The organism is uncultured Capnocytophaga sp. (genome assembly GCF_937936315.1).
Taxonomy (GTDB): domain Bacteria; phylum Bacteroidota; class Bacteroidia; order Flavobacteriales; family Flavobacteriaceae; genus Capnocytophaga.
The window spans coordinates 1-57,671 of sequence record NZ_CALGWU010000039.1 but is presented as its reverse complement, the minus strand read 5'-3'; the positions used below and the strand labels follow the sequence as shown (position 1 = coordinate 57,671).

Annotated in this window: 50 protein-coding genes, 1 tRNA gene and 1 pseudogene (1 of these 52 running past the window's edge); 21 read left to right on the top strand and 31 right to left on the bottom strand. The window is 37.0% G+C overall.

Translation table 11 applies throughout. The features are described 5' to 3' along the window. The 7 genes and pseudogenes from Q0162_RS06600 to Q0162_RS06570 form a co-directional block, all read right to left on the bottom strand. A protein-coding gene (locus Q0162_RS06600; RefSeq protein ID WP_002680984.1) for a DUF4295 domain-containing protein crosses the window boundary here: on the bottom strand, nt 1-125 show its 5' portion. 28 nt of this gene lie to the left of the window's left edge; 125 of the gene's 153 nt are visible here — the first part of the coding sequence; its start codon is at nt 123-125; its stop codon lies off the left edge, out of view. Nucleotides 126-135: 10 nt separating this feature from the next. Then, nucleotides 136-318, bottom strand: coding sequence for a 50S ribosomal protein L33 (gene rpmG, locus Q0162_RS06595; protein WP_002672545.1), 183 nt, complete (start codon nt 316-318; stop codon nt 136-138). Between the two features lie 19 nt (nt 319-337). After that, complete coding sequence (rpmB, locus tag Q0162_RS06590; protein ID WP_002680811.1) at nt 338-574, bottom strand: 50S ribosomal protein L28; 237 nt, start codon at nt 572-574, stop codon at nt 338-340. 470 nt (nt 575-1,044) lie between these two features. Next, nucleotides 1,045-2,349, bottom strand: a pseudogene (locus Q0162_RS06585) (Fic family protein). 259 nt (nt 2,350-2,608) lie between these two features. Continuing rightward, a complete protein-coding gene (gene dnaK / locus Q0162_RS06580; RefSeq protein ID WP_297890581.1) occupies nt 2,609-4,540 on the bottom strand; it encodes a molecular chaperone DnaK in 1,932 nt (643 codons plus the stop codon). A gap of 196 nt (nt 4,541-4,736) precedes the next feature. Then, the gene (gene clpB / locus Q0162_RS06575) at nt 4,737-7,340 is read right to left on the bottom strand and encodes an ATP-dependent chaperone ClpB (protein ID WP_297890580.1); all 2,604 of its coding nucleotides are present in this window, start codon (nt 7,338-7,340) and stop codon (nt 4,737-4,739) included. 227 nt (nt 7,341-7,567) lie between these two features. After that, entirely contained in the window at nt 7,568-8,392 is an 825-nt protein-coding gene (locus tag Q0162_RS06570) for a hypothetical protein (RefSeq protein ID WP_297890579.1), read from the bottom strand. A 224-nt stretch (nt 8,393-8,616) separates the two neighbouring features. On the opposite strand from Q0162_RS06570, the gene Q0162_RS06565 reads away from it, so the two are divergent. Next, a complete protein-coding gene (locus Q0162_RS06565; RefSeq protein ID WP_297890578.1) occupies nt 8,617-8,817 on the top strand; it encodes a hypothetical protein in 201 nt (66 codons plus the stop codon). A 102-nt stretch (nt 8,818-8,919) separates the two neighbouring features. After that, complete coding sequence (locus Q0162_RS06560; protein ID WP_297890577.1) at nt 8,920-10,218, top strand: TolC family protein; 1,299 nt, start codon at nt 8,920-8,922, stop codon at nt 10,216-10,218. On the opposite strand, the gene Q0162_RS06555 is transcribed toward Q0162_RS06560, so the two are convergent. Continuing rightward, complete coding sequence (locus Q0162_RS06555; RefSeq protein WP_297890576.1) at nt 10,215-10,700, bottom strand: DUF2271 domain-containing protein; 486 nt, start codon at nt 10,698-10,700, stop codon at nt 10,215-10,217. The two genes, Q0162_RS06560 and Q0162_RS06555, sit on opposite strands and share 4 nt — an antisense overlap. Nucleotides 10,701-10,710: 10 nt before the next feature. Continuing rightward, a complete protein-coding gene (locus tag Q0162_RS06550) occupies nt 10,711-12,069 on the bottom strand; it encodes an ankyrin repeat domain-containing protein (protein ID WP_297890575.1) in 1,359 nt (452 codons plus the stop codon). Between the two features lie 221 nt (nt 12,070-12,290). Between Q0162_RS06550 and Q0162_RS06545 the strand changes: the two genes are divergently transcribed. After that, on the top strand, nt 12,291-13,004 hold the full coding sequence (locus tag Q0162_RS06545) for a PAS domain-containing protein (RefSeq protein WP_297890574.1): 714 nt from the start codon (nt 12,291-12,293) through the stop codon (nt 13,002-13,004). Nucleotides 13,005-13,083: 79 nt separating this feature from the next. Here the strand turns inward: Q0162_RS06545 and yajC are convergent, their stop codons facing one another. Further along, nucleotides 13,084-13,386, bottom strand: a complete 303-nt coding sequence (yajC, locus tag Q0162_RS06540) for a preprotein translocase subunit YajC (RefSeq protein ID WP_297890573.1) — start codon at nt 13,384-13,386, stop codon at nt 13,084-13,086. A gap of 37 nt (nt 13,387-13,423) precedes the next feature. Further along, nucleotides 13,424-14,365 (bottom strand): transcription antitermination factor NusB, encoded by a 942-nt coding sequence (nusB, locus tag Q0162_RS06535; protein WP_297890571.1) that lies wholly within the window; start codon nt 14,363-14,365, stop codon nt 13,424-13,426. A 201-nt stretch (nt 14,366-14,566) separates the two neighbouring features. Here nusB and Q0162_RS06530 point away from each other — a divergent pair, with 201 nt between their 5' ends. From Q0162_RS06530 to Q0162_RS06490, 9 genes are all read left to right on the top strand, one after another. Beyond that, on the top strand, nt 14,567-14,845 hold the full coding sequence (locus tag Q0162_RS06530; protein WP_297890569.1) for an HU family DNA-binding protein: 279 nt from the start codon (nt 14,567-14,569) through the stop codon (nt 14,843-14,845). Nucleotides 14,846-14,917: 72 nt separating this feature from the next. Next, nucleotides 14,918-15,709 carry a DUF1444 family protein gene (locus Q0162_RS06525; RefSeq protein ID WP_297890568.1) on the top strand — a complete coding sequence of 264 codons (792 nt, stop codon included), beginning with the start codon at nt 14,918-14,920 and terminating at the stop codon, nt 15,707-15,709. Between the two features lie 19 nt (nt 15,710-15,728). Then, the gene (locus Q0162_RS06520; RefSeq protein ID WP_297890567.1) at nt 15,729-16,418 is read left to right on the top strand and encodes an NAD-dependent deacylase; all 690 of its coding nucleotides are present in this window, start codon (nt 15,729-15,731) and stop codon (nt 16,416-16,418) included. Next, on the top strand, nt 16,415-16,654 hold the full coding sequence (locus Q0162_RS06515) for a hypothetical protein (protein ID WP_002680954.1): 240 nt from the start codon (nt 16,415-16,417) through the stop codon (nt 16,652-16,654). The genes Q0162_RS06520 and Q0162_RS06515 overlap by 4 nt, the downstream gene beginning before the upstream one ends. Next, nucleotides 16,644-17,468: an orotidine-5'-phosphate decarboxylase gene (pyrF, locus tag Q0162_RS06510; protein WP_297890566.1), complete on the top strand. Its 825-nt coding sequence runs from the start codon at nt 16,644-16,646 to the stop codon at nt 17,466-17,468. Before Q0162_RS06515 ends, pyrF begins: the two co-directional genes overlap by 11 nt. Before the next feature lie 92 nt (nt 17,469-17,560). Continuing rightward, on the top strand, nt 17,561-18,007 hold the full coding sequence (locus tag Q0162_RS06505; protein ID WP_297890565.1) for a GNAT family N-acetyltransferase: 447 nt from the start codon (nt 17,561-17,563) through the stop codon (nt 18,005-18,007). Nucleotides 18,008-18,061: 54 nt separating this feature from the next. Continuing rightward, on the top strand, nt 18,062-18,712 hold the full coding sequence (locus tag Q0162_RS06500; RefSeq protein ID WP_002680856.1) for an epoxyqueuosine reductase QueH: 651 nt from the start codon (nt 18,062-18,064) through the stop codon (nt 18,710-18,712). Between the two features lie 19 nt (nt 18,713-18,731). Then, complete coding sequence (gene truB / locus Q0162_RS06495) at nt 18,732-20,360, top strand: tRNA pseudouridine(55) synthase TruB (RefSeq protein WP_297890563.1); 1,629 nt, start codon at nt 18,732-18,734, stop codon at nt 20,358-20,360. A 6-nt stretch (nt 20,361-20,366) separates the two neighbouring features. Then, nucleotides 20,367-21,425, top strand: coding sequence for a glutaminyl-peptide cyclotransferase (locus tag Q0162_RS06490; RefSeq protein WP_297890561.1), 1,059 nt, complete (start codon nt 20,367-20,369; stop codon nt 21,423-21,425). On the opposite strand, the gene Q0162_RS06485 is transcribed toward Q0162_RS06490, so the two are convergent. Together Q0162_RS06485 and Q0162_RS06480 are read right to left on the bottom strand one after the other, a co-directional pair. Then, on the bottom strand, nt 21,422-24,973 hold the full coding sequence (locus Q0162_RS06485) for an AAA family ATPase (protein WP_297890559.1): 3,552 nt from the start codon (nt 24,971-24,973) through the stop codon (nt 21,422-21,424). The two genes, Q0162_RS06490 and Q0162_RS06485, sit on opposite strands and share 4 nt — an antisense overlap. 44 nt (nt 24,974-25,017) lie before the next feature. Beyond that, nucleotides 25,018-25,269 carry a type B 50S ribosomal protein L31 gene (locus Q0162_RS06480; RefSeq protein ID WP_002680810.1) on the bottom strand — a complete coding sequence of 84 codons (252 nt, stop codon included), beginning with the start codon at nt 25,267-25,269 and terminating at the stop codon, nt 25,018-25,020. 293 nt (nt 25,270-25,562) lie between these two features. Here Q0162_RS06480 and Q0162_RS06475 point away from each other — a divergent pair, with 293 nt between their 5' ends. From Q0162_RS06475 to Q0162_RS06460, 4 genes are all read left to right on the top strand, one after another. Continuing rightward, nucleotides 25,563-25,853: a DUF493 family protein gene (locus Q0162_RS06475; protein ID WP_002680853.1), complete on the top strand. Its 291-nt coding sequence runs from the start codon at nt 25,563-25,565 to the stop codon at nt 25,851-25,853. Next, on the top strand, nt 25,850-26,542 hold the full coding sequence (locus Q0162_RS06470) for a DUF4290 domain-containing protein (RefSeq protein ID WP_297890555.1): 693 nt from the start codon (nt 25,850-25,852) through the stop codon (nt 26,540-26,542). Before Q0162_RS06475 ends, Q0162_RS06470 begins: the two co-directional genes overlap by 4 nt. Continuing rightward, a complete protein-coding gene (gene murA / locus Q0162_RS06465) occupies nt 26,529-27,839 on the top strand; it encodes a UDP-N-acetylglucosamine 1-carboxyvinyltransferase (RefSeq protein WP_297890553.1) in 1,311 nt (436 codons plus the stop codon). The genes Q0162_RS06470 and murA overlap by 14 nt, the downstream gene beginning before the upstream one ends. An 86-nt stretch (nt 27,840-27,925) precedes the next feature. After that, the gene (locus Q0162_RS06460) at nt 27,926-29,098 is read left to right on the top strand and encodes a MalY/PatB family protein (protein ID WP_297890552.1); all 1,173 of its coding nucleotides are present in this window, start codon (nt 27,926-27,928) and stop codon (nt 29,096-29,098) included. Nucleotides 29,099-29,143: 45 nt separating this feature from the next. On the opposite strand, the gene Q0162_RS06455 is transcribed toward Q0162_RS06460, so the two are convergent. The 17 genes from Q0162_RS06455 to carB form a co-directional block, all read right to left on the bottom strand. After that, nucleotides 29,144-31,279 carry a TonB-dependent receptor gene (locus tag Q0162_RS06455; RefSeq protein ID WP_297890551.1) on the bottom strand — a complete coding sequence of 712 codons (2,136 nt, stop codon included), beginning with the start codon at nt 31,277-31,279 and terminating at the stop codon, nt 29,144-29,146. 68 nt (nt 31,280-31,347) lie between these two features. Beyond that, nucleotides 31,348-32,226 (bottom strand): DMT family transporter, encoded by an 879-nt coding sequence (locus tag Q0162_RS06450; RefSeq protein WP_297890549.1) that lies wholly within the window; start codon nt 32,224-32,226, stop codon nt 31,348-31,350. Nucleotides 32,227-32,234: 8 nt separating this feature from the next. Beyond that, complete coding sequence (locus Q0162_RS06445) at nt 32,235-32,600, bottom strand: diacylglycerol kinase family protein (RefSeq protein WP_297890547.1); 366 nt, start codon at nt 32,598-32,600, stop codon at nt 32,235-32,237. Between the two features lie 16 nt (nt 32,601-32,616). Then, nucleotides 32,617-33,315, bottom strand: a complete 699-nt coding sequence (locus tag Q0162_RS06440; protein WP_297890545.1) for a polyprenol monophosphomannose synthase — start codon at nt 33,313-33,315, stop codon at nt 32,617-32,619. Between the two features lie 121 nt (nt 33,316-33,436). Beyond that, on the bottom strand, nt 33,437-34,699 hold the full coding sequence (locus tag Q0162_RS06435) for an aminotransferase class I/II-fold pyridoxal phosphate-dependent enzyme (protein WP_203081954.1): 1,263 nt from the start codon (nt 34,697-34,699) through the stop codon (nt 33,437-33,439). A 42-nt stretch (nt 34,700-34,741) separates the two neighbouring features. Next, on the bottom strand, nt 34,742-35,746 hold the full coding sequence (locus tag Q0162_RS06430) for a PLP-dependent cysteine synthase family protein (RefSeq protein ID WP_095900880.1): 1,005 nt from the start codon (nt 35,744-35,746) through the stop codon (nt 34,742-34,744). A 65-nt stretch (nt 35,747-35,811) separates the two neighbouring features. Further along, nucleotides 35,812-36,177 (bottom strand): hypothetical protein, encoded by a 366-nt coding sequence (locus tag Q0162_RS06425; protein WP_009418728.1) that lies wholly within the window; start codon nt 36,175-36,177, stop codon nt 35,812-35,814. A gap of 2 nt (nt 36,178-36,179) precedes the next feature. Continuing rightward, a complete protein-coding gene (locus Q0162_RS06420; protein WP_297890540.1) occupies nt 36,180-37,049 on the bottom strand; it encodes a hypothetical protein in 870 nt (289 codons plus the stop codon). Between the two features lie 54 nt (nt 37,050-37,103). Next, nucleotides 37,104-37,973: a nucleoside phosphorylase gene (locus Q0162_RS06415; protein WP_297890538.1), complete on the bottom strand. Its 870-nt coding sequence runs from the start codon at nt 37,971-37,973 to the stop codon at nt 37,104-37,106. Between the two features lie 3 nt (nt 37,974-37,976). Next, nucleotides 37,977-40,427: an ATP-binding protein gene (locus Q0162_RS06410; RefSeq protein ID WP_297890536.1), complete on the bottom strand. Its 2,451-nt coding sequence runs from the start codon at nt 40,425-40,427 to the stop codon at nt 37,977-37,979. Nucleotides 40,428-40,585: 158 nt separating this feature from the next. Next, complete coding sequence (locus Q0162_RS06405; RefSeq protein ID WP_297890530.1) at nt 40,586-41,767, bottom strand: OmpA family protein; 1,182 nt, start codon at nt 41,765-41,767, stop codon at nt 40,586-40,588. 107 nt (nt 41,768-41,874) lie between these two features. Further along, the gene (raiA, locus tag Q0162_RS06400; RefSeq protein ID WP_002682031.1) at nt 41,875-42,165 is read right to left on the bottom strand and encodes a ribosome-associated translation inhibitor RaiA; all 291 of its coding nucleotides are present in this window, start codon (nt 42,163-42,165) and stop codon (nt 41,875-41,877) included. Nucleotides 42,166-42,194: 29 nt separating this feature from the next. Beyond that, the gene (locus tag Q0162_RS06395; protein ID WP_297890527.1) at nt 42,195-43,121 is read right to left on the bottom strand and encodes a tyrosine-type recombinase/integrase; all 927 of its coding nucleotides are present in this window, start codon (nt 43,119-43,121) and stop codon (nt 42,195-42,197) included. A 335-nt stretch (nt 43,122-43,456) separates the two neighbouring features. Further along, nucleotides 43,457-45,955 (bottom strand): tetratricopeptide repeat protein, encoded by a 2,499-nt coding sequence (locus Q0162_RS06390; RefSeq protein WP_297890525.1) that lies wholly within the window; start codon nt 45,953-45,955, stop codon nt 43,457-43,459. A gap of 70 nt (nt 45,956-46,025) precedes the next feature. Next, nucleotides 46,026-46,730, bottom strand: a complete 705-nt coding sequence (locus tag Q0162_RS06385; protein ID WP_297890523.1) for a slipin family protein — start codon at nt 46,728-46,730, stop codon at nt 46,026-46,028. Nucleotides 46,731-47,071: 341 nt separating this feature from the next. Further along, nucleotides 47,072-48,898, bottom strand: coding sequence for a DUF262 domain-containing protein (locus Q0162_RS06380; protein ID WP_198472410.1), 1,827 nt, complete (start codon nt 48,896-48,898; stop codon nt 47,072-47,074). Nucleotides 48,899-48,984: 86 nt separating this feature from the next. Then, complete coding sequence (carB, locus tag Q0162_RS06375) at nt 48,985-51,837, bottom strand: carbamoyl-phosphate synthase large subunit (RefSeq protein WP_297890520.1); 2,853 nt, start codon at nt 51,835-51,837, stop codon at nt 48,985-48,987. A 383-nt stretch (nt 51,838-52,220) separates the two neighbouring features. Between carB and Q0162_RS06370 the strand changes: the two genes are divergently transcribed. The 4 genes from Q0162_RS06370 to Q0162_RS06355 all read left to right on the top strand — a co-directional run bounded on the left by Q0162_RS06370 (nt 52,221) and on the right by Q0162_RS06355 (nt 56,883). Continuing rightward, entirely contained in the window at nt 52,221-53,258 is a 1,038-nt protein-coding gene (locus Q0162_RS06370) for a VWA domain-containing protein (protein ID WP_297890518.1), read from the top strand. A 92-nt stretch (nt 53,259-53,350) separates the two neighbouring features. Beyond that, on the top strand, nt 53,351-54,292 hold the full coding sequence (locus Q0162_RS06365; RefSeq protein ID WP_297890516.1) for a tetratricopeptide repeat protein: 942 nt from the start codon (nt 53,351-53,353) through the stop codon (nt 54,290-54,292). Between the two features lie 53 nt (nt 54,293-54,345). After that, nucleotides 54,346-56,112, top strand: a complete 1,767-nt coding sequence (locus Q0162_RS06360; protein WP_297890650.1) for a BatD family protein — start codon at nt 54,346-54,348, stop codon at nt 56,110-56,112. A 12-nt stretch (nt 56,113-56,124) separates the two neighbouring features. Then, complete coding sequence (locus Q0162_RS06355; protein WP_297890514.1) at nt 56,125-56,883, top strand: tetratricopeptide repeat protein; 759 nt, start codon at nt 56,125-56,127, stop codon at nt 56,881-56,883. Here Q0162_RS06355 and Q0162_RS06350 read toward each other — a convergent pair. After that, nucleotides 56,855-57,379: a shikimate kinase gene (locus tag Q0162_RS06350; protein ID WP_297890512.1), complete on the bottom strand. Its 525-nt coding sequence runs from the start codon at nt 57,377-57,379 to the stop codon at nt 56,855-56,857. The two genes, Q0162_RS06355 and Q0162_RS06350, sit on opposite strands and share 29 nt — an antisense overlap. A gap of 135 nt (nt 57,380-57,514) precedes the next feature. Here Q0162_RS06350 and Q0162_RS06345 point away from each other — a divergent pair. After that, a tRNA-Lys gene (locus tag Q0162_RS06345) sits at nt 57,515-57,587 on the top strand. Nucleotides 57,588-57,671 lie beyond the last annotated feature (84 nt).

Sequence of the window (57,671 nt, the reverse complement as noted above, 5' to 3'; positions counted from 1 at the left end):
AGTTCAGGAGCCATTACGCTTTCTACGAAAGTGTAAGCACCTGTTTTAGGTGATTTCACCATTTTGATAGCTTTAGTAAGCTTTTTAGATTTACCTTGTAGGGTTGCTACTGTTTTCTTTGCCATAACGTTTTAATTATTTAATTTCTTTATGAACAGTTACTTTTTTAAGGATAGGGTTGAACTTTTTAAGCTCTAATCTATCGGGAGTATTTTTTTTGTTTTTGGTAGTGATGTAACGTGAAGTTCCTGGAAGACCAGATTCTTTATGCTCAGTGCACTCCAAAATAACCTGAATTCTATTTCCTTTTTTAGCCATTTTAGTATTGTTTTAAAATTTAGTTAATATATCCGTTACGTTCTACTTCTTGTAGCACTGCATAGATACCTTTTTTATCGATAGTTTTAATTGCAGCTGCTGAAACCTTGAGGGTAATCCAACGATTCTCTTCAGGGATGAAGAAACGTTTTGTACGGAGGTTTACATTAAATTTACGTTTAGTTTTGTTCATTGCGTGCGACACGTTGTTGCCCACCAATGCTTTTTTGCCTGTTAAGTCACAAACTCTTGCCATTTTTTCTCTATTTATTAATGTGTTATTTATATTCAGGGCGCAAAGGTATAACTATTTTTTGAAATAGCAAAACTTTTTTAAATAAAAAGGAGATAGGAGTTAAGAGATAGAAGATAGTATTCTGTAAATTAAATAGTTATATAGAATAAAAATCTTTTATGTATTGCACGGTTTTAATTTAAATTACGCATTTGTATAAAAAGCCTTCATTCCCCCAAAGGGAAATGAACTTTTATAATGTAAAACAATTGAAAGTCGCCCACGAATCACACGAATTTGCACGAAAAGGAGGTTTTGTGAGGATGATTTATAAATATTTTTGGGCATATACGATACGACCCTACAAAGCACACTTCAAAAATAACTAATACTGAAAATCAATAATTTATATTTTTATGGTACAAATTTGATTACGATTTACTTACCTACTTGGTAGCACTTTCTTGGGTAGTTACTGCTTCTATCTAAGTTTATTGTTTATCTTTTAATTGTTTGCCCAAGATGGTTAGTCGGTATTTTTGTAGCTTACTACTAGGTCTCTCGGGAATAGTCATTTCTATAAATCCTTGTTCCAATGCAGGTTTTAAATATTTTAATCGAAAGTTTTCCCTATGAGAAAGTCCTAACATATCTTGTATTTCTTGTCTGTCCATCTCTTTGGATAGTATTTTAATCAATTCTTTGACTTGCGCGGTAACTTGCGCGGTAGCAGGAAATATCATTCGTAAAAAGTTCTCTGTAAACTTGAAACATTCTTTTCCATAGCTTCTTAGAATACGAGGGACACCAGAACCCAAATGTTCTACTAAATCCAAATCTCTAAATACACGCATCAACTCTTTATTGCGTGGTACTGAATAGCCTTCAAAAAACTCTTTCTCTGTCATGCCTTGTGGCAAACTACCAAATGAGGTAATCTCAATTCTATCATCAAAGAACTCAAATTTGGGAGGTACTTCGGAGGTATAATCGTTATGAACAATGGCATTAATTACAGCTTCACGTAAAGCAACAGGATTCCATAGTCTGGTTTCTTTTCGTTCTTTGGGTGTGATTTTTGCCAATGTCTTATTTTCGACTTCAATCTTATCCAATACCTGCTTGGTTGCTTTTATCAATGAACAATACCCATACTCGTTGTTTTCGATCAAGTCGACGCGATCCAAACCATCATATTTTGCAACTTTTACAGATATTCCATTAGTATCAGCTAATAAATATGCTACATAACTGTATTGTCCTTCTTCTGTAAGAAGTTCCAAATTGGATGCAAACTGCTGATTTAGCATCTTTCCTGAGCTTTCATAATATATTTTGAGTTGCTCAAAAGTAAGATTTTGGTTTGGAGACTTGATTTTACCAATTGAGTTACGAGTGCGTTTAGCAAACAGTGATTCTATCATTTTTATAGGCATTGGCTCGGCAGCCGTTCCAATACGAATAAATGTACCTTTTTCCGACATCCCAAGTTTCTTGATATAGTAAGGTTTTTCAGTACCACTTGCCAATGTGATTTTAATTACATTTTTTGAATCTATAGTTTCTGCTGATACATCAAACAACCCCATACAAGATGGCTTAATATTATTTTTTAGTCGGTCTTTGATTTTAAGCATATCTCCATCAATGTCTGAAACACCAACAGCCTTTCCTTACTTGTCAATTCCAATATAAATTATCCCTCCTTCTTGATAATTCAAAAAAGCGACTACTTCTTTTTCCAAATCATCTATAAGTTCTTGTTTGTATTCTATACGATTCGTTTCTGGATTCATATATGAAGTTATTTAAGTTTTTTCAATAAAGTAAAGGTTTCTAAAATTTAGTATTCTGTGTTTAGAAAAACATCAAAATTCAGGAACTTTGGGCAAAGATACAATAAATAATTAAACTTGTTGGTTGAATTATATAAATTGGTTAAAAAATAATATAGTGCCTCATCTAGTGATAAATGATAATTTTTGATTAATTAAAAAATAGAAAAGCCACTATAAACTAAGTGTTTATAGTGGCTTTTAATATTCAAATTAATTTTTATTTTACTTCTTCGAAGTCTACATCTTGGACATCGGGACCGTTATTGCCGCCTTGTTGTCCACCGAATGGATTTGCATCACCAAAAGGATTGGTTGCATTAGGATTTGGTCCTTGTGCTGCACCTCCTTGTTGTGCTTTGTAGATATCTTCAGAGGCTTGTTGCCAAGCAGTGTTGATTTTGCTGAGAGCTGCTTCTACTGCTGGAAGCTCTTTGCTTTCGAAAGCTGTTTTGAGTTCACCAAGTGCTGTTTCAATAGCTCCTCTCTTATCAGCTGGGATTTTGTCTCCAAACTCTTTCAATTGTTTTTCAGTTTGGAAAATCATTGCGTCAGCTTCGTTGAGTTTTTCAGCTTTTTCTTTTGCTTGTTTATCAGCTTCAGCATTGGCTTCAGCTTCACGTTTCATCTTTTCAATTTCTTCTTTAGAAAGACCTGAAGAGGCTTCTATACGGATATTGTGAGATTTACCTGTACCTTTATCGGTTGCTGATACGTTGATGATACCATTGGCATCAATATCAAAAGTTACCTCAATTTGTGGTACTCCACGTGGTGCAGGTGGAATATTATCTAAGTGGAAACGACCGATGGTATTATTATCGTGTGCCATTGGGCGTTCTCCTTGCAATACGTGAATTTCTACGCTTGGCTGATTGTCGGTAGCGGTGGAGAACACTTGTGATTTCTTGGTAGGAATAGTGGTGTTTGCGTCGATGAGTTTGGTCATCACACCACCCATAGTTTCGATACCTAAAGAAAGTGGGGTAACGTCCAAGAGCAATACATCTTTTACATCACCAGTGAGTACACCTCCTTGAATAGCAGCACCTACAGCTACTACTTCGTCTGGGTTTACACTCTTATTAGGTTTCTTACCAAAGAATTTTTCAACGGCTTCTTGTACAGCAGGAATACGAGTAGAACCACCTACTAAGATTACTTCGTTGATATCACTTACACTGAGACCAGCATTTTCTAACGCTTTTTTACAAGGCTCAATAGTACGTTTTACAAGGTCATCGATGAGTTGTTCGAATTTAGCACGAGAGAGTTTACGTACCAAATGTTTAGGTCCTGAGGCTGTAGCGGTGATATAAGGTAAGTTGATTTCAGTTTCAGTAGTTGATGAAAGTTCAATCTTAGCTTTTTCAGCAGCTTCTTTAAGACGTTGCAACGCCATAGGGTCTTTACGAAGGTCGATTTGTTCTTCTTTTTGAAACTCTTCAGCCAACCAATTGATGATTTTTTCATCAACATCATCACCTCCAAGGTGAGTATCACCATCAGTAGCTAATACTTCGAATACACCATCGCCGAGTTCCAAGATAGACACGTCGTGTGTACCACCACCAAAGTCGAATACAACAATTTTGTGATCGCTATGGTCTTTATCCAAACCGTAAGCCAAAGCAGCAGCTGTGGGCTCATTGATGATACGTTCTACTTTCAAACCTGCGATTTCACCAGCTTCTTTAGTAGCTTGACGTTGAGCATCGTTGAAGTAAGCTGGTACAGTGATTACTGCACTTGTTACTGGTTGTCCTAAGAAATCTTCGGCAGTTTTCTTCATTTTTTGAAGAATCATAGCTGAAATTTCTTGTGGTGTATATAAACGTCCATCTATATCCACACGAGGGGTATCGTTGTCGCCACGTACTACCTTATAAGGTACACGAGCGATTTCTTTTTCTAATTCTGAAAATTTGTTACCCATAAAACGTTTGATAGAATATATCGTGTTTTTAGGGTTGGTAACAGCTTGACGTTTAGCAGCGTCACCTACTTTTATTTCACCACCTTCGGTAAAAGCTACCACTGAAGGAGTTGTGCGTTTACCTTCGGCATTGGTAATTACCACTGGGTCATTACCTTCCATTACAGAAACACAAGAGTTTGTGGTTCCTAAGTCAATACCTATAATCTTACTCATATTAATTAATTATCGTTTTTTAAGTTCAACATTATTTTTTGTAAGCCTTACGCTTACGTAATCAGTAATAGTCAATGATTGTGCCAAAGGACTAAAAACTGACAAATTGTCAGAGTTAAAAGTTAGAGATAGGTTTTAGGAGTTAGCCATTGCTACTAATGACTGACAACTAACTCCTAAATTCCCTAATTCCTTGTTAATTATTCTCTGATTTTTGATTTCTAAATACCAATTGGTTATCAAAAGCATCTAATAAGATGACCGCATCACGTTGTACTGTACCACTCAATATTTCCTTGGAGAGTTTATTGAGCACTTCTTTTTGGATTGTACGTTTTACAGGACGTGCACCAAACTGAGGATCAAATCCTTTTTGTGCTAAGTAATCAATAGCCTCATCGGTAGCATCGAGCAAGATGCCTTCTTTAGCAACCATACGGAATAACGATTGCAATTGCAACTTCACAATGCTACGAATATTCTTAGCATTGAGTGGCGTAAACATTATGATATCGTCTATACGGTTTAAAAATTCCGGACGTACAGTTTCTTTGAGGAGCTGTAAGACTTCATCACGAGACTCATCGATAGCACGCTCGGTATCATTAGGATATTTTTCAAAAGTTTCCTGAATAATTTGGCTACCCATATTGGAGGTCATAATGATGATTGTATTCTTAAAGTCGGCAGTACGACCTTTATTGTCAGTAAGACGACCTTCATCGAGCACTTGCAACAAGATATTGAAAGTATCGGGGTGAGCTTTTTCAATTTCATCCAAAAGGATTACAGAATACGGACGGCGACGCACAGCTTCAGTAAGTTGACCACCTTCGTCATATCCTACATATCCTGGAGGCGCACCTACCAATCGGCTCACAGCGTGTTTCTCCTGGTATTCACTCATATCAATACGCGTCATTGCATTTTCATCATCGAATAGATACTCGGCTAAGGCTTTAGCAAGCTCGGTTTTACCTACCCCCGTAGTTCCTAAGAAAAGGAAAGAACCTATAGGGCGACGTGGGTCTTGCAAACCAGCACGACTACGACGTATGGCATCGGAAACAGCCTCAATAGCTTCTTCCTGACCTACTACACGGCGGTGCAATTCTTTTTCTAAGTTCAAGAGTTTTTCGCGCTCGCCTTGTAACATTTTAGCTACAGGTATCCCTGTCCATTTTGCTACAACTTCGGCAATATCCTCAGCTGTCACTTCTTCTTTTACAAGAGCATTTTCGTGAGATTTGCTATCTAAATTTTTTTGTAATTCCGCTAACTTATCTTCTGCTTCTTTGATTTTACCATAGCGCAATTCGGCTACTTTACCATAGTCGCCTTCGCGTTCGGCTCTATCGGCTTCCAAACGGTATTTCTCAATAGCTTCCTTAGTGGTTTGCACTTCATCAATTACGCTTTTTTCACTCTGCCATTTAGCATTCACTGCGTTGCGTTCTTCTTTAAGGTTTGCTAAATCTACATAAAGCATTTTTAGCTTTTCCTCGTCTTTTTCGCGTTTGATAGCTTCAATTTCTATTTCGAGTTGCATTATCTTACGATCAAGTACATCCAACTCTTCAGGTTTAGAATTGATTTCCATACGGAGTTTTGCAGCTGCCTCATCCATCAAGTCAATAGCTTTATCAGGCAAAAAACGATTGGTGATATAGCGTTCAGAAAGCTCTACTGCAGCGATAATCGCCTCATCTTTAATACGCACTTTATGGTGAGTTTCGTATTTTTCTTTGATACCACGAAGGATAGAAATCGCACTCTCAGTATCTGGTTCATCTACCATTACCTTTTGGAAACGACGTTCAAGAGCCTTATCTTTCTCAAAATATTTTTGGTACTCATCGAGGGTTGTCGCTCCAATAGCACGAAGTTCACCACGCGCTAAAGCAGGTTTTAGAATATTGGCAGCGTCCATCGCACCTTCTCCCCCACCCGCACCTACAAGGGTGTGGATTTCGTCTATAAATAGAATGATATTACCATCGGAAGAGGTCACCTCTTTCACTACCGATTTGAGTCGTTCTTCAAACTCACCTTTGTACTTCGCACCAGCGATAAGAGCTCCCATATCCAAAGAGTAAATCACCTTATCTTTTAAGTTTTCAGGTACGTCGCCTTTTACAATACGGTGTGCTAAGCCTTCAGCGATAGCAGTTTTACCTACCCCTGGTTCACCTACCAACATAGGGTTGTTTTTGGTACGACGAGAAAGGATTTGTAACACACGGCGTATTTCCTCATCACGACCAATCACAGGATCAAGTTTGCCACTATCGGCTAACTGATTGAGGTTTTTGGCGTATTTGTTGAGTGAATTATAAGTATCTTCGGCTGATGCTGAAGTTACACGTTCACCTTTACGCAATTCTTGAATAGCCTTCTCCAACTCTTTTTCACTCACGCCTTGGTTTTTGAGTGCTTGAGCTATTTTACTGTTTGATTTGAAGATAGCCAATATAAGGTGTTCCAAAGACACATATTCGTCATTCCATTTTTTTGCGATATTTACAGCCTCGTTGAGCATAGTGCTTGCATCACGTGAGATCCCCATATCACCACCGCTTACTTTTGCAAAACCTTGTAAGGCTGCATCCAACTGTTTATTTAGCTGCTCGCGGTTGATATTCAATTTTTTGAATAGGAAAGGCAATACGTTCTCATCTACTTGCTCAATAGCTTTGAAGAAGTGTTCGTTTTGCAATTCCTGATGCCCATATTGTTGGGCAATTTGTTGAGCGGTTTGTACCGCTTCTTGTGCTTTGATAGTAAAATTATTAAAGTTCATATATCTTTCAATTAACAATTTGGGTTAAACATTTTCAGCAAGAGAAAGACAAGAGTTATGCCAAATGAATTTAACTGACAAAATGACAGTCACAAAAGACTTTCTGTCGGGATAACTTCTTTACATTTTAAACAAAAATTAAATTAAACAACTTATTATCAGTATTTTCAAACTTATTTTAAAAACTGACAATATGTCAGTAATTTTAATTATAGAAAAGTATTACTTCAGTCTGCTATTGCTTTCCATCGTTGTATTACCCTTGTGTAGCAACCTATAAAGACCAAAGTTAAACAGAAGGATACACAAAAAATTTTGTTAGAAAACCCATCGTGTGACCTATCTAATAACATATTCTCCATAATACTATCAACTACATAGTACATTACCATAAACGAAAAAAGAAGCACTGTATTTACCACAATACCTATAAACTTTTTTGGTATGTGAATTTCTTTACTCACAGAAATATATACAAGTGCTGCATAAACCAATAAAAACAACAATTTATTACCTATAAAAGACAATATTATTGAAAGAACCCCTATAAAAACAATCGTGAAAAGCAGAATTTGCACATTGGTAATACGCACACAGTACACGAGTGTTGCTATAACAAAAGTAATAATCAAAAGGAAATTCAATAGGTATATCACATCAGAAGTATTGCTAAAAGGATACTTTCCTAAGCCTTTTACAATCGCATAGGACAGTACAAAGGACACTGAGGCAAAGACGATAAGAAAATAAAGTATCCATTGCAAAAAGAGTTTTTCTTCAGGGAAAGGATAGAAATGCTTGAAAGCGTTGTTTCTACCGAGATACAACAACCAAACTACCAACAACAATATAGAGATAACAAGATGCAACAACAATGAAATCCCTATAAAATCTGCCATTATAGCATTAAAAGCATAGTAATTGAAGTCTTCATTTTTTGCTGTCCAACCTAATAAGATAAAGAAGATATGTCCACAGCTCGCAAGAACTAACATTGGGAGCAAGCGAGTATTCCACACAAGAGGATAACGTTCTAAGAGATATTTGTTCATAGTTTATTTGTCAATTTGCTGATTTTATGCGACAAAGATATAAAATAATTTGTCAATCTAGAATTATTTTGTAGTTTTGTACTCACAACATCATTGCTATGAGTACCATATATAAACTATCTGTTGCTATTTTGCTATCTTTTAGCTTTTTACCTGCTTTTTCTTAAGAGGAAAGTATTCGTCACGACGATCTCATAGGCTCGTGGGCGATTGAATCTCAAAGCTTGGACAACTTAGAAATTACCCTCAATGATTGTGAAAAACAGAGTAGTTTTATCTTTACAAAAAATGAAGTCATTGAGAATTACTACAAAAAATATAATGGAAATTGTGTAATTCTTAATAGTAATAAAGATTTTTATACCGTAAGGCAATCATATTATTCGCAAAGAAGAAAGCAATCTAAACAATACTTTCTTAATTAAAGGTGAATTTCTCAATCTTTCGTTTATGGGAAAAGACAATGAAAATCAGGAACACATAGCTGTAATTGTATGTAAAAGGGCAAAACCTATCGAATATATTAAATGATGAAAAAAACACTCTTCTTACTTTGCTTGCTACCTTTTTCAGCAGTAGCTCAGAAACTTTGGACGCTCAACGATTGCATAGCGTATGCCAAAGAGCACAACCTTTCTATTAAACAATCGGAAATAGACTTGAAATCCACTGATATAGAAGTATGGCAAACAAAAGCTAACTTTTTGCCCTCTATCAACAGTGAAGCAGCTTATAATTGGAATACAGGAAAGAATATCAATCCTGTGAGCAATCAGTTTGAAAACACTACTTTTGAATCGGCTTCAGGAGGTATCAGTATGTCAATGCCTCTGTTCTCAGGCTTACAAAATTGGCGTAAATTACAACAAGCAAAATGTAAACAATTGGCAACTCAATACCAATTGGATATGAAGAAAGATGAGATTATCTTAATGATTATCAACGCTTACACTGAAGTATTGAGCAACAAAGAAAAAATTAAAATTCAAAAAGCACAATTAGAAATATCAAAAGAAAGCGTTGCACGTACGCGTGAACTCATCAATGCGGGGTCATTACCCAAAGGTGATATTTATGAAAGTGAAGCTCAACTATTTTCGCTTGAGCAGAAAATTATAGAAACAGAAAGCGCTCTTTTCATCGGAAAAATGGGATTAGCTCAACTGCTTTTACTGAAGAATTACAAAGATTTTGAGGTAGCTGATAACACATTTGAAGTTCCCGTAGCCGATATACTAAACAAAACTCCTGAAGAGATTTACCAAAGTGCTAAAGAGATAATGGGTGAAGTGAAATTAGCAACTGCCAATGTGAAATTAGCTGAAAGTAGTTTGCGCTTAAGCCAGTCTGCTTTTTGGCCTCGCCTTTCTGCGCAATGGGGTTATAGCTCGCGATGGAGTAAGAACCAAGTAATGGATTTCTGGAAACAGCTTGATACTAACAAAGGTATGTACGCTGGTTTATCGCTCAATATTCCTATTTTTAATCATTTTTCTGTACTTAGTAATGTTAAAACTCAAAAATTAGCCTTACAGAAAATGCAATTAGCAAAGGAACAAACTGAATTGAGTACTGAAAAAAATATCTATCAAGCCTACAACGATGCTGCTAATGCCAAAAAACTATACGAAGCAAGTGAAAAAACAGCTCAAGCTAAAGAACAATCTTTTAGTTATGCACAAGAACGACACAATGTAGGCTTAATGAATACTTTTGACTTCAATCAATCTAAATACGAATATGAAAATGCTCAAAATGATGTGATAAAAGCTAAATATCAGTACATTTTTAAACTAAAAGTACTCGAATATTACTTTAGTCACTAATTAGGCATCAGTCTAACGTAACGTATATAGCCTTTACCCTCAACTTTAGTGTTAAGGTTTTCTTTTTTGAGTTCTATTTCAGCGTCTTTAGCATAGTAATAGTCATCTTCTACTGCTGTTTCAAAGCGTATTTTATACCCTTTGTCAAACTTATTCTCATCAAGGGTGAGCACCTTTACAGCGCGTTCTCCCCCACTGATGGTCTCTCCTGTAATCCCATCAATTGTTTGGCGCTTGCCATAAAATTTCCACCATTCAGTAAGATCGTCATACCATTCGGGGTCGTCACCTAATACTTGCAATGTTTGCTCATATTTTCCTTGTGGATTGATGAGTGAAGCTACTATATAAGCCCCATCCCCTTTGTAGTTAGTAAGCTGGATAAGGCATTTATATTTCTTAACAGTAGCCTGCTGAGCAACAAATGAAACTGTAAGCAAGGCAACTACCACAGCTACAGTAAGTAAGAGTTTCTTTTTCATCTTCTTTCTTTTATTTTAAAAATTCTACATTCATTCCTTTTAAGGCTTCATTTTCTTGAGCCAATTCATAAACTGTTTCACCCAAATCAGTAGTGAGATTTTTATCAGCTCCTTTGCTGAGCAAGAAGTGTACCACATCTAAATTTTTAGCGGTCATCACAGCCATTTGTAGAGGGGTAAGACCATTGCTATTTTTTTGATTGATATTGATAGGATAGAGTGAAAGTTTTTCTAAAATTTTTATATCACCGCGTTTTACAGCGTAGTGATAAAGTGTATTTTCTTCCTTGTCTACTACTTGAACATCGGCATTTTTTAAGAGTAAAAAATCTATTACCTCAAGGGTATTGTTCTCTACTGCAAAGGTCAAAGCCGATAATCCTTGTTTATTTTGTGTGTTGATATCTTTGGTCTTAGCAAGTAACGCTGTTATTACAGATATGTTATTGCTAATTGCTGATTTCATCAATGGGTTATTTCCTTCTTTATCAAGCTGATTGGCATCATTTCCTTTTTCTAAGAAATAGTTAATCACTTTTTCATCTTTGTTCTTTTCAGCTAACACAAAAAGAGGAGAAAGTCCATCTTTATTCTTTTGATTAATTGAAAGCCCCAATTGTTCTAAATATTGAAAAGTGTCAAGTTTGTTATAATTTCTTTTAGCACCACGAGCGGCACCAAAAATAGCACTCTCACCTTTGTTATTGAGGTTTTTAACATTAATTTTCTTTTTCATCAGAGCCTCAATTATAGCGCGATTACCCATTGTTGCTGCATAGTAAATAGCGTTGTTACCTTTGTTATCGGTAGCAGTAAGTTTAAGTCCTTTTATTAGAAAATAATCAGCTTCTTTAAGGTCTTTGAGGTGAGGGAGTAACAGCAAAAAAGCATTTGCACCATCGGCATTAGTATCTTTTAAGTTAGCGCCGTGTTTCAGTAACAATTCATAAATTGCTTTATCACTTCTTCCCCCTACAGCGGCGAATAGCAAGGGGGTAAGTTGATGAGAATCAGCAATATTCACCTTAGCACCTTTCTTGAGAAGGTATTCCATCACGGGCACATTGTCCTGATAAGCAGCCCAAAAGAGGTAAGTGCGTTTGTCGTGAGTTAGTTTATCTACTCCGTTACCTTCTAAATCAATAAGGTAAGTAATAGTTTCATAGGGTGCTCCATTTAAGATCGCCAAAGTTGTTGCATCAAAAGCACGGCTATTGAAAGCGGTAGCACTATTACCCTGATTGATAGCCTGTTCTACTTGAGCCACTGAAGGTTTTTGTTTCCAATATTCATTAGTGTGGAAAACATTTTCTTGTGCGTGGATCTTCCCTATTAGAAGTATTGTAATAACAAATAAAAGTCTTTTCATAAAAGATGCTTATTTAGAATGATTCGGCGCAAAGATAGTAAATAATTGTGAACTACAAATAATCTACTCTAAAATTACTATAGAATCAAAAAATTATATCATTTGATTTTCAGATATTTAGAAAGAAACTGTTACATTCTACACAAAAAAGTTCAAAATGCTTTTGTTTTTATTGTAGTTTTTTCTTACTTTTGTGGCGTTGAATATAATCTATAGAAATTATGTCAGAAGAAATTACAAACAGACCTACTCCTATCAACAGAGAAGTTGTGTGGGACAAGACAAAGACTATTATCAGTACAACTGATAAGTATGGTACTATTACTGACGTAAACCAAACGTTCATAGATGTTTCTGGTTATTCAGCAGATGAATTGCTTGGAAAACCCCACAATATTATCCGCCACCCCGATATGCCAAAAATCATATTTAAGGTTACTTGGGATAATATTTTAGCAGGTAGAAACTTTCACGGCATCATCAAAAACTTAGCAAAATCTGGCGAATACTATTGGGTTATCACCGATTTTGAAGTAGGTGGGAATATTATGGGGGAAGTAGTAACCATCATGGCGCGGCGTCGTGCAGTGCCTCAGTATGTGATTACGGATCATATAGAACCTTTATACCAAACACTCCTTAAACTTGAAAAGATAGGAGGTATGGAGCTCAGTAACCGCTATTTCAAAGGATTCTTGGAAAAACAAGGCAAATCATATATTGAGTACATAATGGATATTTTAGATGAAAACCAACGCACAGCAGTAGCTAATCATCAAGATATCGTTTTTGAGCCTGTTTCTAATACTCACCACACTGAAGGTAATTTTGGCGATTATGAAATTTCCGACGAAATCTTCAGTGAAGAGCACCCTGAAGAAGAGAGTATGATGCAACGTAAGAGTTTCTTTGCGAGATTGTTTTCAACAAATTAACCCCCCTTCCTAAAAGGGCAAAAAAAAGAGTGTGTCTAACTTTTCATTAGACACACTCTTTTTTGTGATAGGATAAATGTTATGCTTCTTTTTTCTCTACTTCTTTCTTATCTTTTAGTTTAGCCGAAAGCTCCATAGAAATAGCCGAACGTTCAAATTTAATTTTACCTGCAAGAGTTTCAATCACACAAGTATCATCAGAAAGTTCTACAATACGACCATGCATACCACCTTTGGTAACAACTTTATCTCCTTTTTTCATTGATTGTATAAAGTTTTTTTCTTGTTTTTGTCGCTTCATCTGTGGACGAATCATTAGAAAATACATTACCACAAACATCATTGCGATAATCAAAAAATTACTGCTCATCAAATTTTGCATATATACTTAATTTTAGTTTTATTACTTATTTATTTGTTTACAAAAGTCCTCTTCCTACCTTTTTTATAAGTCCCTTTTCCTCCAATTCCTTATGTACTACATTTAGTACCCCATTGATAAATAAACTACTTTTTGTTGTTGAGTATTCTTTAGCAAGTTCTAAATACTCATTAATAGTTACTTTTATTGGAATACTTGAAAAATACATAAACTCACAAATCGCCATTTTCAAAAGAATAAGGTCTAATAATGCTACACGTTCTTTATCCCAATTGGTGAGTTTATTTTCTACAAAACTTCTGAGTTTATCATCATTGAGGACAGTTTTCTTCAACAAGTCTAACAAATACTCTTTTTCCTCATTATTGTTATAAAGTGATGGAATAAAATACTTTTCAGGAGGATTTGGTCGCAAATTTTTTAATTCTCTTACTATGAAAGTATTTACAATAGGAAAATCATCTAGCCAAGTAAGATTGTAATCCTCTATATACTCATACAAGCCTTCATCAGGAGCGATAATTTCTTCAAAAATTTCTATTAAGAATTTTTTATCTGCTTCAAAAGTTGCTTTCTGTTTACTATAGAGCTTATAAATATCGCTTTCTACTATGAGTTTATAGAGTGTCCTCACATATTCTTCTTGTATATTCCAAAGGTTGATATGAGCATCATCTATAGCTTTTTGTAGCATTTCGTTAGAGGCAATGAGTGAAAGCAACTCGTTGTCCTTCATCTTTTGGTGCAATAGTTTATCAGCAGAAGTTGCTAAGTATTTTTTCTGTGCTACTTCATATTGATTAACAGCCAAAGAGTGAAGCTCTGTAAAAAGTGCCATAAGTAGAAGGTAGAGATTTTCCATCTCATCTGCACTATTTTTCAAGAATTTTAATTCTTTGTCTAGATCCTGACTTTGGCTTTGCTGTATTGCATAGATTGATTGCATCACTTTAGCCCTAATATGTCGTCTTGTAAGCATAATTTATAAGAACCTTATTTACTTTATTTTTGAGGGTGCAAAAGTAGGAAAAAAGCTGTAAAGAGCAAAGAAAAAGGAGTAAAAAAGCACTTCAAATGTTAATTTTTTACTAAATTTACATTTTTCTTTGTTTTATATTTGCTATAAACAAATATATTACTACCTTTGTGCCAAGTTAACTGTATTATACAATTTTATAATATGAACAAAACAGAATTAATCGATGCAATTGCTGCAGAAGCTGGTTTAACAAAAGCTGATGCTAAAAAAGCAGTTGAGGCATTCTTTTCAAATGTTGAAAAGAGCCTTAAACAAGGTAAAAAGGTAGCTATCGTAGGCTTCGGATCTTGGTCAGTTGCCGAGAAAGAGGCTAGAGACGCAAGAAATCCTCGTACTGGTGCAGTAATCAAAGTACCTGCTAAGAAAGTAGTAAAATTCAAAGCTGGGACTGAACTTTCTGAATCAGTAAACAAAAAGTAATTGCACTAAAAGTCCTTTTCTTAATGAGAAAGGGACTTTTTTTATTTATTAGTTTCTAATCTGTTAATTATTATGACAAACCTAATGAACGAACAAGAGTTTACTCAGCTATATATCGATGCTTTGAGAGAGACTTTCCCCGATATTACTATAAATAGCACAGCGGCATTGGAGGTAAGCACAACAACCCCTAATGACCAGCGAGAAGTAAAACATTTTTTGGATAATTGTTTTAATGAATATTTAAGCAACCCAAATGATTTAAATGATATTTTAGACAAATATCTCGCTCCATTGATTAGAATATACAAGTCTGAGGAAGCAACCACAATCACTGATTGCATTTTTCCTACAATCAAAGATACAATCTATATAAAGAAATTGAAGAGTATAGTGCCAGATGCTGAAGAGTTACCAATGGTATATGAGAAGTATAACGATGAGCTGTATGTGTTTTACGGGGTAGATGATGGGGATAGTATAGGCTCTTTGTCTACTTCGGACTTTGAGGAGTTAGGAATGAGTATTGAAGCACTACGAGAGTTGGCTCTCAACAATTTAGCTAACACTTTAGAGATAGAAGCACAAGCTGATGAACATCTCATTTTTCTAACAGCAGATGGCAATTATGAAGCAAGCCTTATTCTTCTGACGGATATATGGACAAAAGAGAATTTTCCAGTAGAAGGAGAGATTGTAATAGGAGTTCCTGCACGCGATGTATTGGTAGTTTGTGGCAGTGAAGATGCAGAAGGTTTGACAAAACTAGAATCGGTTATCAGTGATATATATAGTGGAGGGGATCATATTATCAGCGATAAGAAATTCGTTTTTAGAAATGGGAAGTTTGAAGTATTTTCATAATTTATAACTAACATTACCAATGAAAAAGAAGAAAATAGTAGTCCTTACAGGGGCAGGTATCAGTGCTGAAAGCGGTGTAAAAACATTCCGTGATGCCGATGGTTTGTGGGAAGGGTACGACATAGAGCAAGTGGCAACCCCTTACGGATTTAACAAAGATCCTGAATTGGTATTAAACTTCTATAACGGCTTGCGCAAACAGCTAAAAGATGTGCAACCTAATCCTGCTCACCTATTGCTCGCCGAGCTTGAAAAAGACTATAATGTGGTAGTTATCACGCAAAATGTAGACGATTTGCACGAACGTGCAGGTAGCTCTAATATTATCCACCTGCACGGTGAACTCTTAAAAATGCGTGGCGTAGACGACCCTTATACTTTTTACGACTGTACTGAAGATATCAAAGTGGGTGACCTAAGCCCTAGTGGAGTGCAATTGCGCCCTCATATTGTATGGTTTGGTGAAGATGTCCCAATGATTGTAAAGGCTGCTGAAGAGGTTGAAACTGCCAACATAGTACTCATTATTGGCACTTCATTACAAGTGTATCCCGCTGCCGGATTAATGAACTATGCTGAAAAAGGCACTCCTATATATTATGTAGACCCGCGCCCAAGTATTAGCAGTAAAAATAATATTACTGTAATTAAAGATGTTGCCTCTACGGGGGTAGCTAAAGCTATTGAACTAATAAAAGATTTAAAATGAGTAACTTCCCAAAATTTATTTTAGGTGACAACACCGATATGCCTAACGCTATGTTCGTAGTGCATTTAGAGTATCCACGCTTCGTATTGAATTTAGATAACGACGAAGTTGAATGGCTTGAAGAGTTCGATGAAGAGGATACTAAAGAATTAGAAGCTGAAAGTGAGAACCTTATAGAAGAAGCTATCGCTTTCTACGAACGTGAAATTACCCGTATAGAAGAAAATGACTATTAAGCAACTCATCCAGCAAATTAAAGCTAAACAATCACTACTATGTGTGGGTTTAGATACTGATATGACTAAAATTCCTCCTCATTTGCTTGAGGAGGAAGATCCTATTTTTGCATTCAACAAGGCAATTATAGAAGCTACCCACCGCTTTACAGTAGCCTATAAACCTAATACAGCTTTCTATGAAGCACACGGTGAAATGGGGTGGTGCGCCTTAAAAAAAACAATTGACTATCTCAACCGCCACCACCCCGAGATATTTACCATTGCCGATGCTAAACGCGGAGATATAGGCAACACCTCAAGTATGTATGCCAAAGCTTTTTTTGAGGATATGCAATTTGATAGTGTGACTGTTGCCCCCTATATGGGTAGAGATTCTGTAGAACCTTTTTTAGCTTTTGAAAACAAACACACCATCCTCTTAGCACTGACATCTAATGAAGGGGCTTTTGATTTCCAAACACAGAAACTCAGTGATGAGGAATTGTACAAAAAGGTATTACGCACCTCACTCACTTGGCAAAACAGCCAAAACCTAATGTATGTAGTAGGTGCAACCAAAGCTGAATTTTTAAAAGAAATACGCCAAATTATTCCTGAACATTTTCTATTAGTGCCAGGAGTAGGAGCACAAGGAGGTAGCTTAGAAGAAGTTTGTCACTATGGACTTAATGAACATTACGGACTACTCATCAACTCATCCCGCGGAATTATCTATGCTTCTAAAGGTGAAGACTTTGCTAAAATAGCGGGAGAAAAAGCCGAGGAATTGCAAGGAGAAATGAGGTCTCTGGTTTTAGGGGTTAGGAGATAGAAAAGGAAGACAAAATTAGTAAAACGAGAATTTAAACTCAACTATGGTGGCGAACCTATTTTTTAGATAAATATAAAAAATAACTAAATTGTATGATCACATTTTTAAACAAAAGCAACATTACCCCAACCATAGAAGAAGATGCCGCCCGCTTGTTCTCACTATTGAGCAGGCGCTACCAGCAACCTTCATCTAACCTTTTTCAAGATGAAACCAAAATTCCTTATGTAGTGGGTTACATAGAAGATGGTCGCCTACATGGAATGGCTTCTATGGCTATCTATAGAGTGATTTCTGGCTACAAAGGTTGGATAGAAGATGTAGTGGTAGATGAATTTGCACGTGGCAAAAAAATAGGCACACAACTCATTCAGCAGCTGATAACTAAAGGAAAAGAATTGGACTTAGGCGAAATATTGCTCTTTACTTCACCTACCAATGAAGCTGCCATTAAACTTTATGAAAACGAGGGCTTTAAACGCAAAGGTGCAGAAGTATATGTGAATGCCCTCAAACAAATGTATCCCCCTGAATCTTGATATATTGTGATTTCTTTGTATTTTTGCGCCCTTTAAAAGAAAACTCAAAATACTATGGAATTAGTCCACAAGAATCTTGTACTGCCTAACAACGGAAAAAAACTATTATTGCACACTTGTTGTGCACCTTGCTCAGGTTCAATTATACTATCTATTCAGGCATCAGGGATAGACTTTACTATATTTTTTTATAACCCTAATATCCACCCTAAAAAAGAATACGAAATCCGTAAAGACGAAAATATTCGTTTTGCCGAAAAATATGGCGTACCTATTGTAGATGCTGAATACGACACCGATAACTGGTACGCTCGTGCCAAAGGTATGGAATTTGAACCCGAACGCGGTAGCCGTTGTGCTATGTGTTTTGATATGCGTATGGAACGCACCGCTTTGTATGCTCACGAAAATGGCTTTGATACCATTGCTACTTCTTTAGGTATCTCACGCTGGAAAGACCTCAACCAAGTGAATGAAGCAGGCAAAAACGCTGCTAACAAGTATGAAGGTCTTACTTATTGGGACTACAATTGGCGCAAAAACGGAGGCTCTGCCTGCAATATGGAAATCTGTAAAAGTGAAAAGTTCTACCAGCAAGAGTATTGTGGCTGTGCTTTCTCATTACGCGATGCCAACAAATGGCGCGTTGCCAATGGTAGAGAGAAAATACGCATAGGCGAGAAGTTCTATGGAACTGAAAAATGAATCGTGAAAAGTGAATAGTATGATAACTCCAGAAGAATTTTCAGAAGGTCGTATCTTGCTTATTGATAAACCCCTACAATGGTCGTCGTTTCAAGCGGTAAACAAAATCAAATGGGCAATTCTCAAGCATTACAAACTCAAGAAAATAAAAATAGGGCACGCGGGCACATTAGACCCGCTTGCCTCTGGTTTATTGGTGGTTTGTACCGGTAAATTTACCAAAAAAATCACTGAAATACAAGATGCTGTAAAAACTTACACGGGTACTATCACCTTGGGAGCTACTACTCCTTCCTACGATATGGAAACCGAAATAGATGCTCGCTACCCTACTGACCATATCACTCCTGAACTGATAGAACAAGTGCGAAAACAGTTTATGGGCGAGCTTGTGCAAACCCCACCTGTATTTTCGGCTATCAAAAAAGATGGCAAACGCCTCTACGAATTTGCTCGCGATGGCAAAGAAATAGAAGTACCTCAGCGCACTATTTACATTCACAATTTCACTATTGATGCAAGTCAGTTTCCTGAGTTGCACTTTGAGGTGGTATGCAGTAAGGGTACTTATATACGTTCTTTAGCAAACGATTTCGGTAAAGCCTTAGGCTCAGGAGGCTATCTATCTGCTTTGCGACGCACCAAAATAGGTGATTTTTCAGTAAGTAATGCCATAAGTCCTGAGGAGTTTGTAAGTACTCATATTCCTGACCTCAGGAAACACCCCCTTCCTCCTATTATCCTTACTACAGTAGTAGGTGAACCACAAGAAAAGAAAGTTCTCAACGATCGTTTTGCCGATCGCAATAAAACCATCAACAGTCAGTTTGAACGTGAAGAAACGCCTCCCTCCCACCCTACTGGCGAGTTGAATATGGAGGCTATATTTCCAAGACGAAAAGCTCAAAAAACTTCTGGTTTACAGTATGAATTACACGCTTTTATGCGAATGTTCACTAATACTGATAAGGCAATTACTATCACTTTGCTCATACTCTTCTGTACTGTACTTACTCTTATGGTAATACAATTGAACGACAAGAAGAAAGAGATAATGATAGAAATGGCACTTACCTCTGATGATTTACCTCAAGAGCCCCCACAACCTGAAGAAACCTCTCCTAATGCCGATATTCCTACTAACAATGCCAAACTCACTACTAATGCTTACAACCAAGCAGATGCTTCCTTACAACACACTGATGATTTCAAAACTTTAGACGAAATTATGGCTGAACGTGCTGCTCAGGAAATGGCAGCTGCCAAAGAAGAATTAGTAGCCAACCAAAAAATGGCAGGCGACCTCATTATCACCGATCACAGTTTGCAAAACACAACTAATACTCCTAAAATAAGTGACAAAGTAAATAAAAACACTTTAGTAAAATACGCCTTAGCTGGTAGAGTAGGAAATATCCCAAATCCTGTGTTTACTTGTGAACGTGATGGAAAAGTGGTGGTAAGTATCACTGTGGACGAAGCAGGACGTGTGACTAAAACAGCTATTGATAGAGCTAATTCCACAACTACCGATGATTGTCTATTAGAAAACTCATTACTCTACGCTCAAAAAGCTAAATTCAATGCGGTGAGTGGCAAAAAAGAACAAATAGGCACTATTACTTATATTTTTCAGAGCAAAAGATAACATTTTATGACTACATTTCCACGATTTTTATACCTCATCCTGCTTGCAATAGCAGTGGTAGCTTGCAAAAATACGCCTAATGACGGCAAGGATTTTAATATAGAAATCTTTCCTAAAAAGAAAGAATACCACTTAGGTGATACCCTTGTAGTGAAAATCACACACCCAAAATTCAGTGAGGCAATTACCAAAACTTCTTTTCAATTTCATCAACAGCATTTAGAAGCTCAAGGCGATACTATCGTACTGCACGCTCTTTTGCCGTTAGGCAAACAGCAACTAAAAGTTACTGCTCATACTACTAACGGACAGCAGTACACCGTACAAAAACAACTATTACTATTAGCCAAAGATGCTCCTAAAATCTATACATACAAAATCATCAATGAGTATGCACACGACAAGAAGGCTTATACACAAGGATTAGAATTCATAGGTGATACGCTTGTAGAAAGTACAGGGCAATACAGCGAATCATCTATACGCAAATGGAATCCATTTACAGGGGAAGTCTATAAAAATGTACCTTTACAACCTTCATACTTTGGCGAAGGCGCTACTGTTTTTAAAGGTAAAATACTGCAACTCACTTGGAGAGAACAAATAGGAATGGTATATGACAAGGATTTAAACTTTCAGAAGACTTTCACTTATGGCAAAAGTAAAGAAGGTTGGGGTCTCTGCCATAATGGAGAAGACAAACTCTACAAAAGTGATGGTAGTGAAAAAATTTGGTTACTCCATCCCGAAACTTATGCCGAGATTGATAGTTTACAACTCTGCACTAATAAATCGCTCTACACTTATGCTAATGAATTAGAATTTGCTAACGGAAAGATTTATGCCAATACTTTCCTAAAGGACGGCATAATGATTATCAACCCCGAAAATGGCGCTATTGAAGGTGTAGTAGATGTACGCGGACTTAAAAGCAAAGTAGAGCAAACTCCTGATGTGGATGTACTCAATGGCATTGCCTATCACCCTAAGCGTCAAACTTTTTTCATTACGGGTAAGAATTGGAGTAAAATTTTTGAAGTAGTTTTCTTACCTTCTAACAACTAAACAGTAACAACTATACTGCTCTTTCCGTTACCTTTCTTTTGTACCACTACTTTCACAGCAATGCGCTCTACCATTTCTTGTACGTGAGAGATAACCCCTACTTTCTTCCCTTGATTTTGTAGGCTCTCCAATGCATCTATGGCTACAGAAAGCGTTTCGGAGTCTAAGGAGCCAAAACCTTCGTCTATAAAGAGGGTTTCTACATTCATTTTAGTAGATGAGAGTGAGGAAAGTGCTAAAGCCAAAGCCAGAGATACTAAAAACGATTCTCCTCCTGAAAGTGAATAAACCGAACGCACCTCAGCACCCATATCGTTATCTACCACCTGCAAACTTAAAGAATTAGGAATGCGTTGCAAAGTATAGCGCCTATTGAGGTAGCGCATTTGTACATTGGCGTATTGCAAAAGCATATCAAGAGTATATTCCTGAGCGTACTTGCGGAATGTGTTACCTGTACTACTTCCTATAAGGTCGTTGAGCAAACTCCAGCGATGGGTGAGTTTTTCCTTTTCTTCTTTAGCTTTATGCAATGTTGCAACGGTAGCGCGCTGCTGACTATCAGTTAGAAGCCTGCTTTTTTGAGTAACTACAGCCTCGCGTAGTGTATCTTCTTCAGCTGTTTGAGCTGCCAATTGCTGTATGGTAGCTTCTTCTGTAAGGTCAAGTGGTCGTTTTTCTTTTAATTGTTCAAGAGCTTGCTGTTTTTCTGTAGCAATAGTATTGTATTGGGCTATGCGCTCGTTTAACGATTGAAGAGCTTGCCTTTCTGATTGTAACCATTCGTGAGAGCGATTTGCCCACTCTAGCATATTTCTTCTTATAAAGTCTATTTGCTCAGAAGGGTAAGCAGTAAGCCATTCTTCTATTGTAAGAGTTGCCTCAGTTATATGAGTTTGCGATTGCTGTTGTTGCGTTGTTAAGGTTTCTAAAGTCTTTTCATTAGCCGTCAGTTTTAGTAAAATAGCATTGTATTGCTGTTGGTTTTGCTCCAACCGAGATGTTAATTCATTTATTTGTTTCTGAAAAGTAGCCTCTACCTCTTGAGCCGATTTTCCTTCTAACAAATTATTACGTTTTTCTTTCATTTTTTGCAACTGAATTTGCTCTTTAGTAATACGTTCCGTCAATTCAGTGAGTTCTTGCTGGAGCGCTTGAGCCGAAGAAGAAAGTTTTGTGCGCTCTTGTGTGAGTTCTGCAAGACGTTTTTTGTATTTTTCGAGACAAGCCAAATGTGTTTCCCAATCGGTTTTAGCTGTAACAACCTGTTTTTGAAATTGTGCAATATCTGTTTGCCAAAGATTGAGCCAATCAACCGAAAGTTGCAAATTTTGCAACTGTTGAAAATATTTCTGGCTTTGTTGTTCACAATTTTGAGTATCTTTTGCAAGAGTATTCAGCTCATCGGTGAGTGATTTGAGTTGGTTAAGCACTTCAAAAAGCGTTTCAGTTTCTGCTAAAAGGTGCTCTATTTCAGAAATTTTACTTGTGATATAAGGCTCTATTTCAGCAGTGGGATAAGTCATATAGTAATACACCGATTGCGTTAAGCGTTCGTACTCTTGGGTGTATAATGTTGCGTATTCAGCATTTTGTGTGGTTTGCTGTGCTATGCGTTTTTGCAGTTCTTTAAGCTCTGTTTCTTTGGTAATTAAGTCTTTCGTAAGCGATTCTAAATGCTTTTTGGCATTGAGAAATTCTTGATATACCGTATTGATAAGATGTTCGGCGACAGCCTTGTGAGCATTGGGGTGGTGTAGCGACCCACATACAGGACAAGCCTCCCCCTCCACCAAATGTTCACGTAAAAAGGCAACATCTTTGGTATTTTCTATTTGTGCTTTTTGGTAGATACGCTCAGCAGTGTCACAAGCGATTTTGGCTTCTGCCTGAGCTGTTTGCAATTGTGTTATAGCCTCTTCCGTTTGATTTTGTGTATGTTGCAACTCCTGTAAGAGCGATGCTCCTTGTATTTTCTGTGCTTCATATTGCAGCATACGTCTTGCTACTTCTCTATCCGATTGATACATTTGCAAAGCCGTGAGATAATTCTTCTGCTGTTTAGCAAGAGCCTCTACATCTATTGAGGGGAGATTTTCAACAGCGTGTTGATCTTTCAGGTTAGAGAGTTGTTGTGTAAGGCGTTCTTCAGTTTGCTTGTAGGCAGTTAGTTTTTCATTGAGCAGTTGCTGGTCGGTTGTGAGTTGCTCTAACCATAGCGCATTGCGGTACAGTTGAGCCTCATCGGGGTGAGTATTGAGCCATTGTTCTTCAGTTTGAATGTAACTCTCCCCTTTTTGGATATGTTCCACTACTTTTTCAAGTTCGGTTTCTTTAGTTTGTAAAACAGATTTTTTAGTATTGTACTGTTGCTGATATTGCAATAGCGCATTTTGTTGTTCTGTGAGACGAATATCCAGTTCCTTTGCTTTAGCGATAGCAGGTTTGGCTATTTCATAAGTTCTTTTGGCTATTGCCAAATCCTTTTCGATAGCCTCTTTATCACTGGAAATAAGAGCCTTATCGGTAGTAAGTTGTTCTTTTTCTAAAGTAGCTTGCTCTAATTGTTGTGTGGTGAGTGCTAATTTTTCGCTTTCCTTTTGCTGGGTGAGGATATCCCCTTTTACAGCTTGCAACTGCTCCACCATTGCAAGTTGAGCAAAACGTTCTGACTGAGAGATTTTCTCCTGCTCGGCTATTTGTTTATTTTCAAGAGCCTCTTGCCATTGTTGTGTGTACAATTTCTGATTGTCAAACCACTGTTGTTGAGCTTTTAGAGAAGAAAGAGAGTTTTGCAGGTTTTTCAGTTTTTCTTCATCAGCAGCGAGTTGAGTAGATAGCGTTGTACGTTCATCTTCCGTTAGGAAAACAATATTTTCAAGCTGTTTTTCTAAGAGTTGAAGTTCGTTTTTGTGTTGTTTATGACATTCGTGTATCTGTTTAGAGACGCGTGTATACACCTCAGTACCTGTGAGTTTCTCTAAAATATCCGAACGTTTATCGTCGTTTGCTTTTAAGAAAGAAGTAAAGTCGCCTTGTGCTAAAATCACCGATTTGGTAAACTCATCAAAGGTTAACCCTACGCATTCGCGAATCTTTTCGAGTACGAGTGTTTTGCGATTTTCGGCAATTAAGTGGTTATCAGTTAAGCAAGTGAGTTGCATTTTCTCGTTTTGGATAGCCCCCGAGGGTTTGTTGTAAGCGCGGCTCACCTGCCATTCGGCTTCGTAAATCTTGCCATCAACCGCCTGAAATACCACTTTGGCATAGCCCGAAACAGCCCCTTTGCGCAAGAGGTGTTTCACGTTGTTCGCCTTTACCTCTACCCCACTATCGGTTATAGCAACCGAGCTTTGAGTAGCAGCCAATCGAGGAGTATCGTTGTAAAGGGCGAGGCAAATAGCATCTAAAATAGTAGATTTTCCTGCAGCTGTAGCCCCCGTAATAGCGAATAACCCCACCGATTTGAGGGGTTCAGCTTCCAAATTGAGGGTAAAAGGACCTTCGATTGAGGCGATATTATGGAGAGAGACGGAGAGTATTTTCATAAGAAAAAAACCTCCTTAAAGGGAGGTTTTTAGAAGTTGCTATGTTATTTTTGGAACTTAGCGTATTTGTTTTTAAACTTATCAATACGTCCGGCTGTGTCAATAAGTTTAGATTTACCTGTGTAGTAAGGGTGAGAAGTGCGAGAAATTTCCAATTTTACTAATGGATACTCAACCCCATCTACTTCAATAGTCTCTTTAGTTTCTACGGTAGACTTTGTGATAAAGATATCGTCGTTAGACATATCTTTGAAAGCCACCAAACGGTAAGATTCTGGGTGAATTTCTTTTTTCATTGCAATGTTAAATTTTTATTACGTAATTTTTTCAGGGCGCAAAGGTACGATTATTTTTTTAAATGGCAAATTTTAAGGAATAGTTTTTAGAAATCAGAGCTTGGAGACTAACAAGCTGAAGAAGATAGAGTTTTAAAAATCAAACGATTACAACATATTGATTTACAAAGAATTTTAAAGCGTATTGACAAGCATTGAACGGAAAGAGCTGATAGTTAAGGTTTAAAAACTTGCTAATTGACAAATTATTCGTATATTTGCATTCTATATAATAGTTTAGAAGACTCATTTAAATGAAAACAGAACAAGAATTAGCAGAATTTTACGAGCGATTGAAAAACGAACTTTTAGAAACAAGTTTGTGGCCTACTCGTTACCTCTATAAATTTATCATCCCTAAAGATGAGGCTAAATTAGCGCAATTAGAGGATGTTTTTAAAAATACTGATGCCGAAATTACCACACGCCCTTCATCAGGCGATAAATACACAGGAGTTTCGGTGAGCCTCACCGTAAAAAATCCTGATGAGGTAATTGCTTTTTACAAAGAAGCAGGCAAGGTAGAAGGAATTTTATCACTATGACGACCTTAGAATACAATACGGAACGCCCGCACTTGCACATCCCTGAATACGGGCGACACATACAAAAAATGATTGAAAAAGCGGTACTCTTAGAAGACCGTGATGAACGTAACCGCACAGCACGCAGCATCATCGCTGTAATGGGAAACCTATTTCCCCACTTACGCGATGTCCCTGACTTCCAACACAAATTGTGGGATCAATTGTTTATAATGTCGGGGTTTCAGTTAGATGTAGATTCTCCTTATGAGAAACCTACCCCCTCTACCCTACACAAGCACCCCGACCGCTTAGAATATCCACAACACCAACTCAAATATCGCTTTTATGGCAATATCATCCTTAGGCTCATCAACACTTGTGTGAAATGGGAAAAAGGCGATTTGCGAGAGGCTTTAGAATATTCTATCGCTAACCATATGAAAAAATGTTTCCTCACTTGGAACAAAGAAGCGGTAGACGATAGTGTGGTGTTTGAACACCTTTACGAATTGAGCAACGGACAAATAGACTTGCGCAAAAAGAAAGAAGATCTTTGGGACAGCCAAGCGTTGATACGTACCAAAATGAACCTTACTCGTCGCAATGTACCGCAACAGAACCAAAATCAACCCCATCAGCAACATCAACAAAACAAAAAAGGTTTTACTAATAAATTTAATAAAAAGAACAACAATGGGCGTATTTAAAATAGAAGGTGGTCACCCTTTGAAAGGGGAAATCACTCCACAAGGTGCTAAAAATGAAGCTTTACAAGTGCTTTGTGCCGTTTTACTCACCGATCAAAAGGTTACTATTCACAACATCCCCGACATTCAGGATGTAAATAAACTCATTTCTTTACTCGAAAATTTAGGTGTAAAAATTCAAAAAGTAGGAAAAGGTTCTTATAGCTTTCAGGCAGATGAAGTGAATATCGATTACTTAAAATCAGAGTCATTTCATACCGAAGGGCAAGCCTTGCGCGGTTCTATTATGGTAGTAGGACCACTACTCACACGTTTTGGCGTAGGCTATATTCCTAAACCTGGGGGAGACAAAATAGGTCGCCGCCGCCTCGACACCCACTTCGATGGCTTCATCAAATTAGGAGCTCATTTTGAATACGATGAGAACAATTATACTTATAGTGTAGTAGCTGAAAAACTCCGTGGTACTTATATGCTTTTAGAAGAAGCATCAGTAACTGGTACCTCAAATATTATTATGGCTGCAGTATTAGCCGAAGGTACTACTACTATCTATAATGCTGCTTGTGAGCCCTATGTACAACAACTCTGCCGCATGCTTAATGCTATGGGGGCTGTTATACAAGGTATTGGTTCTAACCTTATCACTATCAATGGAGTGGAACGCCTAAATGGTTGTACCCATACCATTCTGCCCGATATGATTGAAATAGGTAGTTGGATAGGTTTAGCGGCTATGACCCGCAGCGAGATTACTATCAAAAATGTGGGGTGGGAACATTTAGGCATTATACCCACTATCTTCCAAAAATTAGGTATTAGCTTTGAAAAGAGAAACGACGATATCTATATCCCCGCCCATACCAATGGCTATGAAATTCAGAATTACATTGATGGCTCTATCCTTACCGTAGCCGATGCTCCTTGGCCTGGTTTTACTCCCGACTTGCTAAGTATTGTGCTCGTAGTTGCTACCCAAGCTCGTGGCGAAGTACTCATTCATCAAAAAATGTTTGAAAGCCGACTCTTCTTTATCGATAAACTGATAGACATGGGAGCTAAAATTATATTGTGTGACCCACACCGAGCAACAGTTATTGGCAATGACTTCAAATCACCTTTGCGCGCTACCCTAATGACTTCACCCGATATACGTGCCGGTATCGCTCTGCTCATCGCAGCCTTATCAGCCAAAGGAACTTCTACTATCTACAATATAGAACAGATAGACAGAGGTTATGAAAATATCGATGGACGACTCAAAGCATTGGGTGCCAACATTGTGAGAGTAAATTAGTAACGATAATTGATAGGTACAACCTAACAATTAGTTGGTATATACGTAATAAAAAATAAATCATTAACCATTAATCATTAGATAAAGTGGATTACAATTTTGACGAAGTAGTTTGTAGAAAACACACAGATGCCTTGAAGTTAGAGGCATTAGCTCCTCGCTGGGGGCGTACTGATTTGCTGCCAATGTGGGTAGCCGATATGGATTTCAAAACACCTCCATTCATTGTAGAGGTGATGAAAAAACGTATGGAATGCGAAGTGTTTGGCTATACAGCCAGACCTGAGAGTTGGTATGAGGCTATTATCAGTTGGCAAGCACGCCGCCACCAATGGACAATTACCAAAGAGATGATTTCATTTGTACCTGGGGTAGTTCCTGCCTTAGCAATGGCTGTGCAAAGCTTTACCGAACGCGGTGAAAAAGTGATGATTCAGCAGCCTGTATACAATCCTTTTGCACAAGTAGTTCGTAACAATCATCGCGAATTAGTGAACTGCCCTTTAGAATTAAAAGATGGGCAATATCACATCAATTTTGAAGTGTTTGAAGAGAAAATAAAAGGATGTAAGCTCTTCCTTTTCTGCCATCCTCACAACCCCGGTGGACGCGTATGGACACGTGAAGAATTGCAGAAAGTAGCTACTATTTGTGCTCAAAACAACGTAATAATAGTTGCCGATGAAATCCACGCCGACCTTACCTTACCACCATATCAGCACATTCCATTTGCTACTGTAAGCGAAGAAGCTGCACAAAACTCAGTAGTATTTGCCTCTCCGAGCAAAGCATTTAATATGGCTGGATTAGCCACTTCATACGCTGTAATTACTAACCCTACCTTGCGTCGCCGTTTTGAGAGCTATGTAGAGGGGAATGAGTTAGCCGCAGGAAACGTTTTTGCGTTCAACACTGTGGTAGCCGCCTATAACAAAGGTGAAGAATGGCTACAACAAATGCTCAACTATGTACAAGGGAATGTTGATGAAGTAATACATTACATTGAAAAATACATACCACAATTAAAAGTGATTGTACCTCAAGCTTCTTATTTGGTATTTATAGATTTTAGTGCATTACAACTCAGTCAGAAAGAAATTGTAGCCCTATGCACTGATAAAGCACACTTAGCCCTAAATGATGGAGCTATTTATGGGGAAGAAGGCAAAGGTTATATGCGCATAAATTTAGCTTGTCCGCGAAGTGTGGTAAAACAAGCTTTGATACAACTAAAAGAAGCGGTTCGGTCTATAAACTGATAATAAAAAAACGAGGTTTTTACACCTCGTTTTTTTATTTATATCTTAATAACGATAAGTAAGACTCAGATTAAAATATCTTCCGTTACCACGTGCATACTCAGCATCTCGTGCTACCAACATAGAAGCAGGTGTATAATACACCTTATCGGTGAGGTTTTCAATCCCTAAAGCCAAAGAAAAAGACTTGTTGAAAGTATAACCTGCACTGAGAGAAAACAAGTCGATAGGATAAACAATTCCCTCTCCTTCAGTATATACACCTCGATTATCAGGAGAGAAGCGATCTCTACTACCTGTATGTAAGTAATTTACTTGAAGGTAACTATATTCAGTAGGTGTAACTCTTATATAAGCAGTTGCCTTAGGAGCAGGAATAGAAGTACCACTCATATAGCCATCCCAATCTCCATCTTCAGTAGATTTTTTCTTTCCTTCAAAAGAGATAAAACTTCCGCCAAGGGTAAGCCATTTAGTAGGAAAAATATCAGCATTTACTTCAAAACCATATACTTTTTGAGGGGTTCTATCTACTACCCAAAAACCACTTACTGATTTGAGATCACTACCGAGTTTTGAATAAGTATAGAAGTAAGAACCACTCAAATGAACATATTTGCTTAGTTCAGCATAAGCTCCGGCTTCATAATTTTCGGTTTTAACAGGCTCTGTATTGATTTTAGAAAGGACATCAGCTTTAGCAGCACGAAGGGTTCTTCCTAAATCAAAAATTGAAAAACCTTGTGAATAAGAGATGAAAGGCTGGAAATACTTGAATTGGTTGTATGCAATCCCTATGTTAGGAGAAAGATTGTTGTAAGTAAGATCTCCTCCTTTTACATATACACGAGGATCGGTATTGCGGAGCCTGAGAACCTCATAATTAGGAACAGATACATCAATGTAATCATAACGCAAGCCTGCTTTGAGTACATAGTATTGGAAGAAAGTAGTTTTTGTTTGTAAGAAAGGAGCAGAATTATAAGAAGTGAGCTCAGGCATCCAATAACGACCATCTACTAGAGGCTGACTGGTTTTATCTATCAATACATCAGCACCATAGAGTAACTGAGTAAAAACATTTTCAGAAAATAAAACTTTAGAAGTTAGTTGGGTACGAATACCATATTTTTCACCTTTTACAGTTGCTTGCCCGCTACTGCTTTCCCAGCGTGGACTTCGAGCGTTGTGCTTGCGATAATCGAAAATAGCATATTGGTGTTGGGTAAAAGCACTTAACTCTAAATCAGTACGTTTAAAAATGTTATTGGAGTTGAATTTTATATAGGCGTTGTGATTATAGCGCATTCCTTCATCTTGAGCAGCAGGGTCTTTAGTATCATAAACTCCTATACGAGGGCGTTCTAGATATTTTCCTCCAGAAGCTACCAAAGGGGTGTTTTGCAAACTTTGATAGAAGTTATACATAGCTTCTACCTTATTATCATCGTCAAACTGATAACCAAGTTTTACAAGTCCGTTATAAGTACGCACATCTCCTAATCCATAGCGAGGAGATATATATTCACCTGTCCCATCAATAGCTGAACCTGTTTGGTTCATTGCCGCATCAACTAAATAAGAAAAGCCTTTGTAATTTCCATAAAATTGTTGATTAAAACGATAGCCAAAGCCTCTATTTTCTTTAAAAGAATCTCTTGCTGAAGCTCCTATAGTAGTTTGCCCACCGAAAATAACATTTTTAGGCGATTTTTTAGTTACAATATTCATTATTCCTCCTATGGCTCCATTTCCATAAATAGAGGTAGCCCCTTTTACTATCTCAATACGTTCTACAGCTGCTGGGTCAATAGAGCGAATATCGCGGTCTGTAGCACGTAATGGCGTAGATTGAGGAATACCATCAATCAATACGAGTATAGAGCGCCCTCGCAAATTTTGATAACGGTTGTTAGTTGTATTGGTAGAAAGTGACATAGCTGGTTCTATCATCCCAATAAGATGCGACATATCAGGCGCTATTTTTATAAACTGCTGTAGTTTCTTTTGGTCAATAATGGTTACATTCGCAACAGCATCCGTTTTCTTCTCTTTGATACGATTAGCCGTAATCACTACTTCCTCAAGTGATATAGTATCTTTTTTAGAATCAAGAGGGTCATTTTGTGCCATACTCATCGTAGCACATAACACCATAACAGGCAAAATGAGTTTTTTCATAAAATGATATTTAAGTTTTTCAGCGGACAAAAATACCACTTTATTTAGAACTAAACAAAATAATTTAACTATATTTTCTTAGGCTTCAAAATATCTATCATTACTGCAATGATAATGAGTAGCACTCCTATAATAAGATTCGTTGTAAGACTTTCTTGCTGGAATATCCAAATACTGATAGCTACTGCTACAATGGGTTCCATTACCCCAATGATAGCTGTAGGGGTAGAACCTATCATTCTGATAGCATAAATAAGGGTGATGATAGAAAACAGGGTAGTTACTATACCGAAACTTGTGAGCTGTAAACTCATCTTTACCTCGGGGATAGGAAGAGGAGTACCTATAACCCATAGTTTTACAAGAAAATAAACTGAAGAAAATAAGGTAGAATAAAACGATACTTTTATTCCTGAAGCCGATATTTTAGATTTATTGACAATAAGCATATAGAGTGCATACGAAATTGCCCCAAGTAGTGATACTCCTGCCCCTATATAGTTGATTGAAAAGTTTGTTACATCTTTTACACTGAGTAAGAAAACACCTATTAATACAACAATAAGGGCTATCATTGTGCGAAAGGTGATATGTTCTTTAAAGAAAACACCCAAAGCAAGTGCTACTATTAGCGGATACATAAAAAATATAGTAGAAGCAATTCCTGGGGAGAGTAAATCGTAGGCAAGGAAGAGAAATTCTGCTGAAAGGGCGTACAGCAATCCTAAAACAAGAAAGATAAATACTTCGCGCGGGGTAATGCGCAGTGTCTCTTTTCGGTAAAAAAGATACCCCATAATAAAGACGCTTGTAGTAATAAAACGATAGAAAAGCGCTGCATCTACCGAAAAACCTTGCTGCTTGATAGGAATCATAAACAGCGGAATCATACCATAAGTAACCGCCGAAATAAAAGCTGCTAAATACCCTTTTACTATATCTTTCATAGTAAAATTTAAAAGAGTTTTATTACATAAGGATAATAGATGATACAGAGCACAACGCTTACAGGTATCACAGCAAAGCCTACACTTCCAGCAGCAACATCTTTGATAATGCCAATAGTTTTGTGATGATCGGGGTGGATGAAGTCACAGAGTTTCTCGACAGCTGTATTGAGACCTTCGACTGACAGTACTATAGCGATACACAATAGTTGTACAATCCATTCATTGGTAGTAATGCCGAAACAAAAGCCCAAAATCACCCATACTAAAGAGATGACGATGTGTACCATCACAGGAGGTTCATTTTTTATTAAATAAAACAAACCTTGAAACACATACTGCAAGCTTTTGAGTCTTTTTCTTATAAATTCCATAATTTTTTATGCTGATTTATTTTTTAAATCGCATTCCGATAACGCCAAAGATAGCTTCACGGATAATGCTTTTATTCATTTTTGATTTTCCTTTAGTTCTATCGGTAAAGATGATAGGTACTTCAGTGATTTTAAACTTCTTGAGGTAAGCACGATACTTCATCTCTATTTGAAAGGCATAGCCTACAAATCGGATAGTATTCAGGGCGATGCTCTCTAATACCCTTCGGTGGTAACATACAAAGCCAGCAGTAGGATCTTTAATTTTCATTCCCGTAATCACTCTCACATAAATAGAAGCCCCATAGGATAACAAGATGCGTTGCAGGGGCCAGTTCACTACATTCACCCCTTTTACATAACGCGACCCAATTGCAACATCAGCACCTTGCTGGCAAGCCTCATAAAGTCGCAAGAGGTCAGCAGGGTTATGAGAGAAATCAGCATCCATCTCAAAAATATATTCATAGTTATGTGTTAATGCCCACTCAAAACCGTGAATATAAGCTGTTCCTAAGCCTTTTTTCTCAGTCCGTACCTCTAAAAAAAGTCGGTTAAGGTAAATAGTTTGTAATTCGCGTACCTTATCGGCAGTGCCATCAGGCGAATTGTCGTCTACAATGAGGATATGAAACTTATCACTTTGGGCAAATACTGCCTTTATGATAGCTTCTATATTTTCAATTTCATTATATGTAGGGATGACAATTAACAATTAACGATTAGCAATTAATAATGAACAAGGTGGAGATACACAAAAACTTTGCCAAAGTTGGTTGTAGCACAATAAGCTATCTCACTTTGGCAAAGTATTTTTTTTTCAATTTAATAATTAATTACATATCTCCCATTTCTTTAGTAAGCTCAGCATTCATAGCGCGGTATACGCCTGTTTCGAGTTTTTCACGAATCGCTGAAAATGCTTCCAAAGTACGGTCGATATCTTCTTTACTATGCGAAGCAGTAGGAATAATGCGCAAGAGTATCATTCCTTTTGGAATCACTGGATAAACTACAATAGAAAGGAAAATACCATAGTGCTCGCGTAGGTCGTTTACCATCGCCATTGCTTCAGGAATACTACCGTGCAAGAATACAGGCGTTACGCAAGTATTGGTATTACCGATATTGAATCCACGCTCTTTAAGTCCGTTTTGCAAACGATTTACGTTATCCCATAACTTTTGTTGTAGTTCAGGCATTGTCTCCATCATTTCCAAACGTTTCAAAGCACCTTTTACATAAATCATTGGAAGTGATTTAGCAAACATTTGAGAGCGGAGGTTATATTTAAGATAATCTACTACTTTGGCATTTCCAGCTACGAAAGCCCCAATACCAGCCATTGATTTGGCAAAAGTAGAGAAATAGACATCAATTTCATCTTGTACACCTTGGTGAACTCCTGTTCCTTCTCCACGAGGACCTAAGGTACCAAAACCGTGAGCATCGTCTACCAAAAGGCGGAAAGGATATTTCTTTTTAAGGGCTACAATTTCTTTAAGTTTACCTTGTTCGCCACGCATTCCGAAAACACCTTCTGAAATCACCAAGATACCACCTCCTGTAGTTTCGGCTAATTTGGCAGCACGCTCTAAGTTTTTCTCAAAGCTCTCCATATCGTTGTGCTGATAGGTATAGCGTTTGCCAAAGTGCAAGCGTACCCCATCGATGATACAAGCGTGTGCATCAACATCGTATACAATCACATCGTTTTTGGTAACCAAAGCATCGATGATAGATACCATTCCTTGATAACCGAAGTTGAGCAAATAAGCAGCTTCTTTATGTACGAATTTAGCTAAACGTTTTTCGAGTTCTTCGTGCATAGTAGTATGCCCACTCATCATACGAGCTCCCATAGGGTAAGCCGCACCATACTCGGCAGCTGCTTCGGCATCTACTTTGCGCACTTCGGGGTGGTTTGCAAGTCCTAAATAATCGTTGATACTCCAGTTGAGGATTTCTTTTCCTTGGAATTTCATATGAGGACCTAATTCACCTTCTAATTTAGGGAATACATAATACCCCTCGGCGTGGTCTGACCAGCGCCCTATACTTCCTTTATTTGCATAAATATGCTCAAATAAATCTTTCATTCTTCTTTTTTATTTATTTTATTAATTGATAATTGTCAATTGTTAGCTAATAAATCCTTGCTTTTTCATCCAATCGTCACTATAAATTTTGTTCATATAGCGCGAACCGTGGTCGGCGAGAAGGGCAACTACAATGCTGTTTTCATCAAACTTACCTGCCTCGGCATATTGTTTTACGGCTTGCATAGCAGCCCCACTGGTGTAACCCATAAAAAGTCCTTCAGTACGTGCCAATTCACGAGCGGTGAGTGCCGCATCTTTATCAGTTACTTTGATGAACTCATCAATAACATCAAAATTAGTAGCGGTAGGAATTAGGTTTTTACCCATTCCTTCTATTTTGTATGGATATACTTCGGCAGGGTCAAACTGACGAGTGTCGTGGTATTTTTTGATAGCTGAACCATAGGCGTCTACCCCCAATACTTGTACGTTAGGATTTTGTTCTTTGAGATAGCGCGCAATCCCCGAAATGGTACCTCCTGTACCACTACATACTACTACGTGAGTGATTTCTCCTTGGGTTTGTTCCCATATTTCACGACCGGTAGAAAGGTAATGAGCCTCAGGGTTTAGTGGATTGAAATACTGATTGATATAGATAGAATTAGGAGTTTCGTTGTGGATGCGTTTGGCTACTTCGTAGTAAGAACGAGGGTCATCGGGAGCAACATTTGAAGGACACAAATGCACTTCAGCTCCTAAAGCTTGTAGCATTTCTACTTTGTCGTGAGAAGATTTATCGCTAATTGCAATGATACAGCGGTAGCCTCTTAGAGCACTTATCATCGCCAAACTGTAGCCCGTATTACCCGAACTAGTTTCTACAATAGTATATCCTGGTTTGAGAAGTCCTTTGCGTTCGGCATCTTCAACGATATATTTGGCTACTCTGTCCTTGGCAGAATGACCTGCGTTAAAGGCTTCGAGTTTAGCAAAATAGCGACCTTTAAGATTTTTGGTAATTTTGTGCAATTCCAATAGAGGTGTATTGCCAATGAGTTGTAGTAAGCTGCTATGTACGTTCAATGATTCGTTTATTTTCATTGGTTACTTGCTTTATTTTTGAGTGGCAAAAGTACGAATAATTTGTCAATTAGCAAATTTGTCAATTAGCAAATTTCAATGAGCCCTTGAAAGTTGAGTTTATAAGGTTCATCTTTATATAGAGGGAGGGTTTCATCTGTTACATTGCTAAGCCCTACACCAGCGTAGAAAGTGCGAGCGTTATGTTTTTCGGCGTGTTTGCGCACGACTTCCATAAATACGATATCATACTCGGTAGGGTCGTCGCCATAAGGGACTGCACGGACAATGATGAAGTATTTTTGGTTGTTTTTATCTACACATACAAATTGAGGGTCGCGCTTGAGTTCACTATTCACTAATAGAAATTCCCATTGTAGTTCCTTTTGTAAGGCTTCACCTACAATGTTCATCGCTAAATTGTGGAGTTCTTGACCTGTAAGGGGCGTCATATTCACTTTTTCTTTATATAAGGTTGATCAATTTTTATTTTAGGATAATTTAAACGGGTAACCTTATACCCTTCTGTTGTTTTCTCTAATAGTACCTCATAGTTAGTATACCCTTCTTGAAATTCTCTATAAATTTTAAGAACTATGCCTTTTGAAGTCCTCACTGCATTCATCACCTCATCTAAAAAACCATCATTGTCACATAGTTCAAAAAATTGAAACATTTTTCTATTAATACCAAGTGAATTATTTTCCCCTATTGGTACTAATCCCTTAAAACCTGTATTTGTAATTAATATGGCAGGTTGATAAGGTTCTCCGCAAAAAGTTAATCCATCATCATCTGATACAGGTGTACCATAATAGGCAGTTCTAAAAAATTGTATGCGTTCACCGTTGTCAAAGGTTTTATCAATCAGTTTATCAGTTGTTCTAAATACATTTCTTCCATCTACAATGAGAGAATCAGTATTATTCAACACTATTTTTATATAATGAAAGGCTGTACAATGATCTTTTGTGAAATTGTATAGGGTATCTGAAACTCCCACTATTGCTACCCACTTTGTATCAAGATCAGTACGTTTTTCTTTTAGAAAACCTTTATGGTTATAAATAGGAATTGAATCTCCTAACAAAAAAGCTTCTTTTTTATCTGGCAAAAAGATTAAATTCTTATTTTCATCAGGGAGATGCAAATCATAACGACTTACAAATTCACTATCTTCAGAAGGATCTTTTCTCACTGATAAATCTTCCTCAGTACATACAACTACTGTATCTTTTTCTACTGAAGTATCATCTCTATCAATGGAAGTAGTATTATGACAATTGAATAGCCATAACATAGCTAAAAAATAAAGTGCTTTCATAAGTTTACAACTAATAAATTATTGATTATCAATTTTATTAAAATATAGTAATAACTATTTTGCCAATTGTTCTAAACCATATACTATCAAATCTTCTACTACTTTTTTAGTATCCTTAGTGAAAGTACCTGTAGGGCGATTGGCAATGATAGCATTGAGCGAAACAGCTTGGTGTCCTAAAAGTTTAGAAAGCCCATAGATGGCAGAGGTTTCCATTTCGAGGTTCGTCATACGATGCCCATTATGATTGAAACTGTGTAGTTTATCATTGAGCTCAGGGTCTTGCACTGGCAAGCGCAATACGCGTCCTTGAGGACCATAGAAGCCTGGAGCAGTACCCGTAATTCCCTCAAATACTTTATCGGTGAGGAGGCGTTTTTTAAGTTCTTGTCCGCAAGCTATGATATAAGGGCGACCTTTGAGAGGATTCCAACTTGTATGAGCAATAAAAGCCTCTTCCATAGCGATTTCACGCACCTTAGGACTATCCTTATACGAATGAAACATATTGTCCATACCTAATCCGTGAGAAGAGAGCACAAAACTATCTACGGGTATATCAGCCTGTAGAGAGCCTGAAGTACCAAAACGCACTATATTAAGCGAAGTGAGTTGCTCTTTAGGCTGGCGCGTGTGCAAATCGATATTCACAAGTGCATCGAGTTCATTGATCACAATATCAATATTATCAGGACCTATACCAGTGGAAATTACGGTGAGGCGTTTGCCTTTATAAGAACCTGTATGGGTACAAAATTCGCGTTTTTGGGTGCTAAATTCTATATTGTCGAAATAAGCACTCACACGAGGCACTCGATTGGGGTCGCCTACCAAAATAATAGTATCGGCTACTTGTTCAGGTCGTAAATTGATATGGTAAATACTACCATCGGGGTTTAAAATAAGTTCAGAATCTTTAATCATAATTTATAGTTCTATTAATTTCTTTAGATATTGTTCTATCGCTGGGCGACAATCATTTTCAAATAACTGTTCCAAAGTATGAATTTGCCCGTGCAGTTCAGCAGGTACCTCTTCTAGTACTTTGTTGAGAATAATAAGTATTTCGGACTCACGTTTGGCATTGATTTGCGCAAACATTGTAGTCATTTTATGAGCTATTGCCTTAATACCTTTGTAGTCTTCACGATCGGCAAGGAGTTTAAGCGTTTGTATGTTCTCACTGCTTTCTTTCAAGAAATGTTCATAAATTCCTATAATGCCCTCACGATCATCTCCCATAAAGCTCTCTAGTATTTCAGGGGTATAACTTCCTTCTATATTGTTGCTTACCATAATAGTTTTATGTTCTACTTCGGTATTGAGTTTAGGGAAGAAGACATTCAGTTTTTGGTAGAACTGTTCTGGAGTAAATGGTTTTGGTAAAATGCCAGAGAATCCGCTCTTCATGTAGAAACTTTCAGGCACATCGCGACGCCCAGTAATTGCTAGTACAGGTAATGGATTATCTTTATACTGCTCGTTGAATAGAGTAACGAAATGGAATCCATTCATTTCAGGTAGCTGGATATCGGTAATTACTAAATCGAAGTCGAAGTTTTCCATTTGTTCAAAAGCTTCTTTTCCGTTGTTGAAAGTAATAGCGTTGATATGTTTTTGTTTTAGTAATTCTTTTATAAGGGAAAGGATAGAGAGGTCATCATCTATTACAATAATAGTAATTAGATCAGGGTTTTTGTCATTAGTAATGATTTGAGGGGTTTTAGTACGTTCTACTACTTTTTCAGCTAAGAATCGTAGTGTAAATGTACTTCCTTTATTTTCATAACTTTCCAAATAAATTTTGCCATGTAATAGATGGGCTAATTTTTGAGAAATGTGCAATCCGAGTCCTGTTCCGCCATAACGTTTAGAAATTTCGTCGTTAGCTTGGGTAAATTCATCAAAAATATGTTGTTGTTGTTCCTTTTTGATACCAATACCTGTATCGGTAACAGCGATAGCTATTTCATACTCATCGTCATTAATTTGACGAGCGTCGGCTTGTATATGTACAGTTCCGTGTTCAGTAAATTTAAAGGCATTAGATATGAGGTTATACAATATTTGTTTAACACGGTAGGCATCGCTTGAGAAATTGAGATTATTTACTGTTTCGGAGAAGCTAAGAGATAGGTTAATTTCTTTTGTTTTAAAAGCTGATTTTACATTGCTAGCTACCTCATCAATAATTTCTGTAGTATTGAAAGGTACTTTTTCAATTGTAATTTTACCAGCTTCAATTCGGGTATAATCTAACAACTCATCTACCAATTTAGAGATATACTCAGAAGAATATTTAATATGAGAAAGGTAGTTTTTACCTTTCTCAGATATATTTTGTTTACTGAGCAGTTCAGAATAGCCTACAATAGAGCTTAAAGGAGTGCGTAGGTCGTGACTTACCATAGAGATAAGTTGTTCTCGATTTTTGAGTAGGTTATTAGATTTTCTATTAGCGGTTTCCAGGCGGCGGCGATATCGTTGTGAGGTAACAAAATCATTAATAATCACGATGGAAGAGATAACAATAATACCTAAGGCGACTAAAAAGGATATCATAAGCAAATTTTTACTATTTTCAAAAATTTGTTTGCGTTCTAGGCTTAATTTTTGAGAGTTAGCTAATACTTCTTCTTCAAAATTATGAAGTAAATCATCTAATTTTCGTGAAATTTGGACATCGTTTTGCCAAAGTTTTTGTATTTTTTCATTAATTTGGCTTTTAGAGTCTTTAGTTTCTTCATTTACTTTGTTCAAAAGAGTAAGAGTTTCTAATACTACTTTATCGAATTTAGTATTATTAAAAGCAGTAGGGATTTTTATATTTTTGTATTTTTTTAGTATAGAAGCAATATCTGGAGCTTTTTCAGGGGTTAATTTTTTTTTTCTATAAGCATCTTTACCATAAAGTTCATAACCTAAGTAAGGTTCCAAAGTAGAAAGTTTTCGTATAGCATTTCGTATAATAATTGAGGTACTATCTGCTTCTTGAAAAGCCTTTAATTCTTGTAAATTTTCACTTTTAAAATTGAGCAAGGAACGGATGGTATCGAGTGTAAGCACTTGTTTTTCAGAGGTAATATCGCGTCTAAATTTTAGTATTTCAGTTTGTAAATAAACATTTTTTTCTAAAAAAAGTTGCAAAGCTTCTCTATCATCTGTACGCATGGCAATACGTCCTGCACTTTCAGTATCATTTACTAAAGAGAGGATTTTGCTAATTTGTATAATTTTATTTCGATCTTCTTGATTTATTTTTTCTTGATGGGATAGTTTTTGTATCTCTTTGAAGATTACATAACCGGCAACTACTGAGACTAAAAAAAGCAGCACATAACTTACTATAACTTTGATAGTTATTTTATTTGTTTTCATTTTGAGTATTTAGTGTTGTGAATAGATATAAACTAACGCACAAAAGTACGTTTTTATTTTGGAATAAACAAATATTAATATTACTATCTAAAAAAAACTGTCCTAAAAAGTTAAGATTAACCTTTTAGAACAGTATCTGTTTCTAAGATTTAGAATTTTTACTTCAATTCAAAAGTAGCTCTTCTAGCTAATTGTCGAGCTCTTGGAGAGTTTTTATCTACGCTATTATCTACACCTTTACCTTGAGCTGTAATGCGATCAGCATTGATACCAGCTTTTACAAGTAAGTTTTTAACAGCATCAGCACGTTTTTGAGAAAGAGTAGTGTTATAGTTAGTACCTCCTAACTCATCGGCGTAACCATTTACAGCAATTTGAGCATTAGGATTTTCTTTCATGTATTTTCCTACAAAATCAATTGACCAAGAAGATGACATTTGAGGTTCTGATGAATTGAAATCGAAATAAGCACTGATATAACCTCTTTTGATAAGGTCGGCAACCACATCACCAGAGGCGTCATTAGCAGTTGTTTTAGCTTGATAATTATCGTTTAGGTAACTTTCAATCTCATCTGGAATACGATTGCCATTAGCATCATTCATTTTGTTTTGTTTGTTAGCTACTTCACCTTTCAAATCAGCTACATTGTTTTCTAAGGCAGCGATGCGTTGGATAACTTCGTCTTCTTGATTACGAACATCTGCACCTGCCCAATCGGCATGTTTACCTTGTTTACCTATAGCGATATTCAAACCAGCGGTAAGAGTAAAGTGATTCCCTTGGAATCCTCTTTGTCCATTAGCTGATTTGGTATCATAAGTACGTTGTTGTTTGCTATTGATGTAGATAGAACCATCTAATAAGAAAGCGATGCGATTAGATATTCTAAGTTGTGGGGTAAGTCCTACTGTTAAGAAAGCTATTCTATCAGGGCTAGAGATTGCATCACTATTTAGTTGTGAATATCCTGCCCCTGCGTGTAATAGTAATCCTAAGTCGCTTGTCCATTGTTCAAAACTAAGTACGCGAGCCAAATTGGCAACACCTTGTAAGTTAACATTCCAAATGTTAGATTCAAAAGCAGGACTATCGTCGTCGTTTTTGAATACATCATAACCACCAGCTAAACGAACACCGAATTTGTTGTTTGCCATATAGCGAACCCCTACATTTGCACTCCAAAGATTTGGGGTACTTGTAGCGTAACCGCTAGTAAAAGGAGTAGTAGCTTTGTTTACTCCACCATTCAAGTCTATAGACCATCTGTTATAGTCTACTTGCTGAGCTTGCACACCTAAAAAGGCTAGTGAAGCTAAAGCGAGAATACTTTTTTTCATTTTTTTCGATAAGTAAATAAAATTATACAATAAAACTGGGGCAAAAGTATTACTAAAATTTCAATTACTTTTCAAAAAAAGGAAGATTAACAAAATGTTAACACTTTTTAATGTTTATCTTTGTGTTTTAAAAGCATTCTTTCTAAAGGAGTTATAGCACTATCTATTCCTTCTTCAAAGGTTTTAAATTGTTTTTTTACTACGAGGCTTTCCCCTGGTATATGCACTTTCACTTCCACTATTTTATTTTCTTTAGTGGTGGTATTATCTAACTTCAAATGTACGTCCGCTTCTATGATACGGTCGTAAAAATTATCTAACTTATCCAATTTTTTTTGGATGAACTCTACTAATTTGTGGTCGACTGTAAAGTCTACTGGGTGTACGTGTACTTTCATAATGTTTAGAAATTTAAGGTTTAACAATTCTATTTATTATCTATGTCCTCTTTGCGATCAGCTCTTGGATGGGCTTTTTTGTACTGTTTTTTTAGTTCTGCCAAACTAGTATTGGTATATACTTGTGTAGAAGCCAAACTGGAATGCCCCAGTAATTCCTTTACAGTATTCAAATCAGCACCATTATCTAACAAATGACTTGCAAATGAGTGGCGCAATACGTGAGGACTTACGTCTTTTTTTGGTGTGACGGCACTAAAGTACGAATTTATAATTCGATACACAAGAGTTGAATACAATTTTTTACCATTTTTAACTAAAAATAAATAGTTTTGACTTTTTTCGTTTGCTATTTCCTCTCTTAATTTTAAGTATTCCTTAAGAGTATCTTCTAACTCTGGTATAATAGGGATATAACGTTCTTTATCTCCTTTACCTAATATTTTGATCTGATTTTGTGCAAAATCTATATCTGATAGGTGTAAGTTTGCTAGTTCCGAACGTCGTATTCCTGTGGCATACAACATTTCTATCACTGCCCTATCTCTCACCTCATCAAAAGAACTTTTACTTGAAAAATAAGACAGTACTTTTTCTATTTCAGCTTCAGAAAAAGGTAACTTTTGCCTTTTTTCTGTTTTCAACAAGAAAATTCCTTTTTCAAACGGACTCACTTCTATCTGTTTTGTTTTTTTGAGAAAAGTGTAATAGGTTTTCAAAGCTGACAATTTCCGGTTGATACTTCTAAAGGACATCTCTTGTTGAGATAGTTGTATTATCCACTTTTTGATATCCTCCTGATCTGCTCTTTCTAAAGGGCAATCTTCTTCCTTATCTTCATACTCACTTTTAATGAATTTCTCAAAAGCTCTTAAATCGTGCTTATAAGCTTCCACTGTGTGAATAGAATACTTCATTTCTATTGAAAGATAAATGATAAAGGCATTGATTGACATAGCTTCATTTTTTGTTGATTAAATAAAAAGACATAATCCTAAGCAGAGTAATACTCTTTTTATCACATAGCAAAATAACTAATTATTCTCGAGACAGAAAGTTAAATAAATGTTAAAATTTCAAATATAAAGTTAAGTATTTTATTTAACTCTATAAATGAGACAGTTATATTGCTACTTTTTCATCCTCAATCCCGCAGAATCCTTCTCATTTTTCCTAATTTCTTTAATTTCAGTGAAGATGTTAGTTTTCGTAGGCAAATATACAAATAATATTTTTATCTACAAAATAAATTCTACCAAAATATCAATTATTTTTTCTAACGAGTATTTTTTTATTTATTTAGAAGTTTTTCTTTTTCTTTACGAATTTGTATCAAACGGTAATTTTCAGTAGCTATAGGATACGCTGAGAGTTTATGTTTTTCCAAGAAATTTTTAAGTTCATTCACTATGCTATGCGCTGAATAAGCATCGCGTATTTTGTGTATCACCCACCAAGTTTCATCAGCATTATAGAGATCGGTGGAGAGGGTGAGGACTTCTGAAATGGCTTTTAGCTTTTCTGTAAGGGTTTCTTTTAATTTTTCACGCATTTCGGGGGTTGTACCTATAATCACTATCTTCCACAAGGTAGTTTCATCATCGGAGATATATTCCTCATTAGCAACTTCTTTCAATTCATCCAACAAATTTTTAGCTTCTTCACTTTCGGCTGTTGCTGGATAATTAGTAGCTATTTGCTGTAACTGTGCTTGGTAAGGCTCTAATCCTTCTAAGCGAGCCGTTGTTTTAGCCTGCAAAAGAGCTATCGCAGGGGCTGCTGCAGTTTCACGATACTGCAATCCTTCTTCTTGCAATCGGCGAGCGGTTTCTACAAATTCACCTCTATTATACTGAGCTGTGAGACTATCGACAAATACTTGAGCAATTTTGTTGCGCTCATGCTGGGTAGTTTCTCCTCCTTGCAAAAGTTTTGCATAATCGGTATTAGGATAATTCGCTAACAGACGACTTTTTGTAGTTTCAGCTTTAGAATTGTGAGTATCAGTATAGTTTTTTTGCAATTCGTAGAGAGCTGCAGCTTCAATTTCGGGGGTAGGATTGCTAGCAAGCACACGCTCCAAACGCTGAATAGCTAATTCATTCTCTTTGAACTTAGCTCGATAGAGGACACCTAATTGGTAGAGCGCCTCGTTGCGATTGGCTGCCAATTGGTTGATTTCAGTTTCTGTTTTAGGGAGTTTAGCCAGATAACTATCAGGGGTTTCTACTTGCTTTTCTACAGTTTTTGTCACAGTTGTTGAGGCTGTAACATCGGCTACTACCCCACTTCCCACTGATGACCAGCGCCAATTATCTTCTAACTTTCTATCACCCCAATACTGTTCAAACTGCTGTTTGCCATAAGCTACACTCATAGGGTTGTAGAAATAGAATTTACCGCCTTTTTCTGGAGTAACATCAGGAGTAGAAAATCCCATACCTGTATTTTTTACTTTGCTTGTTTGCTCTTTTTGAGTGCGCAATGATGCTATTTGCTGCATAGAGTCAATATGCTTTTGGTAATAGGCGCGGCGTTCAGTTTCGGGCATACGTACTACTTTTAGCACACTGTCGTTTTTTCTTACAAGGTACTCTAACTCGGCTATTTTAGCTAAATTATCTCTTTTTCGACGCACATATAAGTGTTCAAAAGTATTTTCGGGGATATAGGTAAGGGTACTATCCAAATGTTGATAAGCCCCTATGTAGTCTTTTTGATCAAAAAATAATTCGGAAAGACGTGTATGTGCTTTTGCTTTTAGCGGATTATTGTCTTTATTATTATGCAAAGACTGACGATAGTAATCGGTAGCAACTATTTTCTGGTCGTTTTTCAACAATTCGGCGTGAGTATAGTAAAGTACATCGAGGTAGTTTTTGTGTTCATAACGATTTTCGAGTTTACGCAAATAGGCTAAAAACTCTGCTTTTTCTTCGGGAGTGAAAGTTTTGTTACGTGCTTTACCTGCTTGAGCTTCTATCCATAATTTACGCGGAATTTTCCAATTCTGTTTTACAACTTTCTCAAAAGCTACCTCAGCTGAATCTTTTTGATGTTGTTTTTCATAGAGTTGTGCAGCGATGAAATAGTAGCGACCACGCAATGCTTTGTTACGTGTGTATTTACCTGCATTATAGAGAGCATCGGCAGCTTCGGGATATTGCTCTTGATTGATATAAGCCTGCCCCAAAGTAGCATAAGCCTCTGCCCTATCATTGCGACGCAATTTAGGATTTTCTTTTAAAAACTCGGTGAGTTTTTCAATCGCTATTTTGTCTTTACCAAGACGAAGATTTGTTTTTTGTGCCCATACAGCAGCTTCGGGGATGCGTTCACTTTTACCATAATTGGTAAGCAAGTGATTGAATGCCTCTAAAGCAGGGAAGAAACGCTCGTCGTAATAACGCGCTTTTCCCAAAAGCATATAAGCATCGTCTATTTTATAGTTGCGTTGCACCCCTTTGAAGACCATAGAGTGACGCTGGATAGTTTTGATTGCTTTATCTTCAGCACGCTCGAAATTAGGATTTCCCATTCCATCTAACTGCACCTTACCACTGAGCCCAATAGGTTCCACTGGCAAGACTTCACTAAAGTTATCTTGGTACTTTTCGCGCAGTTCATTAAGCCCTTTAGCATACGCCTCTTCACCATTGAAAAGCACATTGTACTTAGTAACTATAGGCTGCATTTGGCGGTTGTAGTAGGTGTTAGCATTAGGGGTACAAGCTATTACAAGCCCTATAAAAACCCCTACAAAGGTGCTATATAATAAGATTTTTTTCATTATATTTAGTGCTGTAAGAATGGGCGAAGATACTACTTTTTTTGTAAAGTATGAAATCTTTAACACTAATTTATATTTTTGTAGTAGGCACTTCGCCTATTACAAAAGTATGCTTCCCTTTGTCGGCTATCTTAGTGATAGTCTCTAAATATTGGAAAAATTTAATATTTTCATCTCCTTTCATCAGTTCAGAAGCGTTTTTAAGAGCTCGAGCAGTAGCTACTGCTGTGCGTGCATTTTCGAGTTCGGAGGTAGCACGTATTTTGCTTTCTAATACTCGCGAGAAGAGGTCTTGTACACTTTTAGGGAAAGTAATATCTATCAGTTGTGCTTTTATTATTTTAAACCCCAAAGTAGCTACTTCATTACAAAAATCTTCCTCTTTAAAGTCAGTAATGTCATTGCGACATTCATTTAGTTTTTCGCTACTGAAAGTCGCAATTTTCTGACGTAGTAACACCTGTGCAGCGGCTACTATTTGCTGTTCAGCTACGGCAAAATTATCAGCTTCAACCCCGAAATTATCTACAAATAGCTTAGTATTATCGAGTTTGTAAGCCAAGTAAAAAGAAAAGCGTAATGCGATATTATCAGCAGTCAGTACCTCCTGATTTACCACCCTTACACTTCTTAATTTTTGCGATAGTGATATGATATGCACTTTCTCCCACGGACTAAATTTATAAATGCCCGCAGAAAGTTCTTGCTGAAAAACATTCTTTTTGAATAGGAGTCCCACAGAGTTGGGAGCTACCTCTAATTCTTTGTAAAACATATAAATACGATTAACAAGTTAATAAAATAAGAAAGAGAAGACCTCTAAACAGAGGGAAAACCAATTAAGTCTCTTAGAAAGCAACAGACGGTATCCTCAGTTTTGCAAACTTTGTTTAGAGTGAGCCGCAGCTCTGTCTTATCTTTCTTCCCAATAATGAATACAATGGAGTCATTCCCCTTTCGTTATTCCGCAATACCTTATTTTATGAGGGGAAGACGGTTTATATAAATAAGTGGCGGTTTGTTTTTTTCTAAATTTCCTACTCCCCCCAATAACAATATTGATAGGAGAAAGTCCTATATATCTATAGCTTGTGGGGATAAATATAGTTCATAAAATCAACTAAATATAAAGTTAACAATTCTAGCAGCTGCTTTTTGAGTTGCTTCTTCGATATCTTTCTTTGTCCATTTATCTTTAGGATAGTTGATTAAAGCTATTGCAATAGCATACTTACTATCTTTATATCCTGATTTATAGATTACAGAGGTTTGCTTCTTTGTCTTAAACCATTCATTTCCTATGGATTTGTTAATATCCTCTTCAAGAAGAATTTTATTACCTAACTTATTCACTAAATTGTTAAACTCTTCTTTACTACTGATTTTTGCATCTTGCTGTATAGTAGGTATATTTCTACCACTAGTAGGCATTATATGTTCGATATTTACATTCTCAGCAAAATCAAATTTTAATCCTTTCTGTTTGGTATATATGTATTCATTGAGGTAGACTAACAAGTTTTTATCATACTCGTCAATAGCCTCTTTTAGTTCTTCTTCATTCCAATTGGCTCTAATATGTTCTTGAAAATCATTTTTTATAGTATCAATAGAAACTTTTTTATCTACTAACTTAATAGCTTCTCCAAAAAGGAATGTCTTGAATTTAGCACTTGAATAACCAATATCACTTAACTCTAAAATAGTGAATATTTTGAGCAAAGATTCAGCTATTTCTAATAAACTTGCTTCGGTAATTTCTTCTACTTTATAACGATATAGATAAGCAGATAAAAATAACTTAGCATTTTCATTATATTTCAACAATAATTTCACTATAGGATAGTCTTTTATATGATTCCAAATGTAAGCTATTTTGGTAAGCTTTTGACAGAGAACTAAAGGTTCTTCTAATAATTTTCGCTCAATATCAGTGTAATAACGTCTTAACCCAGGAGTAGCTACATCAATAGAAATATTTCCATCTTCTTTAGTACTTAAGTAATCTTGGTTTACAGCTCGATTGATGTACATAAATTGCTGTAAAATACCATCTATATTAGTTATTTTACAATTATTCAATTCATTAGAAAGTTTGCTTATATTTTCCCACTGCTCGTTAAAAACAGTTTTATCTCCTTTAGTTTTAGAGTATAATTGGGCTGAAATAATATCAGCATCAGAAAGTGGTAAGCCTGTAGAGTTTAAAGAATTAAACATCGTGATAGCTTGTTCTATTTGCCAACTGCGAATCTCTATTACTTCACATTTGGTCAAAAATATCTTAGCAAACTTATTGAGCTGTGTTTCTGACTTCTCTCCTAACTTAATGAAAAAGTATTTAAAGTTACGAAAATGACGAGTATATTTGTTATCCTTTTGCTTCCTTTGAATTTTCTCTACATTTCTTTCAGCTTCTACATAATCACTTGCTTCAATAATTTTTTTTATTTCATTATTATAGAGCTCATTAATAGATTTGTTTTCTAAAATGAGTATATTTTTAGTCTTATCAGGATCTTTAAGCATTGAAGGAATATCTTCAGCTTCAGCTTTATATAGTATTCCCATAATTTGATTGCGTCTTGCTTTAAGTCCCGCTTTAAGCTCCTCGGAATCTTCATCATTAGGTACTTTAGCTATTGCTTCATTGAGTCTTATAAGCATTGCCTTAAGCAATAACAAAAAGGTAGTAGTTCGCTGTTGTCCATCAATAAGACTGAACTTATCAGATAGAGAGCAATCTACGATAATTGTACCAAAAAAATAAGGATCTTCAGCATCTGATTCTATGAAGTTTTCTATATCCTGCCATAGTTTATCACATTGAGCTATATCCCACGAATAACCACGTTGGTATTCAGGAATAACAAAATTTTCAGACTTTTTTAATCGTAAATAACTGCTTATTAATTTTAAAGTTGGTTCAATATTCTTTGCCATAATACTATTAAATTTGTATTCTAAAATCTCTACAAATATACAACTAAAAACCAAAAAGGCAAGCCTATGCTTGCCCTTTTAGTTCTTTATTTTGAAAGATACATTTTTCTTCTCGTATAAATATCGTAGAAAGCGTCATCTTTAAGGCTATCTATAAACAAGATACTTTCGCCGGTAGATTTCATTTCAGGTCCTAGCTTCTTATCTACATTTGGGAATTTATTGAACGAGAACACAGGTTGCTTAATAGCAAAGCCCTCTAAGTGCGGGTTAAAATGGAAATCAGTGAGTTTCTTCTCGCCAAGCATTACCTTGGTAGCGTAGTTTACATAGGGCTCTTGGTAGGCTTTAGAGATAAACGGCACCGTACGAGAAGCGCGTGGGTTTGCCTCAATGATATACACTACATCGTCTTTTACGGCAAACTGCACATTGATAAGCCCTACCGTATTGAGTGCTAAGGCTATTTTATGAGTGTGGTCTTTTATTTGTTGCAATACAAACTCACCCAAGTTAAACGGTGGTAAGGTGGCGTTACTATCACCTGAGTGGATACCGCAAGGTTCTATATGCTCCATAATACCAATGATATACACATTCTCCCCGTCGCATATCGCATCAGCTTCCGCTTCTATGGCGCCGTCGAGATAGTGGTCGAGTAGGAGTTTGTTATTAGGTATCTTACGCAAGAGGTCTACCACGTGGGCTTCCAACTCTTCTTTGTTGATAACAATTTTCATTCCTTGTCCTCCTAATACATACGAAGGACGCACGAGTAGCGGGAAGTCAAGTTCATCGGCGAGTTTGAGTGCCTCATCGGCAGTTTCGGCTACTCCAAAACGCGGATAAGGTATATTATTCTCTTTCAGCAAAGTTGAAAAGCTACCTCTATCCTCTGCCAAGTCAAGCGACTGGAAGCTAGTACCTATGATTTTAATGCCGTATTTATCTAATTTCTCGGCTAACTTCAAGGCTGTTTGTCCGCCGAGCTGTACAATTACCCCTTCTGGTTTTTCGTGCTGAATGATATCATAGATGTACTCCCAGAACACAGGCTCGAAATAGAGCTTATCAGCTGTATCAAAGTCTGTGGAAACAGTCTCAGGGTTACAATTTATCATTATAGTTTCATAACCACACTCTTCGGCAGCTAATACCCCGTGCACACAGCAGTAGTCGAACTCAATCCCCTGCCCTATGCGGTTAGGTCCTGAACCGAGTACTACCACCTTTTTGCGGTCGGTTACTACGCTGTCGTTGGCTACATATTCCTTGTCGTCAGCGGTACGGATAGGCGCCTCAAAAGTAGAATAATAATAAGGAGTTTGTGCTTTGAACTCGGCAGCACAAGTATCTACTAATTTGAATACACGACGTATGTTCAGTTCCTCGCGTTTTTTATGTACCTCACTCTCCCAACAGCCCACCATATAAGCAATTTGTCGGTCGGCAAATCCTTTTTGTTTGGCTTCAAAGAGGAGTTCTTTAGGTAGGGTATCTATTTTGTAGCGGGATATTTCTTTTTCGAGCGCACAGAGTTCTTCGTATTGTTTAAGGAACCACATATCTATCTTGGTAATTTCGTGTATACGGCTCAGCGGGATACCCATCTGTACCGCATCGTATATCACGAATACCCTATCCCAGCTGGGGTAGGTTAGTTTCTCAATAATCTGTTCGTAGTTCTTATAGCCTTTGCCATCAGCTCCTAAACCATTGCGTTTGATTTCGAGCGATTGGGTTGCTTTCTGCAATGCCTCTTGGAAAGAACGCCCTATACCCATTACCTCACCTACCGACTTCATTTGCAAGCCTATAGTGCGGTCAGAGCCTTCAAACTTGTCAAAGTTCCAACGCGGTATTTTCACAATTACATAATCTAATGTAGGCTCAAAGAAAGCTGAAGTAGATTTGGTGATTTGGTTTTGCAATTCGTCTAAATGGTAGCCGATAGCCAGTTTAGTAGCAATTTTAGCGATAGGATAACCTGTAGCCTTAGAAGCCAAAGCCGAAGAACGCGATACACGTGGGTTGATTTCAATAGCGATAATATCTTCTTTTTCATCAGGCGATACCGCAAACTGCACATTGCAACCACCCGCAAAATCGCCTATACTGCGCATCATCTTAATAGCCATATCGCGCATACGCTGGAAAGTGCAGTCAGATAGAGTCATCGCAGGGGCTACGGTAATAGAATCCCCAGTGTGGATACCCATAGGGTCCATATTTTCAATGGTACAGATAATTGCCACATTGTCGTTCTTGTCGCGCAAAAGTTCAAGCTCATACTCCTTCCAGCCTAAAAGCGCCTTATCGATAAGCACCTCGTGGATAGGCGAGGCTTCCAAACCGCGATTGAGGAGCATATCAAAATCCTCTTTTTTATAGACGATAGAAGCGCCTGTACCGCCCAAAGTAAAGGACGGACGTATTACCAATGGGAAACCAAAGCGTTGCGCGATTTCTTTCCCCTTGAGAAAAGAAGTAGCTGTTTCAGACGGTGCCATAGGGATACCGATTTCATCGAGCAACACGCGGAATTTCTCGCGGTCTTCAGTGATTTGTATCGCATCGATATCTACCCCGATGATTTCCACCCCAAAATCTTTCCAGATCCCTTTCTCATCAGCCTCAATACAGAGGTTAAGCGCTGTTTGTCCGCCCATTGTAGGGAGTACCGCATCTATTTCGGGGTGTGCTTTTAGAATTTCCACTAATGATTTAGTGGTGAGAGGTTTCAGATAGACCACATCCGCCATAGAGGGGTCTGTCATAATCGTAGCAGGGTTAGAGTTAATAAGTATGGTTTTGATACCATCTTCGCGTAAAGAGCGCAACGATTGCGAGCCTGAGTAGTCAAACTCGCAGGCTTGTCCGATGATAATAGGTCCTGATCCTATGAGCAGAACACAATGTAGGTCGTTTCTTTTTGGCATTTTATATAGATATTGCTGTGTTTATCATAAAAAAATAGCTACATTTTTCAAAAGAAAAACATAGCTATTGTATTATAAAAAAGAATATTCCAGCGCATCTCTTGAGAGTACTGCGTAAAGGGACACTAGGGAGTGCTTGTGGTTTAATATTCTTTAGTGTGCTCATTTAATATCGTTGAATAACGGGGGCAAAGGTACTAATTATTTTAAAAATAACAAAAAATAGTTGTTTGTTTTTAGGGGTTAGTCGTTAGCAACTAATAACTAATGTCTAAATTAAGAAATTATTACTATCTTTGCAGCGTTTGGCGCAATATTTGATTATCACAATCTACTCATTTCAAATCAACAATTTGCCAAATTGGCTTATTTACTAATTAACTATGGTTCACATCGACGAAAAAATATATTTTTGGCTCATAGCAATACTCATTCCGCTATTCATCATTTTTGCTTTTTCAATGCTTCGCAAACGCAGGTTACAAAAGCAATTTGCCTCTCCTGCAGTCCTTAAGCGTTTGGCACCTAATCGCTCTCGGTTTAAACTATGGGTAAAGTGGAGTGTTTTAGCTGTGGTATTTATACTATTGAGTATCGCTTTAGCTAATCCTAAAATAGGTACTAAAATTGAGACTGTGAAACGCGAAGGGGTAGATATCGTTTTTGCTATCGATGTTTCTAAGAGTATGCTTGCCGAAGATGTCGCTCCTAACCGTTTAGAAAAAGCAAAACGCATTGCATTTGAGACTATCAGTCAGTTAAAAGGCGACCGCGTGGGCATTGTGGCTTATGCAGCAAGTGCTTACCCACAATTAGCACTCACAACCGACCATTCAGCAGCGAAAATGTTTCTCCAAGGTATGAATACCGATATGCTTTCCTCACAAGGTACAGCTATTCAAGAGGCAATACGTATGGCAAGCAATTATTTCGATGACAAAACCCCTACAGCTCGCCTGCTCTTTATCCTCAGCGATGGTGAAGATCACGAAATGGGGGCTACTGAAATTGCTTCGGAAGCACAAGAAAAAGGGGTGCATATTTACACTATAGGTATTGGTACTGAAAAAGGAGCACCTATTCCTATAAAAGAAGGAGATGGACAAACTTATAAACGCGACAGCAATGGCGAGGTAGTAATTACCAAGCTCAACCCTGAACTCTTGCAACAGATAGCGAGCAATGCAGGAGGTGAATACCTCAACGGTGATAACACTCAAAAAGCGGTGAACCAAATTAATAAAATATTAGATGGTACTGAAAAGAGTCAGTTTGACACTCAAAAGTTTGTAGATTTTAAAGATCAATTTCAGTGGTTTTTAGGAGGTGCTTTGCTATTACTCCTATTAGATCTCACCATTTTTGAACGCAAAACGCAATGGGTAAAGAAATTAAATCTTTTTAATGAAAAAGAAAAGTAATAAATAAGAATAAAAAAATCCGTGTATGATGACCAACACTAGTTCCCCCTTTGGAGGGGCTAGGGGGAGGTCTCAAAGAGATATTTTCTACTATGAAAAACATTCTGTACATATCATTATCCTTACTATCTCTCTCTGCTTTCGCTCAAGCCAAAGCAGAGAAAGAAGCTCAAAAAGCAATGGTTAACTCTAAAAAATACACTTATGAAGGCAATACTGCCCTCAAAAGTGATAAACCTATACAAGCCGAAGTGGAATATCGCAAAGCAATAGCCGAAGATAAAAACAATGCTACTGCCCAATATAACCTCGGCACTATGTATTACCAACAAAAAAGTTATGACGAGGCTTTCTCCCGACTCAAAAACGCTTCTGCTTCCGATAAAATCAGTGAAGACGAAAAACATAGAGCGTTCCACAATTTGGGTAATGCTTTTATGAAGAAAAAAGAATACGAAAAGGCTGTTCTTACTTATAAAGAAGCTCTTCGCCATAACCCTAAAGACGAGGAAACTCGTTACAATTTGGCTGTAGCCAAAGAAATGCTCAAACAAAATCCTCCACCTCCACAAGACAACAAGAACGATAAAGATAAAAATAACCAGCAAAATCAGAACAATCAACAAAATCAACAAAACCAAAACAATCAACAAAATCAACAAAATCAAAACAATCAACAAAATCAACAAAACCAAAACAATCAGCAAAATCAACAAAACCAGAATAACCAAAACCAAAATAATAAAAATAACCAGAACAACCAAGATAATAAGGACAACAAAGAACAAGGCGATAACAAGCAAGATAAAAATAAGGATAAGGGTAACGATCAAAAAGACCCTAATCAAAACAATCAACAAGATAAAGACCAAAACGGACAAGGACAAGGTAGACAACAGCGTCCATCGTCTCTTTCACCACAACAAATGGAACGTATTTTAGAAGCTATGAACAACGAAGAACGCAAAACCCAAGAGAAAATCAATGCCCAAAAAGTAAAAGGTCAGCGCGCTAAATCAGAAAAAGATTGGTAATAATCAGATAACAAGTAATTAGTTAAGCCCACAATAGTGGGTATGTGAGTAAGATGAAAAGCAAGATTATATTTTTTATATTTTTTATAACTTTGTTATTACAAAATATCTATGCACAGCAAGTAGAGTTCAAAGCCGAAGTGAGCAAAAATCAATTAGGCGCTAATGAACGTTTGCGCATAGAGTTTTCTATGAATAAAGATGGCGACAACTTTACACCGCCTAATTTTCAAGGATTTAGAGTAATAATGGGTCCCTCTCAATCGGTTTCTAAATCGTGGATTAATGGGGTAAGTAGTTTTTCTAAGACTTATATTTACATCTTAGAGCCTACTGCAAAAGGTAAATTTACCATTGGGCAAGCAAGTATAGAAATTGATGGCAGAACTTACAAAACAACCCCTATAGCAATTACCGTTACTGAGGCTGTAAAAGCTCCTTCAATAGAAAAAAATAGCAATGATTACGCGCGTGAAGGCTTATTCCTCTTAGCCGAAGTATCAAACCCTAATCCTTACCTAAACGAGGCTGTAATTGTTACTTACCGCTTATATGTAGGTAGAGGCATTGCCGTAAATAACTTCCAAGAGCTGAATACTCCTAAATATCCTGAGTTTTGGAGTCAAGAGATTAGATCAAATGACTATCAAGTAGAAGAACGCACCTACAAAGGTCAGGTGTATCGCACTGTAGTGATGAGACGCAAAATGATACTCTATCCCCAAAAAACGGGTAGTATCACCTTAGAACCTTTGGATTTAAATATATTACTTACTGCCCCTACAGGACAACGCGATTTCTTTGGCAGTCTTGTATACGAAAGTATGGAAAGAAAAGTTTCTTCAGGTAGTACAGTAATCAATGTAAAACCATTGCCTGAACAAGGTAAACCCGATAATTTTTCGGGAGCTGTAGGCGATTTTTCATTTGCTGTTAACCTCTCCCAACCCACCCTGAAAGCCAATGAGAGCACTCAGCTAAAATTAGAAATATCGGGTAATGGTAATTTCAAATTGTTTGATTTGCCTAAACCTAATTTCCCATCGTCATTAGAAGTCTATGCACCTGAACAAAAAGACGATGTACTGCCCTCACTTAATAGCGGAATGAAAGGTAGGTTAGAGCAAACCTACACCATTGTCCCTGCCTACAAAGGTAAATACCCTATCTCTGGACTCTCTTTTTCGTACTTTAACCCTAAAACACAAAAGTATGAAACTGTAAAAACAAATGATTTATGGATAGATGTAACTGAAGGTCCTACCCCTGATAGTGACACTACAGCCAACGAACCGACTACCGCTCCTAAAACTTTAGGTGGTTTGCAAATGAATGCCGACTTCCAAGATATACACACTCCTGTATTCTTCGGTTCTACCAGCTACTATTTGTGGTTGTTCTTGCCATTATTGCTCATCCCGATAGCTCTTATTTGGTGGCATATCAGAATGCAAAGAGCTAGTGATGTAGAAGGAAATAAAGTAAGGGCAGCTAACAGATTAGCAAAGAAATATTTAGGCGAAGCCAAACGCAAATTAGGTGATAAAAACACATTCTACGAAGCCTTGGAACGCGCTTTACACAATTATTTAAAAGCTAAATTGAAGATTGAAACTGCCGAAATGAGCAAAGATAAAATCACTGAATTATTGCTCAACCAAAAGGCTAATGAGGCTACTGTAACACAATTTATGGCATTACTCGCTAATTGTGAAATGGCACGATATTCACAACACCACACCGATGCCTCTATGGAAAAAGATTTTGGAGATGCTGTAGAAGTGATTTCAGCACTCGACAAACAAGTGAAAAACAAGTAATCGCTAAACAAAATGAAAAATAATATTTTTATCTATATCCTTCTGTTAGTTTCTGTGCAACTTTTTTCACAAGACAACCATATCAATCTGTTTGAAAAAGGTGCTCAGTATTATCAGCAAGGTGAATATACAAACGCTATTGAGCAATACAAAGCTATATTAGCACACGGAAAAGAATCGTCTGCTTTGTACTACAATTTAGCAAATGCTCACTACAAGCTAAATCACGTACCAGAGAGCATTTATTATTATGAGAAAGCCCTACAGCTCAACCCCGATAATCAGCAGGCTAAAGACGGACTATTATTGGCAAACCAAATGAAAGTAGATGCGATTGTACCTCTGCCCAAAACGTGGTTACGCCAGTTCTCTGATGCTGTTACAGGACTATTTAGCTTACAGACGTGGGCAATACTCTCTATAATAGGTGTCATCGCCTTTGTATTAAGTTTTCTTTGCTACTATTTTTTAGAAAAAAGCTCTCTCAAACGACTCTTTTTCACTCTAATGTTCGTATCAGTAGCAATAGCAGTAGGCACCTATTTTATTGCAAACTTTCACAAAAAACAAGTAGATGGTGAGAAGTACGCTATCTTATTTGACAAAACAGTACGAGTATTCTCGGAAGCTAATGCCTATAGCAGTGAGGTGCTACAACTACACGAAGGCACCAAAGTAGAGATTACCGAAAAGAAGAACGATTGGGTAAAAATACGTTTAGCTAATGGAAAAACTGGTTGGACTAAAGTGAGTAGTTTGAAAGTATTGTAAGTATTTGCTGCAAACTTTCCTCTTTAGTCAATTCATCCATTGCGAGACTATGAGTAGCTTGAGTATAAAACGCATTGCGCTCAAAGAGATGCTTGCGAATAAAATCTTCTAAATCCTCCTTTTTTAGTTCCTTTAGCAAAGGTCGGGAGGTGGATTTAGCCAAACGTTTTGCTAAGGTTTTAGGCAGGTATTTTAAATAAATAGAAATATTACCTTCACCTTTTATCAATTGCATATTATTGCCAAAACAAGGGGTACCTCCCCCTAATGAAAGTATACAATCACCTTCTTTTTGCAGGAGTTCTTGCAAATAGAAGGTTTCTTTTTTGCGAAAATATATCTCTCCTTTGGTAGCAAAAATATCTTGCACACTCATTTTTTCGGCAGTAGCAATATAAGTATCAAGATCTACAAAAGGTACATTTTTAGCAACTGCTAAGGCTTTTCCAAGCGTAGATTTACCACTTCCCATATAACCGAGTAAAATTATTTTCATCTGTAATTTATTGGATTGTAAGGTTTTGAAAAATACTTTAAAAATAAAATGCAAAAATAATACTTTTTTTCTTGCTACGTAAAAAAAATGTTATATCTTTGCACCCGCAAACAAGAAAATACTGATTGTCATAATGACTCGGTAGCTCAGCTGGTAGAGCACGACACTCTTAATGTTGGGGTCCAGGGTTCGATCCCCTGCCGGGTCACAGGGTTATACAATTATTGTTATTTTTTATAGGACTTGGTAGCTCAGTTGGTAGAGCACAACACTTTTAATGTTGGGGTCCTGG

Bases quoted from the DNA above. Each gene is read 5' to 3' on its own strand.
- rpmG (WP_002672545.1), bottom strand. From the start codon at position 318: ATGGCTAAAAAAGGAAATAGAATTCAGGTTATTTTGGAGTGCACTGAG.
- rpmB (WP_002680811.1), bottom strand. From the start codon at position 574: ATGGCAAGAGTTTGTGACTTAACAGGCAAAAAAGCATTGGTGGGCAAC.
- dnaK (WP_297890581.1), bottom strand. From the start codon at position 4,540: ATGAGTAAGATTATAGGTATTGACTTAGGAACCACAAACTCTTGTGTT.
- clpB (WP_297890580.1), bottom strand. From the start codon at position 7,340: ATGAACTTTAATAATTTTACTATCAAAGCACAAGAAGCGGTACAAACC.
- Q0162_RS06570 (WP_297890579.1), bottom strand. From the start codon at position 8,392: ATGAACAAATATCTCTTAGAACGTTATCCTCTTGTGTGGAATACTCGC.
- Q0162_RS06560 (WP_297890577.1), top strand. From the start codon at position 8,920: ATGATGAAAAAAACACTCTTCTTACTTTGCTTGCTACCTTTTTCAGCA.
- Q0162_RS06555 (WP_297890576.1), bottom strand. From the start codon at position 10,700: ATGAAAAAGAAACTCTTACTTACTGTAGCTGTGGTAGTTGCCTTGCTT.
- Q0162_RS06550 (WP_297890575.1), bottom strand. From the start codon at position 12,069: ATGAAAAGACTTTTATTTGTTATTACAATACTTCTAATAGGGAAGATC.
- Q0162_RS06545 (WP_297890574.1), top strand. From the start codon at position 12,291: ATGTCAGAAGAAATTACAAACAGACCTACTCCTATCAACAGAGAAGTT.
- yajC (WP_297890573.1), bottom strand. From the start codon at position 13,386: ATGCAAAATTTGATGAGCAGTAATTTTTTGATTATCGCAATGATGTTT.
- nusB (WP_297890571.1), bottom strand. From the start codon at position 14,365: ATGCTTACAAGACGACATATTAGGGCTAAAGTGATGCAATCAATCTAT.
- Q0162_RS06530 (WP_297890569.1), top strand. From the start codon at position 14,567: ATGAACAAAACAGAATTAATCGATGCAATTGCTGCAGAAGCTGGTTTA.
- Q0162_RS06525 (WP_297890568.1), top strand. From the start codon at position 14,918: ATGACAAACCTAATGAACGAACAAGAGTTTACTCAGCTATATATCGAT.
- Q0162_RS06520 (WP_297890567.1), top strand. From the start codon at position 15,729: ATGAAAAAGAAGAAAATAGTAGTCCTTACAGGGGCAGGTATCAGTGCT.
- Q0162_RS06515 (WP_002680954.1), top strand. From the start codon at position 16,415: ATGAGTAACTTCCCAAAATTTATTTTAGGTGACAACACCGATATGCCT.
- pyrF (WP_297890566.1), top strand. From the start codon at position 16,644: ATGACTATTAAGCAACTCATCCAGCAAATTAAAGCTAAACAATCACTA.
- Q0162_RS06505 (WP_297890565.1), top strand. From the start codon at position 17,561: ATGATCACATTTTTAAACAAAAGCAACATTACCCCAACCATAGAAGAA.
- Q0162_RS06500 (WP_002680856.1), top strand. From the start codon at position 18,062: ATGGAATTAGTCCACAAGAATCTTGTACTGCCTAACAACGGAAAAAAA.
- truB (WP_297890563.1), top strand. From the start codon at position 18,732: ATGATAACTCCAGAAGAATTTTCAGAAGGTCGTATCTTGCTTATTGAT.
- Q0162_RS06490 (WP_297890561.1), top strand. From the start codon at position 20,367: ATGACTACATTTCCACGATTTTTATACCTCATCCTGCTTGCAATAGCA.
- Q0162_RS06485 (WP_297890559.1), bottom strand. From the start codon at position 24,973: ATGAAAATACTCTCCGTCTCTCTCCATAATATCGCCTCAATCGAAGGT.
- Q0162_RS06480 (WP_002680810.1), bottom strand. From the start codon at position 25,269: ATGAAAAAAGAAATTCACCCAGAATCTTACCGTTTGGTGGCTTTCAAA.
- Q0162_RS06475 (WP_002680853.1), top strand. From the start codon at position 25,563: ATGAAAACAGAACAAGAATTAGCAGAATTTTACGAGCGATTGAAAAAC.
- Q0162_RS06470 (WP_297890555.1), top strand. From the start codon at position 25,850: ATGACGACCTTAGAATACAATACGGAACGCCCGCACTTGCACATCCCT.
- murA (WP_297890553.1), top strand. From the start codon at position 26,529: ATGGGCGTATTTAAAATAGAAGGTGGTCACCCTTTGAAAGGGGAAATC.
- Q0162_RS06455 (WP_297890551.1), bottom strand. From the start codon at position 31,279: ATGAAAAAACTCATTTTGCCTGTTATGGTGTTATGTGCTACGATGAGT.
- Q0162_RS06450 (WP_297890549.1), bottom strand. From the start codon at position 32,226: ATGAAAGATATAGTAAAAGGGTATTTAGCAGCTTTTATTTCGGCGGTT.
- Q0162_RS06445 (WP_297890547.1), bottom strand. From the start codon at position 32,600: ATGGAATTTATAAGAAAAAGACTCAAAAGCTTGCAGTATGTGTTTCAA.
- Q0162_RS06435 (WP_203081954.1), bottom strand. From the start codon at position 34,699: ATGAAAGATTTATTTGAGCATATTTATGCAAATAAAGGAAGTATAGGG.
- Q0162_RS06430 (WP_095900880.1), bottom strand. From the start codon at position 35,746: ATGAAAATAAACGAATCATTGAACGTACATAGCAGCTTACTACAACTC.
- Q0162_RS06425 (WP_009418728.1), bottom strand. From the start codon at position 36,177: ATGACGCCCCTTACAGGTCAAGAACTCCACAATTTAGCGATGAACATT.
- Q0162_RS06420 (WP_297890540.1), bottom strand. From the start codon at position 37,049: ATGAAAGCACTTTATTTTTTAGCTATGTTATGGCTATTCAATTGTCAT.
- Q0162_RS06415 (WP_297890538.1), bottom strand. From the start codon at position 37,973: ATGATTAAAGATTCTGAACTTATTTTAAACCCCGATGGTAGTATTTAC.
- Q0162_RS06410 (WP_297890536.1), bottom strand. From the start codon at position 40,427: ATGAAAACAAATAAAATAACTATCAAAGTTATAGTAAGTTATGTGCTG.
- Q0162_RS06405 (WP_297890530.1), bottom strand. From the start codon at position 41,767: ATGAAAAAAAGTATTCTCGCTTTAGCTTCACTAGCCTTTTTAGGTGTG.
- raiA (WP_002682031.1), bottom strand. From the start codon at position 42,165: ATGAAAGTACACGTACACCCAGTAGACTTTACAGTCGACCACAAATTA.
- Q0162_RS06395 (WP_297890527.1), bottom strand. From the start codon at position 43,121: ATGTCAATCAATGCCTTTATCATTTATCTTTCAATAGAAATGAAGTAT.
- Q0162_RS06390 (WP_297890525.1), bottom strand. From the start codon at position 45,955: ATGAAAAAAATCTTATTATATAGCACCTTTGTAGGGGTTTTTATAGGG.
- Q0162_RS06385 (WP_297890523.1), bottom strand. From the start codon at position 46,730: ATGTTTTACAAAGAATTAGAGGTAGCTCCCAACTCTGTGGGACTCCTA.
- Q0162_RS06380 (WP_198472410.1), bottom strand. From the start codon at position 48,898: ATGGCAAAGAATATTGAACCAACTTTAAAATTAATAAGCAGTTATTTA.
- carB (WP_297890520.1), bottom strand. From the start codon at position 51,837: ATGCCAAAAAGAAACGACCTACATTGTGTTCTGCTCATAGGATCAGGA.
- Q0162_RS06370 (WP_297890518.1), top strand. From the start codon at position 52,221: ATGGTTCACATCGACGAAAAAATATATTTTTGGCTCATAGCAATACTC.
- Q0162_RS06365 (WP_297890516.1), top strand. From the start codon at position 53,351: ATGAAAAACATTCTGTACATATCATTATCCTTACTATCTCTCTCTGCT.
- Q0162_RS06360 (WP_297890650.1), top strand. From the start codon at position 54,346: ATGAAAAGCAAGATTATATTTTTTATATTTTTTATAACTTTGTTATTA.
- Q0162_RS06355 (WP_297890514.1), top strand. From the start codon at position 56,125: ATGAAAAATAATATTTTTATCTATATCCTTCTGTTAGTTTCTGTGCAA.
- Q0162_RS06350 (WP_297890512.1), bottom strand. From the start codon at position 57,379: ATGAAAATAATTTTACTCGGTTATATGGGAAGTGGTAAATCTACGCTT.